Origin of the sequence: Phytopseudomonas flavescens, from assembly GCF_900100535.1 — a bacterium.
Lineage (GTDB): Bacteria > Pseudomonadota > Gammaproteobacteria > Pseudomonadales > Pseudomonadaceae > Aquipseudomonas > Aquipseudomonas flavescens.
On the sequence record NZ_FNDG01000004.1, the window covers coordinates 1 to 55,663 of the forward strand.

Consider the following 55,663-nt stretch of genomic DNA (forward strand, 5'->3'; position numbering starts at 1 on the left):
GTACTTCAGCCGGACTCCTTGGCAAAGTACGCGGCGGCCTTTTTTAGGATGTCTCGCTCTTCGGTCACTCGCTTGAGTTCAGCACGCAGACGACGCAGTTCGGCCTGCTGATCGTTCTCTTGCTGCCGCTTTTCCTGGGGCTTGCTGTAGCGCTTGATCCAGGCATACAGGCTGTGCACCGACATACCTAACCGCGCTGCCACTTCGGCTACAGGAAGGCCACGCTCGGTCACTTGCTTGACCGCTTCGATTTTGAATTCTTCGGGGTAACGCTGGTTGCTCATGGCACCTCCTAGTGGGCCTCATTATGAGGCTTGGAGGTGTCTACGAAACTAGGGGCGATTCAAGTATCGGAAAAGCTGGCTCGCATGATTGATGTTCAGCGATTCGCCAATTTTCTTGCTTTCGATGAGGATCTGAATCCTCTCGTCCTTGAGAATGGCATAGTCGATTTTCTCCCCCTTCTTTGTTCCTACGTCACAGACAAACTCGGGAACTACCTCCAGTGGATCAAAGACGTCGTAGCCCAACACGTTCTGTATGAACGGCATCACAAAAGCGTTCTTTGTCGCCTCTTCTGTTTGGATCGCTGATTTCTGTTGGCGAATCTTTGCTGCCAGGCTCGCCAGTCGTTCTTCAAACTCCATGACATCTCTCCTTGGTCGGACATGTTTTTATGGCTGTCAGCGATACTTTGGCGCTCTGACTAGCTGATCTGGATAATGCCTTTACATCCTGGCCAGGTCGTACAACCCCAGAACTCTTGGCCTCGGTGCGGTCCTTTCTTCGCCGTGCGTTTTTGCATTGTTGAGCGACAAAATGGGCAACTCGGTGTGTTGGAGGCGGGTTCTGCAATTCCCACCATTGACTTCGCTGACGCTGGTTCACGGCGCGTCTGAATCGGTGCGCGCTTGGCCGCTGCAATCCACTTTTTCAGCTCCACACCATCGACCAACCGGATATTGCGGCCGCTGGCGAATGCCTTGGCTTCGGTCGTAAAGTTCCCAGCGGTGACGACAAAGCCACCGACGGCGCCGTGCGTGACCATGGCACCGAGGAATTCGCGGATGACCGGCACGCCAACCTTGATGGCGCGCCATTGTTTGCACTGGACGATATAACGCTCGCCCTGAGGGCTACGCAGGATCAGATCGACGCCGCCATCCGGGCCATTACCACCAGTTTCGGTGACGCCATAACCCTTCTGGCGCAGCGCCTCGCCGACCAACTGCTCGAATTCCTGCCAGGTGATGTTTTCCAGCGTTCGACCGCCGTGGGTCGCCGCCGCGACCTCGGTGAGCAGTTTGCGGCGGCGTCTGTTGCCAAAAATCGAGGCGATGGCGCCAAGCACGAAAGCTGCAGGGATGATGTACTGGAACGCCATCGCCCAGCCTCGCAAGGCGGCACCGGTCAGATGATCTGAAAACTGGCTGGGGTCGGTAAGGCGTGGCGGGGTAGTTGTGGCGTAGCCGTGCAGCCAGTACCAACTGAGCAGCGCCAGTAAAAGGCTAAGCCACCAGGGCAAGCGACTGGCCATGGAGACAAGGTCTTCGAATACGGAGGTCTTGCGACGTCTGGCCACTTCATTACTTCCCTGTCTGCGGTTGCTGACCTGCAGATGCCATTTCCCTGACTGCTTTCCTTGCAAGTCACCATGGAGCGCCCATTGAAGGACGGTTGCATTGGCCTTGCCATGGAAGGTATGGCGTATCGCTATCAATGAGGGCGACGTTAGCCAATGTGATGGGGGTACGCAAGCCATCCGATGGTAGTAATTGCGTGTTTTTGGCGAGAGGGGCGGGCGGGCTCGCAGAGGCGGGCGCCGCGATCCGGGGACTATGTTGGTGGCTTACTGATGGAGGAGCGATTGGAGTGAGTTCTATTGAGCAACCAGCACCTTGTCGAGCAGCTCATAGCCGGATCTGTCGGTGTAGCCACGGCTGCGGTAGAACCTGCGTGCGGGCTCGTTACCCCGGGACAGTTGCAGCGCGATATGGGTGTAGCCCCGGCGTGCGAATTCGGCTTCGGCGGCGGCCAGTAGTTCTACGCCAACTCCGCTGCCACGCTGGGATGACAGCACGAAGAACTCGTCGATTTCTGCGGTGAGCCCGAGGTATTCGAGGCTGAATACCTGAACGGCCAGCAGATAACCCACTGCGACACCGTCCACCACCGCAATCCAGCCGGCCCCCAGCTCCGGGGTGGAGAGCAGGCGAGTGAGCTGGGTGGCGACGCGCGCTTGATCGAAGCCGGTAATGCCCTCGAAGTCCCAATAGCTGGCGACCAGAGGAAGCAGGGCTGGCACGTCGTTTGGGGCCGCTTGCTGTATGCGCGTCATGTTCTGGATCAGCCTGCTGAATGTGGCACGTGAGACCTCAGGTGAAGTGCGGCATGACAGGCTGTCACTTGCGCTTTATTCGCCCACGGCCTGGATATCGGCAGGATGATAGCCTCGTATGGACGTAGTACGCACTCTACCGGGTAGGTTGGTTGCACCGTGACGAGTGCCATCTCGTGCAGTCGATGCCTCCCAACTTACCCGGAGCTCCAGACTCAGGGAATCAGCCTGGCTTCGCGCAGGTGCTCGAATACGGCGAAGAAGGCTTCGTCGCTGGCCTGATAATCGAGGAAGCCCAGCTTGCGGCTTTTCGACATGTCGGTAACCACTTCGATAGGCCGGCCGAGGTCAGCGTCGGTGTGCCACGGGGAGATCAGGCGGGTGATGTCGGCTTCTGCCAGATCGTGTTTGGCAACCAGCTCCAGCCAGGTTGCGCCATCACCGGCCATCTGTTCTTCCAGCGGTGCAGGCTGGCCTTCGAAAGCGGCGGCTTCGATACCGAACCACTCGGCGATGCGCTGCCACATCCAGCTCCAGCGGAATACGTCACCGTTGACGATGTTGAAGGCCTGGTTGGCGGCCGCCGGTGTGGTCGAGGTCCAGAGCAATTGCTTGGCCAACTGGCGGGCGTCGGTCATGTCGGTCAGGCTGTTCCACTGCACGGCCGAGCCGGGGAAGCGGAACGGCCGGCCGGTTTCCCGGCAGACCGAGGCGTAGACGGCGAGGGTGGTCGCCATGTTCATGGCATTGCCGACTGCCACGCCGGTGATGGTGTGCGGGCGGTGCACGCTCCAGGTGAAGCCATCGCGCCTGGCGGCGGCGAATACTTCGTCTTCCTGGGCGTAGTAGAAGTTCTCCACGTCCAGGCGGCCTTGCTCCTCGCGGAATGGTGTGTGCGGCAGGCTGCCCTTGCCGTAGGCTTCGAACGGGCCGAGGTAATGCTTGAGCCCGGTGACCAGCGCGACATGCTTGACGCTGCCGGCGGCGCGCAGGGCGTCGAGCAGGTGGCGGATCATCGCCGAGTTGACGCGGATGTTCTCCGCTTCGCTGGCCTGGCGCGCCCAGGTGGTCAGGTAGACATGGCTGGGCTTGAGCCCCGCGAGGGCGCTCGCCAGCGAAGCCGGGTCGAGCAGGTCGGCGGCCAGCGGGGTGATGTCGGCGGCGGCCTTGGGGTGACGTGCCAGGCCGGTGACCTGCCAACCCTGATCGGCCAGCAGGCGGGAGGTGGCGCTGCCAACGATGCCGCTGGCGCCAACCACCAGTGCGTGATGTGTCATGAGAGATTCCTTCGAAGATAGAGCATTGGCACCATAGCGATGCTGAACGCTCAAACCAAGACGGCACCAAAAGGTAACCACCCCGATGCAAAGCGGATCACCCGAAGAACAGTGGCGCGAGGACTGTGCGCCGCGCCGTGTGCTGGAACTGTTTTCCACCAAGTGGACGAGCATGATCCTGCACACCTTGCACGCTCGCCACGGCGGCAGCGCACGTGCTGGGGTGCTGCACCGCAGCCTGCCCGGCATCTCTAAGAAAATGCTGGTGCAGACGCTGCGCGAACTGGAAGCCAGTGGGCTGGTGATCCGGCAGGTATACGACAGCGTGCCACCGGCTGTCGATTACTCGCTCACCGAGCTGGGCCAGCGACTGGTCGAGCCCATCGAACTGATCTACGACTGGGCCCGGCAGAACGCTTCGGCCCTCGACGCGCTGCAGCCCAGGCAATCATCGCGCAGGCGTTGATTTTGACGGGGCGGTCGTTCTTGCAGGAGCGCCGATAGGGCACCTCTAAAAACTACCTGCGTTGTCATCGCAACGTTAAAAACAGGCTGGATTGCCAGTCCAGTCAAAATACTCATTTACAGCGCGTAAACTCCGCTTTCTCGCCTGTTTTGCCTCGCGCTGACTGCCTCGCCTATGCGTTTTTAGAGGTGCCCGATAGTAGGTCACGGCCGCTATCGGTTCGCGCCGAGGTCGACGCTCCTGCGGGCTGTGTTTCTGATGGCGCCCACACACCAGGGTGGGCGCCATGTCGCGGTAGCGTCCGATTTGACAGCTTTTCACAACTTGCCTGCCTGGCTTGACGCTACTGTTTTCCTACCGAGCCGGGCGTTAGCGCAGGAGCGAGTCATGGCGGTAGAAAATGTGGGGCAACTCGACAGGGTACCGGGGCAGAGCGATCCTCAACCTGAGTTCGATGCAGCGCTCGCTGAATGGGCGCGGCGCGAACAGGCCCGCGACCAGGCGGCAGCCGCTGGCGATGAGGCCTTCGCCCAAGCTTGAGTGCTTGTCTATGGACGCTGAATAAACCCGTTAAGGTACTCGACCCTATCTTGTGTCTGCTTCAGCAGGCATGCGGTATGGATTGCGCCGAAACCACTGCCTGTCTTTGACTCATACGTCTCGAAGTCACAGCTTGCATCGCGCATCTTGATCCAGGCTCTTTGGGCATGTTTCAAATGGATGTCTTGGGTTTCTGCCGTTGAACGGGATTGAGCACTGTTTTTTTCGTATCTCGATAGCAGGCTTTGGTAGGCAGTGTTCAGCTCAGCATCGGACTTTTTCAGCTCAGCGTTCAAACATTCGTACATCTCTGGTTCGGCGTTGGCAGCTTTGCACGAACCATTTGGTGTTTCTGCGACGGTAGGGGTGCCGCACGGGTATTTCTGGCGCAGCAGGCGAGTGATGGGCGGTGCTGCCAGCTTGCTCCATTCATTGTCTGGAATAGCGGATCCGATTTGCTCGTAGAGTTGCCAGGGAGCAAGCTGTTCAGGGATGCAGGCCCGCTGTGCCGGGGGCAATGACGCATTCAGTACCCGCTGTGTATCCATGATTCCGTAGAGATAGGAGTCACAGTCGAAATGTGAAATCAGCCCGCTGCCCGTTTCTCCAATCACGGTGCAGGCCTCCATGAAGTAGTCGAGCGTTATTGTTTCGTGCTTGTTACGGGTATCGAGCGGTGTAATCGCATTCGCAGCGGAGCTGACTGCAATAAGCATGAGAATGGCTGCCAGTTTCATTTTTTGTCTCTAAGGCTTGATTCGGGGTCGTTCTCAACCCGCTTATTCGATGGCGCCCACGCTCCAGCGTGGGCGCCAGGCGATCAAGAGTCAGTCGCCAGCGGGCACTGTCTTGGTCTTCACGGGCTGAGGTTGAGCCATGCCCTGCGGCCAATAGACGATGCAGCCGGCAGGGGCATTGCCGTAGCAGTTATGCGGGCTGTAGCTGGAAAGGTCTGGTTCAAAGCCCATGTCGCGCATGCACTTGGCCTGTTCCTGAATCTTCTGCACGCCTGCACTCATTTGATCGATGAAATCGCATTGTTCGAGCGCCGTATCGACGTCGGCTTTGGCTTGTCTGGTGGGTTCCCACATTACCCGTGCAGGCTGTGCCGGTTGGTAGTACCAAGCACAGCCTGCAACGCTGGCTGCGATCATCCCTGCAATCAATTTCTTCATACGTCTGTCTTCCCTGTGGTGATTTGAAAATGTGAATGCCTGGCGTGCCGGACATGCTGTCCGGCCGTCACGCCGGCTGCATGCCCGCACGCTTGAGCAGTTGTTTGCAGCGTTCCGACAGGTGCACCACGCGCAGGTGCTTGCCGGCCTTGCTGTAGCGCTCGCGCAGGGTCATCAGGGCGGCGATGGCCGAGTAGTCGACGAAGCTCAGGTGGCGGCAGTCGAGGGTCACGTCGGCAGGGTCGTTGGCGGCGTCGAAGAGGTTGAGGAACGGTGCGGTGGAGGCGAAGAACAGGGTGCCGTGGGGCCGATAGAGCTTGCTGCCGTCGGCTTCGATATGGCAGTCGGCGTAGAGCTCGCGGGCGTGGTGCCAGGCGAAGTTCAGCGCGGCGATGACGATACCGCAGAGTACCGCGGTGGCCAGGTCGGTGAGCACGGTGATGACGGTCACCGCGATGATCACCAGCACGTCGTTCAGCGGCACCTTGCCGAGCACCCGCAGCGAGGCCCAGGCGAAGGTCTGCTGGGCGACCACGAACATCACGCCGACCAGTGCGGCCAGGGGAATCAGTTCGATCAGCGGCGAGAGGAACAGCACGTAGAGCAGGATCATCACCCCGGCGACGATGCCGGAGAGCCGTCCGCGGCCGCCGGAGCTGAGGTTGATCATGGTCTGGCCGATCATCGCGCAACCGCCCATGCCGCCGCACAGGCCGGAGGCGAGGTTGGCCGCGCCCAGGGCCACGCACTCGCGATCCGGGTGGCCGCGGCTTTCGGTGATCTCATCGGTGAGGTTGAGGGTCAGCAGGGTTTCCAGCAGGCCGACCATGGCCATCAGCACGGCGTAGGGGAGGATGATCCACAGGGTCTCCAGGCTCCAGGGAATCTGCGGCAATGCCGGCACGGGCAGGCCGCCGGCGATCTGCGCCATGTCGCCAAGGGTATGGGTGGGCAACTGCAGCGACCAGGTGAGCAGGCCGACGCCGAGGATCGCCGCCAGGGCTGGCGGTATGACGCGGGTCAGGCGCGGCAGGATGTAGACGATGGCCATGGTCAGCGCCACCAGGCCGAGCATCAGGTACAGCTCGTTGCCGGCTATCCAGTGGCCGTCATGCTGGAAGTGTTCCAGTTGCGCCGTGGCAATGACGATGGCCAGGCCGTTGACGAAACCGAGCATCACCGGGTGCGGCACCATGCGCACCAGCTTGCCCAGGCGCAGGGCACCGAAGGCCAGCATGATCAGCCCGCCGAGCAGTACCGTGGCGAGCAGGTAATGCACGCCGTGCTGCACCACCAGGGCGACGATGACCACGGCCATGGAGCCCGCGGCACCGGAAATCATCCCGGGGCGGCCACCGAACAGGGCGGTGATCAGGCAGATGAAGAAGGCGCCATACAGGCCCATCAGCGGGTTGACCTGGGCCACCAGGGCGAAGGCGATGCACTCCGGCACCAACGCGAACGATGAGGTGAGACCGGCCAGCACATCGGCGCGCAAACGGGCGATTTTCATGGTTTACCTGATCAAGCAAGACGGGTGCCCCTGCGCGGAGCAGGGCGTGGCACGGCCTGTGCGGCCTTGGAGTTGGAAGGTTGCCGATGGTAAGGAATCGTCGGGGCGAAGGCCAGTGCCGGGGAGCCGCATGGCGTGGATAGCCATGGCGTCGAGGCCCTGCGACAAAACAACCAGCCGATGAAATGTGGCCTGGCTGGCATTTGCAGCGACCAATAGGTCTAATCTCCTTTTTCTCCGGCGACCAATCGACATTACACTGTCGCCTGCCCAAAAAACGATGACGAGGTAAACGCGTTGATCATTCACCCTAAAGTTCGTGGCTTCATCTGTACCACCACCCACCCGCTGGGTTGCGAGCGCAACGTGGCCGAGCAGATCGAGGCCACGCGCAAACTGGGCGTGCGTAACGACGGTCCCAAGAAGGTCCTGGTCATCGGCGCCTCCAGCGGTTATGGCCTGGCCGCGCGTATCACCGCCGCGTTCGGCTTCGGCGCCGACACCCTGGGGGTGTTCTTCGAGAAGCCGGGCAGCGAAACCAAGGCCGGCACCGCGGGCTGGTACAACTCGGCGGCGTTCGACAAATTCGCCAAGGCAGAAGGCCTGTACAGCAAGTCGATCAATGGCGATGCCTTCTCCGACGAAGCCCGCGCCAAGGTCATCGAGCTGATCAAGAACGACATGGGTGGCAAGGTCGACCTGGTGATCTACTCCCTGGCTTCGCCGGTGCGCAAGCTGCCGCAAAGCGGTGAAGTGATCCGCTCGGCGCTCAAGCCCATCGGCCAGCCGTACAAGTCGACCGCCATCGACACCAACAAGGACACCATCATCGAGGCCGCCATCGAGCCGGCCAACGAGCAGGAAATCGCTGATACCGTCACCGTCATGGGCGGCCAGGACTGGGAACTGTGGATCGACGCACTGGAGCAGGCCGGCGTGCTGGCGCCCCAGGCACGCACCGCCGCATTCAGCTACATCGGTACTGAAATTACCTGGCCGATCTATTGGCACGGTGCGCTGGGCAAGGCCAAGCAGGATCTCGACGAGACCGCCGTACGCCTCGACAAGCGCCTGCAGGCCAATGGCGGTGGCGCCAACGTGGCGGTACTGAAATCGGTCGTGACCCAGGCCAGCGCAGCCATCCCGGTCATGCCGCTGTACCTGTCGATGGTCTTCAGGATCATGAAGGAAAAGGGCCTGCACGAAGGCACCATCGAGCAGTTGAACCGCACCTTCCGCGATTGCCTGTACCGCGCCGACGGTCAGCCGGCCGAAGTGGACAGCGAAGGACGTCTGCGTCTGGACGACTGGGAACTGCGTGATGACGTGCAGGACGCCTGCAAGGCACTGTGGCCGCAAGTGACCACCGAGAACCTGTTCGAATTGACCGACTACGCCGGCTACAAGCGCGAGTTCCTCAAGTTGTTCGGCTTCGAGCGCAGCGACGTCGACTACGACGCCGACGTGGCCACCGACGTTCAGTTCGACGTGGTTCAGCTGTAACCGACCGTTCAGGGGTCAGCAAAAAGGACGCCGCGGCGTCCTTTTCGTTTTCCGGCATGCAGCCTGGCCTGTCAGCCCACTGGCTCGTCGGTATTCACATAACGAGGCACCTTGGCCAACGGCAGGCGGCGTGCCTGTTCGACGCTGATGCCGGGGCGCTTGGGCAGTGGCTCCAGGCGCTGCGGTTGGCCAGTCTGCAGGGCTCGCTCGATGGCGGCGAGGACGCGTACATCGCGCCAGCCCTCGTCACCGTCCGGCTCCGGTTCGCGGTTCTGCAGGATGCAGTCGGAGAAGTACTGGGTCTGGCCGCCGAACTGATCGACCACCGGATGGCTGTGCTCCTTGGTCTCGTCACCGATGATGGCGCGGTAGCTGATCCCCACACCTTCACCGAAGCCGAAGCAGGGCGAGGCTTCGAACTCGCCTTCGCTGCCAATTACCTGCAGGCGCTGGCTGCCGGGCAGGCTGTAGCTGACGGTGAACACTGCCAGACGCTCGTCGGCGAAGCGCAGGGTGACGGTCACGGTATCCGGGGTGTTGATCTCGCGGCCGGGGGTCTGCACGGCCACGGCGCGAACTTCCAGGGGCTCATCGTCGAACAGGTTGCGGACCGCGTTGATCGGGTACGGGCCCATATCGGTCACCGGACCTGCCCAGTAGCCGCTCTGCATACGGTGGTTGGCTGGGTCGACGGTCTGCGTGAAGGTTGCGGTGAACAGCCGCGGGTCGCCGATATCGCCCGAGCGGATGCGATGAATCATTTCCACGGTGCCTGGTTCGAAATGCAGGCGATAGGCGATCATCAACTTGGCACCGGAGCGCTCGGCGGCGGCAGTGATGGCCTTGCAGTCTTCTTCGCTGGTGGCCATGGGCTTTTCCAACAGCACGTGGATGCCTGCCTCGAGGGCAGGTTCGGCGAATTCACGGTGGCGAAAGTTCGGCGTCGCCAGGTAGATGGCATCGATCTCGCCCGAGGCGAGCAGCGTGGGGAATTCGTCGTAGCTGTAGCTCTTGATGTCGTACAGCGCGGCCAGTTCGTCGGCCTTGATGGGGTCGCCGGTCACCAATGCGGTAATCACCGAATTGTCGGTCTGGCCGACGCCGGGCATGAACGCCCCTTGGGAAATCCAGCCACCCGCGACGACTGCGTAACGAACCTTGCCTTGAGCATCGGGCATTTCATCGACTCCTGTGCAACACCGCACTGTATTGTCCGGCTTGTAACAGTCGGCAGGCATCGCTACGCGAAGTTCAGTAAAAGCGCTTGCCGGTCTTCGCATGGCACGGGAAATCATCGAACTTTTCCGTGGTCTGTATGGCCGCCAACCGAGGCGCATCCGTTACATCGTTTATGGAGAGTTGCAATGAAAGCCCTGATTTCCAGTCTGTTGCTCGTCGTCGCCCTGCCGGCGCTGGCCGAGCCCGCGTCCAATCCCCGTTGCGAAGCGAAGGCGGCAGACATCCAGCGACAGCTCCAGGCTGCCGAGGCCGCAGGCCGTGATGGCCAGGTGAAAGGGTTGAACGTCGCGTTGCAGAAGGTGCAGGGCAATTGCACGGACAAGGGGCTGCTGCGTGAGCTGGAAGGCAAGGTCAGCGAAGCACGAGACGAGGTGCGCGAGCGTGAGGCGGACCTGCGCGAAGCTGAATTGAGCGGCGATTCCAGCAGGATCGCCAAGCGTCAGGCCAAGCTGGAGGAAGCCCGCGCGGAACTGCAGCAGGCAGAAACCGAGCTGAGCCCGGCACCCAAGCAGCAGGCTGAATGAAAAAAGGGAGGATGGCCGAACGGCCATCCTCCCTTTTTCACCATGCGGCCCCGGGTAGTCCGGCACCTGCCGTCAGGTTCTGAAACGCCCCACCAGGCCATTCAGTTCGCCGGACAGCGTTTCCAGGCGCTGCGAATCGGTGCGCGCCGAATGCGCCAGCTCCTCGACCAGTTGCGCGTCGGTGTGTATCTGCGCGATGTGCCGGTTGATGTCTTCGGCGACCTGGTGCTGCTCTTCGGCGGCCGTGGCGATCTGGCTGTTCTGGTCACGGATCTCGTCGACCGAACTGCGGATCTGCTCGAAGCTGTCGCGTGCCTGCTGGATACGCTCGACACTCTGCAGCGACATGCTCAGGCTGCTCTGCATCTGCTTGGTGACGTCCTGGGTGCGCCTGGCCAGCCCGCCGAGCAGGCCGTCGATTTCACCGGTTGAGTCGGCGGTGCGTTTGGCCAGCGCGCGCACCTCGTCGGCGACCACGGCGAAGCCACGGCCCTGCTCGCCGGCCCGTGCCGCCTCGATGGCCGCGTTGAGGGCCAGCAGGTTGGTCTGCTCGGCAATCGAGCGGATGGTATCGAGAATGGCGTTGATGTTGCTGCTGTCCTGTTCCAGAACCTGCATGGCCTGGGCCGACTTCTGCAGGTTCTCGCTCAGGCGCGAGACGCTGCCGGTGGCTTCGTCGATCTGCAACTGACCATCGTGCACCTGGCGCTGGCCGGCATCGGCCGAGGAGGCCGCCTGGCTGCAGGAGCGAGCCACTTCGTTGGCGGTGGCGACCATTTCGTTGAAAGCAGTGGACACCAGTTCCACGGCTTCGCGCTGGCGGCCCGCCGCATCGTTCATGTCGCGGGCCACCCGGGTGCTGACGTCCGAGGCGCTCTGCAGGTCCGCCGAGGCGCTGCCGATGCGTTGCACCAGGGTGCGGATGGCGCCGAGGAACTGGTTGAACCAGCGTGCCAGCAGAGCGGTTTCGTCATTGCCGCGCACGTCGAGGTTGCGGGTCAGGTCGCCTTCGCCCTGGGCGATGCCTTCCAGGCCGCCGGCCACGCTGCGGATCGGCCGTACGATGAGGCCGGCGAAGCTGGCGCCAACGATGGCGAACAGCACGGCCAGTACCGCGGCGATCACACCAATCTGCCAGGTCAGGCGGGTGGCCTTGGCCATCACCTCGCTGCGTTCGATCAGGCCGATGAAGCGCCAGCCGAGGGCTTTCGATGACCAGACATTGGCCATGTACGGCACGCCGTCCAACTCTATCTCCACCAGCCCGTTTTCCACGCCGGCCAGTTGCGCATAGCCTTCTCCCAGCTCGCTGATCAGCTTGAAGCCATGGGCGGGCTCGCGGGGGTCGACCAGCACGTTGCCGTTGCTTTCCAGCAGCATCAGGTAGCCGCTTTCGCCAAGCTTGATCTGCTTGACCAGCTCGGTGAGCTGCTTGAGCGAAACGTCCAGGCCGAGCACGCCGGCCGGTTGGCCCTGGTCGTTCTCGATGGTGCGCACGGTGCCCATCAGCACCACGTCGTCCGGTGCCCAGTAATAGGCCGAGGTGCGCACCGTCTTGCCTGGCGAGCCCAGGGCAGCCTTGTACCAGGGGCGTACCCGCGGGTCGTAGTTGCTCAACTTGGCGTCGTCGGGCCAGGACGCGTAGCCGCCGTCGGGCTTGCCGATCGACAGATAGGCGGTGCTCGGGTGGCTGGCGGCGAACTCGCCGAACATCTTCAGAAACGCCTGGTTGTTCTCGTTCAACGGTATCTGCGCGGCGTCGGCACCGGAATAATTCTTCAACTCACCGGCGTTGCGTACAGCGGGATGCTTGGCCAGGTACTCGACGTTCTGCGCGATGGCGTCGAGGAACTGAGTCATGGCGTTCTCGATCTGGCGGATCTCGCGATTGCTGCTGTCGAGGAAATCGTCCTGCGCCTGAGCGCGCAGGTTGACCACCACCACGACAGCGACCAGCACGACGGGCACACAGGCGATGGCCGCGAAGGCCCAAGTGAGTTTCTGTTTGATGTTCACGGTAATTCCTGCTCGGGCGAGAAATATTGTTGTTGAAGCGAGAGGCAGTAAATGAAGAACCTTCGGCCTTGTCCCGGCCGTGAACAATGAGTCGGCCGAAGGCTGGCAAACTTGAGTGGTATTTGGTATTCCAGGCAGCCCGCAGGACGCCGCGAAACCGAGCCCGCGACGCCGCCAGCAGGCTTCAGCGGAGGGTGTGGGTGTCCGCCCGGTGCCGCCAGGGCGAATAGTCGAGGTTGACGATAAACACCTGCTGACCCTGGGCGTTGGGCTTCTGCCCGGGTACCAGAGGGACATCGCGCAATGTCGCACAGGCCTGCCCCAGATGATCGAGCAGGCTGTTGTCCTGCTTGAAATCACGACGCCTCAGCCGGTGAGGTTCGATGATCACCTCGCAGCCGAGCACGTTGCGGTGTTCATCCAGCATGCCGATGAAGCGTGCCTTGCCGATGCTGTCGATCGGCTGATCGGCGAACAGGTGTCTCCAGAAGTATGCGCTTCGCTGATTGATGGCGGCGCTCCTGGCCTGGCGAGCGGGATCTACCTGGCGCTCGGGGAACTGCACGGGTGCAACTATCTCGGTGCTCGGGTCTTCATCGAACAGGTGCGGGGGAATGGGCGGCAGAACGGTCTGCCAGCACAGGCTGTTCATCCGCTCAGCCAATTGTGGATTGTAGGCAAAGCCACCGGCGTTCTTTGCGTTGCTGGCGGGGCGCGCCTTGCAATCGAGCAACTGATTCTGGCGGTTCAGGACGTAGACCATCTCGAAACTTCCGACCTGCCACTCCGGGTTCGCCTCGATACCGACGGTGCGCACCGCATTCATGGACGCTAAGACGAAATACTCCTGCGCGAGTTCGTCTGGCGTTTTAGCGGCGGGTGTGGGTGCCTGGGTGCTGCAGGCCGCCAGCAGAAAACTGCTGGCGAGTACTGTCAGGGACTGCTTGAGCATGACATTCCTTGTCTGAGCGTGAAGGGCAGGCAGATTCTACTGCTGCGTGCTACGCCTGCGCTCGCGTCTGCCGGCGTGGATGAACACCAGGATGAACAGGGTGCTGAGCAGCACCACGATGGTCGGGCCAGGGGCGCTGTCGATGAAGAAACTCAGGTACACGCCGCTCAGCGCTGCGCCCACGGCGATGCCGACCGCGGTGAAAAGCATCGCGCCCAAGGTGCGGGTCAGCAAAAAGGCGATGGCGCCGGGAGCGATCAGCAGCGCCACGGTAAGCACGATGCCGATGGCCTTGAGCGCGCCGACGATGGTCAGCGACATCACCGCCAGCAGGCCGTAGTGCAGCAGACGCACCGGCAGGCCGACGGTACGGGCCTGTACCGGATCGAAGGCGTGCAGCAGCAGGTCGCGCCACTTCAGGCCGATGAACGCGCTCACCGCCAGGGCGATCAGCCCGCTTTCCAGCAGGTCCGCCCAGCCAATGCCGAGCATGTCGCCGAACAGGATGTGATCCAGGTGCACGTCGCTGTGAATCTGCGTGTAGAGCAGCAGGCCGAGGCCGAACATGCCGGAGAACACCACGCCCATCAGGGTGTCCTGTTTGATCCGGCTGTTTTCCTTGAGGTAACCCGAGGCCATCGCGCAGAGCATGCCGGCCACGAAGGCGCCGAGCGAGTAGGGCAGGCCGACGATATAGGCGATGACCACGCCGGGAAACACCGCGTGGGCGGTGGCGTCGCCCATCAGTGCCCAGCCCTTGAGCACCAGAAAGCACGACAGCAGCGCGGCGGGGATGGCCACCAGCACGGCGATCAGCAGGGCGTACTGCATGAAGTCGATGTGTAGCGGTTGCAGGAGCATCTCCATGGTCACCTCTCCAGCCGGGCCAGGACGGCACGGCGGCGTGCCGCGAGCAGGCCATGTTTGGGCGCGAAGACGAAAGCCACGAGGAACACGCAGGTCTGCAACACGATGATGATCGCCCCGGTGGCGCCATCGAGAAAGTAGCTGGCATAGGCGCCGATGAAACTGCTCAGGCCGCCGATGCTGGCGGCGATCAGCAGCAGCCGCTCGAAACGGTCACTGAGCAGGTAGGCGGTGGCGCCCGGGGTGACGACCATGGCGATGACCAGAAAGGCGCCGACGGTCTGCATGGCCGCCACGGTGCAGGCGGACAGCAGGATGAAGAAGATCGCCTTCAGCCGCGTCGGGCTGAGGCCGATCGAGCGGGCGTGGTGCTCGTCGAAGAACACCACCATGAGATCCTTCCAGCGCAGTGCCAGTACGGCCAGGGTGATGCCGGCGATCAATAGCAACTGCAGGGTGTCGCCCGGGGTGATGGCGAGGATATTGCCGAGCACGATGGTCTGGATGTTCACCGAGGTCGGTGACAGCGACACCATGAACAGCCCGAGACCGAAGAACGACGAAAAGATCAGGCCGATGATCACGTCTTCCTTGAGCTTGCTGCGCTGGTTGAGGAACAGCATGGCACCTGCCGCCAGCGTGCCGGCACCGAAGGCGCCAAGGGCGAAGGGCAGGCCGAGCATGTAGGCCCCGGCGACGCCGGGCACGATGGAGTGGGCCAGGGCGTCGCCGATCAGCGACCAGCCCTTGAGCATCAGGTACACCGAGAGCAGCGCGCAGACCACGCCGACCAGGGTCGAGACCCACATGGCATTGACCATGTAGCCGTAGGAAAAGGGTTCGAGCAGGGTAGGCACTATTGATCCTTTTCGTCGACACGGCCACGGATGGTCGACTTGCCGTCATAGAGCACCAGCGGGCGCTCGTCGTCGGTGATGATGCCGATCAGCGGCGCGTTGCGGTCGTGCCCTTCGCCCGGCAGTTCGAAGTGGCGCAGCACGCCGCCGAACGTGCGCTCGAGGTTCTCGCGGGTGAACACCGATTGGGTGGGACCGTAAGCGAGCACCGTACGTGCCAGCAGCACGGTGCGGTCGCAGAATTCCGGCACGCTGCCCAGGTTGTGAGTGGATACCAGCATCACCCGGCCTTCGTCGCGCAATTCGCCGAGCAGCCGCACGATGGCATCCTCGGTCTTCACGTCGACCCCGGTGAACGGCTCGTCCAGCAGGATGACCCGTGAATCCTGGGCCAGGGCGCGGGCAAGAAACACGCGCTTCTTCTGCCCGCCGGACAGCTCGCCGATCTGCCGCTTGCGCAGATCGCTCATGCCGACCCGCGTCAGGGCCGTGTCCACGGCTTCGCGGTCGGCCGCACGGGGACGACGCAGCATGCCCATGTGGCCGTAGCGGCCCATCATCACCACGTCCTCGACCAGCACCGGAAAATTCCAGTCGACGTCTTCGCTTTGCGGCACGTAGGCGATCAGGTTGCGCTTCAAGGCATCGCGCACCGGCATGTCGAGCACGCGGATGCTGCCCTGGGCCAGGTTCACGAAGCCCATGATGGCCTTGAACAGCGTCGACTTGCCGCTGCCGTTGACGCCTACCAGGGCGGTGATGCTGCCGCCCGGGCTGGCGAAGCTGGCGTTGCGCAAGGCGGTGTGGCCGTTGCGGTAGGTCACGCTGATGTCATCGACACGAATGCCGTCGAAGCTGTCCTTTTCGTGCTGGGCGTTTGGCATTATTCGGCCAGCCCGTCAGCGATGGTCTGTGAGGTGACGCGCAGCAGGTCGAGGTAGGTGGGTACCGGGCCGCTCGGTTCGCTGAGGGAGTCGACGTAGAGCACGCCGCCGTACTTGGCGCCGGTTTCCCGGGCGACCTGCTGGGCCGGCGAGGCGGAAATGGTGCTTTCGCTGAACACAGCGGGAATCTGGTTGGCGCGCACGGCGTCGATCACTTTGCGCACCTGTTGCGGGGTGCCCTGCTGGTCGGCGTTGATCGGCCACAGGTACAGCTCCTTGAGGCCGAAATCGCGTGCCAGGTAGCTGAATGCGCCTTCGCTGGAAACCAGCCAGCGGCGGTTTTCCGGAATCGCCTGCAGGCGTTCGCGGATCGGTGCCACGGTGGCCTGGATGCGTGCCTTGTAGGCCTCGGCATTGGCCTTGTAGGTCTCGGCGTTGGCGGCGTCGTGCTCGACCAGCGCATCGCGGATGTTGTCGATGTAGATCATCGCCGAGTCCGGAGACATCCAGGCATGGGGGTTGGGTTTGCCGCTGTACGGGCCTTCGGCGATACCGATCGGCTCGATGCCGTCGCTGAGGGTGGCGGCGGGTACGTCCTGCAGGCGCTGCAGGAACCGTTCGAACCACAGCTCCAGATTCATGCCGTTACGCAGGATCAGCTGCGCGTCCCGGGCTTTGAGGATATCCCCCGGCGTGGGCTGGTAATTGTGGATTTCCGCGCCCGGTTTGGTGATCGATTCGACCACGGCCGCGTCACCGGCTACCTGGCGAGCCATGTCGGCGAGCACGGTGAAGGTGGTGACGACCTTGAATTTGCCGTCGGCGCTGGCCAACTGCGGCAGCAGGATCAGAAGGAGGGCGGCGAGCAGGGGAGCGAGTGTGCGCGAACGGTTCCTGTTGATCATCTTCATCCTCGTATGGCGTGACCGGTCATATCAGCGGGTGCAGGGCGTCACCCGAACCAGAGCTGCCACTTTACTGATAAAAGACTGCTAATGAAAACTATTGTCATTAGAGATTTGTTTGCGCTGACAACCGCTATCGCCTGTGCAAGAGGCACAACGCTGGAGCATCGCCGCCCGCTCAGAACCACCTTGGGGTCTGTACGAAAAGTCTCCGAGCGAAGGTCAGGCGAGGCTACAATCGGTGAGCAACGCACCGGGCCCGCATCCGAGGTTACGAGCTGTAAATGAGCATTGCGAACCGATTTTCAACGACGCATCACCGACCCTAGCATCCGAGGGCGGCGTCGTCGGCTTGGTTCCCGTAACCCGACTGGCGTCGCCATGCCACTGCGACCTGGCCTGGCCGCGCTGCCGGTTTCGCGGTGTGAGGCGCCGTTGCGGCGCACCCACCATCAGCGGGCCTGCTCCCGGCCATCTGGCGACCGGGAACCGTACGGGGGCGATGCCTCAGTTGCCGCTCTTGATCTTGGTCCAGGCGCGGGTGCGTACCCGTTCGACTTTCTGCGGCAGGGGCTCGACGCTGTAGAGCGTCTTCTGCCCCTCGGCGGTCGGGGTCAGGTCGGCGTTGTCGCTGATCGCCTTGTCCACCAGCAGCATGCCTGGCTTGTTGGGGTTCGGGTAGCCGAGGAAATCACTGATTGGTGCGATCACTTTCGGGTCGAGCAGGTTGTTGAGGAACTCATGGGCTTCCTCGACATTCCTGGCGCTGGCCGGAATTGCGAAGGTGTCGAACCAGATTGGCGCGCCTTCCTTCGGCAGGCGCCATTCGACCTTCACGCCGTTGCCCGCTTCCTTGGCCCGGTTGGCGAACTGGTAGAAGCTGCCCGAATAGCCGATGGCCACGCAGATGTCGCCGTTGGCGATGTCGGTCATGTACTTGGCCGAGTGGAAATAGGTCACGTACGGGCGGATGCTCATCATCAGCTCGGTGGCCTTGTCGTAGTCAGCCGGGTTGCTGCTGTTCGGCGGCAAACCCAGGTAGTGCAGCGCCAGCGGCAAAATCTCGTTCGGCGCATCGAGCATGGCGACGCCGCATTGCTTGAGCTTCTCCATGTTCTCGGGTTTGAACACCAGATCCCAGCTGTCCACGGGCGCATCGGCGCCGAGGGCGGCCTTGACCTTGTCCGGATTGAAGCCGATCAGCACGGTGCCATACATGTAGGGCACGCCGTACTGGTTGCCGGGGTCGTTGGTCTCCAGCAGCTTGAGCAGCGCGGGGTCGAGGTTCTTCCAGTTGGGCAGCTTGCTCTTGTCGAGTTTCTGGAACACGCCGGCCTTGATCTGGGTGTCGAGGAACATGTTGGACGGCACCACCAGGTCGTAGCCCGAGTTGCCGGTGAGCAGTTTGGCTTCCAGCGCCTCGTTGGTTTCGAAGGTATCCCAGGTCAGCTTGACGCCGCTTTTCTGCTCGAAGTCCTTGAGGGTCTGCGGCAGGATGTAGTCGGCCCAGTTGTAGACCCGCAGCTCCCGGGCCTCGGCCATGGCGCTGCCGACCAGCAGGGTCGCGCCGCAGAGGGTGGCGCCGAACAGACGGTGGAGATTTTTCATCGTTATGTGCTCCGAGTTTTCGTAGTTGTCGGCAGTAGGCTCAGGCGCCTTCGAAACCTTCCAGGACGTTCACCGCATTGACGCCGATCTCCTCGACGGCATAGCCCCCTTCCATCACGAACAGGGTGGGTTTGCCGAGGCGGGCGATGCGTTCGCCCATGCGCAGGTAGTCGGGGCTATCGAGCTTGAACTGGGAAATCGGGTCTTCCTTGAAGGTGTCCACGCCCAGCGACACCACGATCACGTCCGCCGCGTAATCGTCGATGCGCGCGCAGGCGCTTTCCAGCGCTGCGCTCCATTGCTCCCAGGCACTGCCGGAAGCCAGCGGCAGATTGAGGTTGAAGCCTTCTCCGGCGCCTGCGCCAAGCTCGTCCTGGTAACCGAGGAAGAACGGGAATTCGAAGGCCGGGTGGCCGTGGATCGAGACGAACAGCACGTCGCTGCGGTCGTAGAAGATCGACTGGGTGCCATTGCCGTGGTGATAGTCCACGTCGAGGATGGCGACCCGTTTGCAGCCCTGATCCAGGAAGGCCTGAGCGGCGATGGCGGCATTGTTCAGGTAGCAGTAGCCACCCATCAGGTCGGCAGCAGCGTGGTGGCCTGGTGGGCGACAGAGGGCGAAGGCGCCAGTGGCACCATCGCTGATAAGCTTCTGCCCGCTAAGGGCGACCTGGGCGGCACTCCAGGCGGCCTGCCAGGTGCCGGCGGTAATCGGTGCGCCGCCGTCGAAACTGTAATAACCCAGCTGACCATGCAGGTTGTCCGGTACCACGCTGCGCAGGGTGCGGGCCGGCCAGGTGAAGGGCATCAGGTCACCGTCACGCCCCATGGCGGCCCAGCGTGCCCAGGCGCCTTCGAAAAAACTCAGGTAGTCGCGGTGATGAATGCGTTCGATCGGCGCCCGGCCGAAGTCGCTCGGGGTGATGACCTCACCCAATCGCTGCTGGCGCACGCGGGCGAGCACATGGTCGGCCCGCGAGGGCATTTCGAAACAGGGCTTGAGCTCCCCGTCGATGATTTCGCAGCGACCATGATGCAGGTGATGGTCATCGCTGTAGATCGTACGCATGCTCGATTCTCCGACTGGGATGCCTGCATTCTTTGCCCGGAACCGATTCTGGTGAAATGAGCGCAACGGCCAAAAAGGGATAGATGTGGCCACGAAATGGCGCGCCAGCGATCCGTATCGGTGCAGGTCCTAAGCGTTGGCCGGGCGCCGATAGCGGCTGGGTGAAACACCGCTCCAGCGCTGGAAGGCATGCCGGAAACTGGCGGTCTCGCTGTAGCCCAGCGCTTCGGCGATACGCGCGACGGGCAGCCGCTCCTGGTCCAGCAACTGGCGTGCCTGCTCGAAGCGCAACTCATCGAGCAGGGTCTGGTAGCTGCTGCCGACCTCCTGCAACTGGCGGCGCAGGGTGCGCGACGAGCAACGCAACTGGCGCGCCAGTCCATCCAGGCCGGGCGCCATTGGCAACTGGCTGGCGAGCAACTGGCGGACGCGGGAAATCAGCGCCTGGTGGGAGATGAACTCGCGGTTCAATTGGCGGCAGCGTTCCAAGGTGTCGCGGTGGGTTACCGGGTCTGCCAGGGGCAGGCGCCGATCCAGCCACTGGCTGTCGAAAACGATGGCGTTGTCGGCGGCATTGAAGCGTACCGCGCAGGCGAAATCCCGGCGGTACTGACGCTGGTAACGGGGTGCCCTATGGCTGAAACGGGCCGCCTCCAGGGGCAGGGGGCGGCCCAGCAGGTCGTCGCAGATCAGCTTCAGAGAGGCCAGGCAGAACTCGGTGTTGAAGGTCTCCAGTTCGGCCGTATCGCGATAATGGCTGGCCTCGATCCAGGCGCGCGAACCGTCGCGGTGCAGCCGCAGATCGAAGAGTGTGCCAAGCAGCGCGGGAAAACTGAAGGCCACCGCCAGTGCCTCACCCAATGTCGGCGCCGAAAGCAGGCTGAAGCCCAGCAGGCCGTAGGACGACACATGCATGCGCCTGCCGAGCAGCAAGCCGAGATCCTGGCGCCAACCGGTGGCGTTGCGGAACACCTGGCGTTCCTGGGCGATGCTGATGCGCATCTCCGGGCGCTGCAGATCCGCTGCGGCGATGCCGCTGCCGGCCAGGAGCTCATGGGCATTGCAATCGCCGTTCTGGCAAAGGGTATCGAGGGCCAGAACGACGGCATGCAGGGTGGTCAGGTGGGAGTGCAGCATGGCGAAGGCCTTCTCGGAACAGACCCGAGAACGAGGCAATAAGCGTGCCTTGCGCCTGATGCACAGCGTCCTCAGGGTTTGCGCTGAAGCGCGGCGCTGCCCCATGTAGGAGAAGGTAACGCCGAGCCGGCCGGTCGTCTGGCGTTGAGCGAAGCGATACCCAGGGCATGCTTTCCGGATGTCGCGGCGCTCGACCTGGGCGATTTAGAGCGCCACGGCCATCAGGGTGCCGACGTGTACGACGATGTCGCAAGCCGGGTCCTGATCGGGCCAGCCCAGCAACTGCGAGGGCAGGATCAGGTGCGCGGAGGAGGAGACGGGAATGAATTCGGTAGTGCCCTGGATGAGCGAGAGGATGAGCAGGTGGAGTCAGTCCAAGGGCTTCCATAAGAGGGCGTGAGTGAACGCGGACTGCGGGTACGAATCGGTGAGCGCAATTTTTCTCCAAGCTGTCGATCGATTCCTCGAAAATCGTTTGCATGACAGGCCGCTTGGCTACGGATTTGCTATCGTGTGTGCCCCCGGCCGGATGCTCCCTGCCGTGACCTCCCGAAGATCCCACGAGATTTCTCCATGCACCGCGCAGCATCGCCCGCACCTGGCCGGCCCCTGACCCGTAGCGACTACAAGACCCTGTCCCTCTCTGCCCTGGGCGGCGCGCTGGAGTTTTACGACTTCATCATCTATGTGTTCTTCGCCACGGTGGTCGGCAAGCTGTTCTTCCCGCCGGACATGCCTGACTGGCTGCGCATGCTGCAGACCTTCGGCATCTTTGCAGCGGGCTACCTGGCGCGCCCTCTGGGCGGCATCATCATGGCGCATTTCGGCGACCTGATCGGCCGCAAGCGCATGTTCACCCTGAGCATCCTCATGATGGCGGTACCGACGCTGATCATGGGCCTGCTGCCGACCTACGCGCAGATCGGCATTTTCGCGCCGCTGCTGTTGCTGCTCATGCGCATGATCCAGGGGGCGGCGATCGGCGGCGAGGTGCCTGGCGCCTGGGTGTTCGTGTCCGAGCACGTACCGGCGCGTCACATCGGCTACGCGTGCGGCACGCTGACCTGTGGCCTGACTTCCGGCATCCTGCTCGGCTCGCTGATGGCCACCCTGATCAACAGCCTCTACACCGAACAGGAAGTGCTCGACTGGGCCTGGCGCCTGCCGTTCCTGCTCGGTGGCGTCTTCGGCCTGTTCGCCGTGTACCTGCGCCAATGGTTGCACGAAACACCGGTGTTCACCGAAATGCAGCAGCGCAAGGCGCTGTCCGAAGAGTTGCCGCTGAAAACCGTGGTACGCGATCATCGCGGCGCGGTGGCGGTTTCGATGCTGCTGACCTGGCTGCTGTCGGCTGGCATCGTGGTGGCGATCCTGATGACGCCGACCTTCCTGCAGACGTTCTATGGGTTCGACGCCGTGACCTCGCTGCAGGCCAATAGCCTGGCCATCGTCATGCTCAGCATCGGTTGCGTCATCAGCGGTGCGTTGTGCGATCGCCTCGGTGCCGGCCGCGTGCTGGTGGTCGGCTGCAGTGCGTTGGCGGTTTCGGTCTGGTTGTTCTTCAGCGGCCTGCATGCCAACCCGCACTGGCTGTTCCCGTTGTATGCGCTGGTCGGCCTGTTCGTCGGCACCATCGGCGCGGTGCCGTTCGTGATGGTCAACGCCTTTCCGCCGCGAGTGCGCTTCAGCGGGCTGTCGTTCTCCTACAACATGGCCTACGCGGTGTTCGGTGGCCTGACCCCGGTGGCCGTCTCCCTGCTGGTGAAATGGAGCCCGCTGGGGCCGGCCTATTACTTGATCGCGCTATGCGCACTGGGCGTCGTCATCGGTCTGGGTTTGTTGCGCAACGGCCGATGAACGCGTGCCTATTCCGTTTCACCAGGCCAAGCCGGTATGGTGCGTACACGACATCAAGGAGAAGCCCATGAGCCTTTACGGCGATTACGATTCGCAGAACATCTTCGCCAAGATCATTCGTGGCGAGATGCCCTGCTATAGGCTGTACGAAGACGACGACGTACTGGTGTTCCTCGACCTGTTCCCGCAGTCCTTCGGCCACACGCTGGTGATTCCCAAGCGCGCCGAGGCTCGCAATCTCCTCGAGATCGATGCCGAGAACCTGACCAGCCTGACCCTGGCTGTCCAGAAGGTCGCCCGTGTACTGGCCGACGAACTGAAGCCCGACGGCGTGCAGATCGCACAGTTCAACGGTGCGCCGGCAGGGCAGACCGTCTATCACATCCATGTGCACGTGATTCCGCGCTTCACCGAGCAGGGTTTGCAGAACCATGCCAGCGGCAAAGCCGACCCGGCCGAGCTGGAGAAGCTGCAGGCCAGGCTGGCGAAGCGTTTCCAGACGGTTTGAATACGAAGGCCCTTCGCTATTGCGGCAGGGCTTCAGCGGCAGTAGAAGAGGCGGGAGCGCGCGTATAGCCAAACGCTCTCGTTGTCCGCCATTGCGACTATCGCGCAATGGATGGATAGAGGCCGCCTGCGGGAGCAAGCAAGCGACGACACTCGTCAGGGCCTCAGCCGCCGCCGTTTCAGCCACTGGCTCAACCATTCGTAACCGCTGACCATCAGGATGCCGCACAGCACCAGCAGGGCGCCGGCGATGAAGTTGATTTCCAGCGGCTCGTCGAGCAGCCATACGCCGAACACGATGCCGAACATCGGCGTCATGAACGACAACACGCCCAGTCGCGAGGCGAGGTAATTGCGCAGCAGCCAGAACCAGGCCAGGAAGCTCGCGAACGATACCAGTAGCGCCTGGAACGCCAGGCTGCCTATTGCCAGCGGGGTCGGGTTGAAACGCAGTTGCCCGGTCAGTGTGCAGACCAGCATCAGCAGCAGGAAACCGCCAAGCAACTGGTAGAGCAGCGTCTGCGTCACCGGCGCGCTGGATAGCCGTGAGCAACGCACCACCACCGTGGTCGCGCCCCAGGCCATCGCGCCGAGCACGCCGAGGAGATCGCCGAGTACCTGCTGACCGCTATCGCGCGTGGCGTGATCGGGGGCGCGCCCGGCGAAGGCCACCACGATACCCACGAAGGCTACCCCGATGCCCAGCCACTGCAGCCGTTTCAGTCGCTCGGCAGGCAACCGCCAGTGCAGTCCCAGCGCGGCGAAGATCGGCGCGGTGTAGAGGAAAATAACCATGTGCGAGGCGCTGGTCCGGCGCAGACCCTCGCCGACCAGCATGAATTCCATCGCGAATAAAAAGCCGATCACTAGACCCGGCCGCCAGTTGCCTGCACGCAGCGACAGGCCGTCGCGGCGCCAGACCATCAGCAGCACGACCAAGACGGCAGCGATCCCGGAGCGCAGGGCGAGCATCAGCATCGGCGTGACATCCTCGGCCGCCGCCTTGAGTATCACCTGCTGCAGTCCCCAGACCATGCACAGCACGACCATCATGGTCCCGGCCAGCCCGTCGATATTCTTGCGCGTGTCCATGGGTCGCCTGCTGGAGGAATCGCCGGTCATTATGGTACTGGCGATTTCTACTGATATAGTCCAAAGCCGACAGTGCATAGCGGTTATCCGCCAGAGCGATGAGCACCGACGCCCCGCGACTGCAGATCCCCCCGTTCAGCGATGCCTTGCCGGCGCCGCTGTTCTTTCGCATGGCCAGTGTGCCGGCACACGCGACCTATCCACGGCATCGTCACCCCTGGGGCGAGTTCGTCTACGCCTTTAGCGGCGTCATGGAAATCGAGGTCGAGGGACGTCATTACCTGGCGCCGCCGCAGTACGGTATCTGGCTGCCACCTGATCTGGAACACATCGGTTTCAATCGTCATGCGGCCTGCCACTGCTCCCTGTATGTTATCCCCGAGCATTGCCGCGAACTGCCTTGCGCGCCCTGTGCTCTGAGCCTGACGCCGCTGGTACGTGCCCTGCTCGACGACCTGCGCGAGTCTCCGGCCGAGGCCTCGCGGCAGGCCGAGAACCAGCGGCAGTTGCAACTGCTGTTGGACAAGCTGGCCAGGGCACCCAAGGTCGGCAGCTACCTGCCCAGTTCCAGCGACCCGCTGCTGGGACCCGTGCTTCGGCAGTTGACCGGCAATCCCGCCGACCCCCGTTGCCTGGCGCAACTGGCGAGCCTGGCCAACACCACCGAACGCACCCTGATGCGTCGCTGCCGGCGGGATCTGGGCATGTCCTTCGCACAGTGGCGGCAGCGCCTGCGTGTGGTGGCCGCGCTGGCCCAGCTGGAGCGCGGCCACACGGTGGAGCACATCGCCCTCGATCTGGGCTACAGCAGTGCATCGGCGTTCATCAGCATGTTTCGGCGGCTGATGGGCGTGTCGCCCGATGAATACCGCAAGGGCAATCTGCCGCGACAACGTTAGACGCCCGCCAGGAATCTCTGCGTGAGTGCCGCTTGGATTTATGGCACTGTCGAGACCGCGTGCCGGTCATATCCGGCAACCTCACCGCGATTCCCATGGAGGGAACCCATGCGTTCGATCTTTGCCGTACTGCCTCTGCTGGCGTTGGTTGGCTGTTCTTCGTATCAGGCTGATGCCGATAAGCTCGTGAGCGTGCCGGCCGAGCGCCTGCTGGCGCATCAGGCGCCGGTCAACGGTGGCGGCGAGGTCGTGGTCACCCGTGATCTCGGCCTGATGGGCGGTGGTTGCTACGTCGCGGTGCTGGTCGATCGGCGAATCGCCGCACGCATTGCGGTGGGCGAGCAGGCGCGTTTTCAGTTACCGGCAGGTAGGCATATTCTCGGCATCACTGCCGATACCCAGGACCCAACCCTCTGCGGCAAGGGGCGCCTCAACCGTGAAGTGGCGGTCAAGGTCGAGGCCAGCGGCAGTGCGGAGTTGCGTATCGTCAGCCAGAACCGCGGCGGCTTCGATATCCAGCAGCAGTGATCGTTGTTCAGCGCGAGCCGCGTCGGGCATGCGGGTCAGCTGGTCACCCGGGCTTGGACGCCTGTTCGACGTGCCATGCCCAGGCAAAGATCGCCAGTCCGGCAAGTGCCGTTACCGCGCCGATGTAACCCGTCGACGTCCAGCCGAAGCCGGCGCTGATCGCCAGGCCGCCGAGCCAAGGGCCCAGCGCATTGGCGATGTTGAAGGCAGCGTGATTGGAAGCGGCGGCCAGGGTCTGGGCGCCGGTCGCCACATCCATCAGGTGGGTCTGCAGGGCCGGTGAAAGCGCCGCGATGGTACCCAGGGCGAGAATCGCCGGCAGCATCGTCCAGATCGAATGGCTGGCCGCAGGCAGCATGAGCAGCAGCAGCGCGCTCCAGAGCAGTATCCAGGCTACCGACTTGAACTGCAGGCGGTCGAACAGCCAGCCGCCTGCCATGTTGCCGAGGATGCAGCCGACGCCGAATACCGCCATGGCGACCGGGATCATGCCGGGGCGAACCTGGGTGACTTCCAGCAGTGTCGGGGCCATGTAGCTGAATACGCAGAACATCCCCGCGAAACCGATCGAGCCGATACCGAGGGCGAGCCAGATGGGCGCACGGTTGAAGGCGCGCAACTCGTTGATCGGGCTGCTGCGCACCTGGTCACGGTCGAGCGGCAGGAACAGGGCGACCATTGCCACGGTCAGCAGGGCAATCACGCTGACCAGGGCGAAGGCATAGCGCCAACTGACGCTCTGCCCCAGCCAGGTGGCCAGTGGGTTGCCGACCAGAATGGCCACGCTCAGGCCCATCAGCACGCGGCTCACCGCCTTGGCGCGCTTGTGCGGCGGTGCCATCGAGGCGGCGACCAGCATGGCGACACCGAAATACGCGCCGTGGGGCAGCCCGGCGAAGAAGCGGAATACCAGCAGCGATGAATAGCCGGGCGCCAGCGCGCTGGCCAGGTTGCCCACGGCGAATACGCCCATCAACAGCAGCAACAGGTTCTTGCGCAGCAGGCGTGCGCCCAGCAGCGCCAGGATCGGCGCGCCGACCACCACGCCAAGGGCGTAGCTGCTGATCAGGTGACCGACCTGCGGCTCGCTGACGCCCAGGTCACTGGCTACGTTGGGCATCAAGCCCATGATCGAGAATTCGCTGGTGCCGATGGCGAAACCGCCAAGTGCCAGGGCCAGTTCGATCAGCAGGATCGCCCCCGCGCTCAGGCGAGTGGAGTCGTGGGCGGGGCCACTCATGGGTCTACCTCGATAAGGTGCGGCGAATCAGGCGGGGCATTATTCACGCATTGGGCCGTCGAGAAAACCGCTTTGTTGCGCAGCCTCGCTCAGCGGTAGCGCTGCAGGATGGCCGTGAATTCACCGTCGCGCTCCATTTCTTCCATGGCGCGCAGCAACTGCATGGTGGGTACGTCCGGTGCGTCGCGAACCAGGCAGGCGGCCATGTCGCGGGCCAGCTCATGGACTTCGTACAGTGTGTGGGCATCGTCGCTCTGGCGGTTGTACCAGTGCAGCGCGAGCTCGTTGCTGATCGCATATTCGTAACGTCCGGCTGCGAGCTTGCTCAGTACCAGGCCCTGGGTGCGGCCGTCGTTGCGCAGCAGCTTGCCGGTCATGAACAGGGTATGCAGCGTCGGGTAGGAGAAACCGAGCACCGTGCCTATCGATTGCCTGGGCAGCTCGTCTGGGCTTGTCGGCCGCGGGCTGCGGCCAACCAGCAGATCGCGCTGCATCATGAAGGGAATGCTCCACAGGTATCCCGGGTAGTCCTCGCTTAGCCACCCAGGGTTCACGTAGCAGCGCACGTCTATTTCGTTGTGCAACAGGGCGCGCTGAACGCGCAGGCGCGGCATTACCAGCAGTTGGGCTGGGCGGCCGATCTTTGCTGCCAGCCGCATGGGCAAGTCATGGAGGATGCCACCGACCGCTTCGCCGTGGCGTATATCGACCAGCGGCATGACGCCGCTTTCGGTGATCGAGAAGCGTATTGGCCGTTCCTCGGCGATGCAGCAGAGGCTGAACAGGGCAAGCAAGGCGGCGCACAGGCGTGAGTACAGGTAGCGAACCTGGCGCGATTGGCTGTGGTCGGAAACAATCGGTTGTCTGGAGTCGATGCGCTGCTGGGGCATGGTGACGGGACTTCCTCGTCCGTTGCGGTAGGCGGAAACTTTAGATTATTGTTTTGAAAGGCTTTTTATATGGGTCGATTGACTGAGCATATTGGATTGATGGTTTCAATCAATGGGCTCTTCGACGCATATGGGGCTACTATCTCTCCTGTAAATTTTTCAACCCTCCAAGGAGTTCACTGATGTCTTTGATTAACACTCAAGTCCAGCCGTTCAAGGTCAATGCATTTCACAATGGCAAATTCATCGAAGTCACCGAAGAAAGCCTGAAGGGCAAGTGGTCGGTACTGATCTTCATGCCGGCAGCTTTCACCTTCAACTGCCCGACCGAGATCGAAGACGCCGCCAACAACTACGAAGCCTTCCAGAAGGCCGGCGCCGAGGTGTACATCGTCACCACCGACACCCACTTCTCCCACAAGGTATGGCACGAAACGTCGCCTGCCGTCGGCAAGGCCCGCTTCCCGCTGATCGGCGACCCGACTCACCAGCTCACCAATGCATTCGGCGTGCACATCGCTGAAGAAGGCCTGGCACTGCGCGGCACCTTCGTGATCAACCCGGAAGGCCAGATCAAGACCGTCGAAATCCACTCCAACGAGATCGCTCGTGACGTGGCCGAGACCCTGCGCAAGCTGCAAGCAGCCCAATACACCGCTGCTCACCCGGGCGAAGTCTGCCCGGCCAAGTGGAAAGAAGGCGCTCAGACTCTGGCTCCTTCCCTGGACCTGGTCGGCAAAATCTAAAAACGGTCGGGAAACTACTGGGCGTCGCTCGCTACGTTTCCCAATCCGTTTTACGCGCTCATCAAATCAATAACTGATTTGGAAGCGCGCCCGAGCGCCCGGGCGTAACCCGTCCGGGCGTTTTATTGCCCGAATTTCGTCATTGAGGACTCGTTTATGTTGGACGCCACGCTTAAAACCCAGTTGAAGGCCTACCTGGAGAAGGTCAGCCAGCCGTTCGAGATCGTCGCGTCCCTCGATGACAGCGACAAATCCCAGGAGCTGAAAGGCCTGCTCGACGACATCGTCAGCCTGACCGACAAGATCACCCTGAACACCGATGGCACCGACGCCCGCGTGCCGTCGTTCGCCCTGAATCGCCCCAACGGCAACATCAGCCTGCGCTTCGCCGGCCTGCCGATGGGCCACGAATTCACCTCGCTGGTGCTGGCCCTGCTGCAAGTCGGTGGTCACCCGTCGAAGCTGGCGGCCGAAGTGATCGAGCAGATCGCCGGCCTCGAAGGTGAATTCAACTTCGAGACCTACTTCTCGCTGTCCTGCCAGAACTGCCCGGACGTGGTCCAGGCGCTGAACCTGATGGCCGTGCTCAACCCCAACATTCGCCACGTGGCCATCGACGGCGCGCTGTTCCAGGACGAAGTCGAGTCCCGGCAGATCATGTCGGTGCCGAGCATCTACCTGAACGGCGAGCTGTTCGGCCAGGGCCGCATGGACGCCGAGCAGATCCTCGCCAAGATCGACACCGGCGCCTCGGCCCGTGATGCGGTCAAGCTGAACGCCAAGGACGCCTTCGACGTGCTGGTCATCGGCGGTGGCCCGGCCGGTGCTGCGGCAGCCATCTACGCCGCCCGTAAAGGCATCCGTACCGGTGTCGCCGCCGAGCGCTTCGGCGGTCAGGTGCTCGATACCATGGCCATCGAGAACTTCATCTCGGTCCAGGAAACCGAAGGCCCGAAACTGGCCCGCGCCCTGGAAGAGCACGTCAGGCAGTACGACGTCGACATCATGAACCTGCAGCGTGCCAGCGCGCTGATTCCGGCCACCAGCGCTGGCGGTCTGCACGAGGTGAAGTTCGAGAGCGGCGCGAGCCTGAAAGCCAAGACCGTGATCCTGTCCACCGGTGCGCGCTGGAGAGAGATGAACGTGCCCGGCGAGAAGGACTACCGCAACAAGGGCGTGGCCTACTGCCCGCACTGTGACGGCCCGCTGTTCAAGGGCAAGCGCGTGGCAGTGGTCGGCGGCGGCAACTCCGGCGTGGAAGCGGCCATCGACCTGGCGGGTATCGTTGCCGAAGTGACACTGCTGGAATACGACAGCAAGCTGCGTGCCGATGCCGTGTTGCAGAAAAAGCTCTACAGCCTGCCCAACGTCAAGGTGATCACCAGTGCCCTGACCAGCGAAGTGAAGGGCGATGGCCAGAAGGTCACTGGCCTGATCTACAAGGACCGCAACTCCGATGAGTTCGTCCCGCTGCAGTTGGAGGGAATCTTCGTGCAGATCGGCCTGCTGCCTAACTCCGAGTGGTTGAAGGGCTCGGTGGAGCTGTCGGAGCGTGGCGAGATCATCGTCGACGCTCGTGGTGAAACCTCGCTGCCCGGCATCTTCGCCGCAGGTGACGTGACCACGGTGCCGTACAAGCAGATCGTCATCGCCGTAGGCGAGGGCGCCAAAGCTTCGCTGAGCGCTTTCGATCACCTGATCCGCAGCTGATGCGCTGAGCCGCACGTATGAAAGGCGGGCCCTGGTGGCCCGCCTTTTTCATTCCTGCTTTCCTGGGATCCGTCAGGCACGACGCTTTCTATCCGCTCCCTACCGGTGTCAGCGCTTGTCCGCTCGGCCAGGCCTGATTCCTTCAGGGCAGGTCGATCGGTTTTGCCAGGCGCGTTTCCAGGGCGTGCGCCTGTTCGAGTAACGGTTCGAGTGCCTCTTTCGCCTGCGGACCCTGGGAAAAGCGCTGCCGCGGTGCGAGGATGCAGCAGGTATGGCAAGCGTATCGCGTGTGGACGATCCCCTGCCGAAGGGCATCGCGATTACCGATTGCTGCAGGGCATAGGGAGGCATCATGCTGACGTTATACGGCTACTGGCGCTCCAGCGCCGCCTACCGGGTGCGTATCGCGCTCAACCTGAAGGGGCTCGCTTACCGGCAGGTTGCGGTGCACCTGGTACGCGACGGGGGTGAGCAGCATGCTGATGCCTACCGGGCGCTGAATCCCCAGGGGCTGGTACCGCTGCTGGTGGATGAGGAAAATGCTGGGACACGGATCGCCCAGTCCCTGGCGATTCTCGAATACCTCGACGAGGTCTTCCCGGTGCCGCCGATATTGCCCGGCGACCCGGCACAGCGCGCGGCGGTCAGGGCTCTGGCGCTGCATATCGCCTGTGAGGTGCATCCGCTCGACAACCTGCGGGTGCTGCAGTATCTCGAGCGCGAGCTTGGCGTCAGCGAGGAGGGCAGGAACGCCTGGTACCGGCACTGGGTGGCCCAGGGCCTGGCCGCCGTGGAGCAGGGGTTGGTGGCGTACGGTGAAACATTTTCCCTGGGCAAGCGGCCCGGCTATCTGGAAGCCTGTTTGCTTCCACAGGTGTACAATGCGCGCCGTTTCGACTGTGACCTCGATGCGTACCCACGCATCCTCGCTCTGACCGCACGCTGTGAAGCGCTCGAGGCGTTCCGGCAAGCCGCACCGGATGCCCAGCCCGACGCGCAGTGAGCCGTCGGCCGCTAATGACCGCGAGACAGCCACGCCATTCCGCCAGGCCACGAGCCTGGCGGGTTCGATCCCGTCACGGTCGATCACCCACAGGTGACAGATGCCAAGCGAAATGCTCCAGACAGGCCCGCTCAAGCGTGGCCTGAAGAACCGTCATATCCAATTGATTGCCCTGGGCGGTGCCATCGGTACCGGTCTGTTCCTCGGTTCGGCCGGGGTCATGGCCTCAGCCGGACCATCGATGATCCTCGGCTACGCGATTGGCGGCTTCATCGCCTTCCTGATCATGCGCCAGCTTGGCGAGATGATCGTCGAAGAGCCGGTGGCCGGCTCCTTCAGCCATTTCGCCCACGCCTACTGGGGCCCATTCGCGGGCTTCCTCTCGGGTTGGAACTACTGGGTACTCTACGTGCTGGTCGGCATGGCCGAGCTCACGGCGGTGGGCAAGTACGTACAGTACTGGTGGCCGGAGGTGCCGACCTGGGCCACCGCGGCGGTGTTCTTCGTGGCCATCAACGCCATCAACCTCAGCAACGTGCGGGTATTCGGCGAGGCGGAGTTCTGGTTCTCGATCATCAAGGTGGTGGCCATCCTCGGCATGATCCTGCTCGGCGGCTATCTGCTGTTCAGCGGTGCGGGCGGTGAGCAGGCCTCGGTGAGCAACCTGTGGAGCCACGGCGGCTTCTTCCCCAATGGCATCTCGGGGCTGGTGATGATGATGGCCATCATCATGTTTTCCTTCGGTGGCCTGGAGCTGGTCGGCATCACTGCGGCCGAAGCCGATCAGCCGAGGACGGTGATCCCCAAGGCGATCAACCAGGTGGTCTATCGCATCCTGATCTTCTATATCGGCGCGCTGACCGTGCTGCTGTCGCTGCACCCCTGGGACGATCTGGTGGCGACCCTCACCGCTGGCGGCGATTCCTATGGCAGCAGCCCCTTCGTGCAGATCTTCTCGCTGATCGGCAGTGATACCGCTGCGCATATCCTCAACTTCGTGGTGCTCACCGCGGCGTTGTCGGTCTACAACAGCGGCGTGTACTGCAACAGCCGCATGCTCTACGGACTGGCGGAGCAGGGCAATGCGCCCAGTGCGTTGCTCAAGGTCGACAAGCGCGGTGTGCCGGTGTTGGCGATCTTCTTCTCGGCGGCCTTCACGCTGGTCTGCGTGGTGGTCAACTATTTGGTACCCAAGAGCGCCCTGGAGCTGCTGATGTCCCTGGTGGTCGCCGCGCTGGTGATCAACTGGGCGATGATCAGCCTGGCCCACATAAAATTCCGCAAGGCCATGCAGGCCAAAGGCGTCGAGCCGTCGTTCAAGGCCTTCTGGTTCCCCTTCGCCAACTACCTGTGCCTGGCGTTCGTACTGTTCATCCTGGGTGTGATGCTGTTCATTCCAGGCATTCGCATGTCGGTGTTCGCCATCCCGTTCTGGCTGCTGTTCATCTGGGGCTGCTTCCAGCTGCGCCAGCGTCGGCTCGTTCGCTAGGGTCTGCAACACCCGCAGTGCAAGGCTGCGGGTGTCATTCGTGGCATCTGGCGGGCTGCAACCTTTTGTTGCGCTATGGCAAACCCCAGGATGAATCAAAGGCTATAGTGGCAACGTGATACCTCCGGTTTTTCGCTAAGACTTCGCGTCACGCGGCCGATGACCTCTCCTGAGCCCTGAAGCGTGCCGACACCGCGGCGCTCGGGTACAGCAATCTATAACAATAAATGGAGCTGCTTAGATGGTGCATTCTGCCACTCGACTGTTCGTCGACCTTTCCGTAGGCAAGAAACTTCTGATGGGCTTTGGCCTGGTGCTGTTGCTGACCGTTGCCGTGACCGGCAGTGGTTTCGTTGCCGTGCAGGCGGTGATGAAGGGGCATGCCCAGTCCCTCGGGCTGTCCACCATCGACGCGCAGATACTCGGTGCGAGGCGCATGGAACGCGACTACGCCATCAGCCACAGTGAAGCCGATGCGCAGCGCATGCGTGAGCAGCTCGCCAAGGTGCGTGCCGGCCTGGCCGAGCAGATCGCCAGTGCCACCCCCGCCGAACGTGAACGTCTGCAGGCCATGGATACCGCCACCGCGGACTACCTGCAGCAGTTCGACGCCAGCGTGCAGCAACAGGCCCGCGCCAGCGAAGCCCGTACCCAGATGGGCGAAGCGGCCCAGGAAGCGCGTAGCCAGTTCGAGATGATCGAGCTGGGCATGTACGACGCCGTGCGTGAATTGCGCCTGGCCGGCGATCAACTGCGCGGCAGCGACCCGCTGACCCTGGCGGAAACCGCCTCCAACCTCAGCAAGCGCATGCTCGAACTGCGCGGCCACGAAAGCCAGTTCATCATCGATGGCTCGCCGGCGGCCCTGGAAGACTGGAACTTCGTCAGTTACGACCTGCAATCGTCGGCCAGCGGCCTGATGGTATGGCTCAACGACGATCAGAAGCGCGCGATCGAGGCCGCCCTGGTGGCGCTTGGCACCTACCAGCAGGCGTTCACCAATTTCCAGCAGCTCTACGAACAGAGCAAGGCCAGTGATGCCGCCATGCTGCAGCAGGCCGATCAGGTGCTCGCGCTGGCCGAACAGGCCAAGAATATCGAAGAGCAGAGCATGAGCGATGACAGCCGCAGCGCCATGTTGCTGCTCGGCAGCATGGGCGGGGCCGCCGTGCTGATCGGCCTGTTCGCGGCGCTGAGCATCAGCCGTTCCATCGTCGCACCGCTGCGCCAGACCGTGGCCTTCGCCCAGCGCATCGCCGGCGGAGACCTCAGTCAGGATCTGCCCCAGGATCGCCATGACGAACTCGGCCAGCTGCTCGAGGCCATGCAGGGCATGACCCGCAGCCTGCGCGATCTGGTCGGACGGATTGGCGCCGGGGTTGGGCAGATCGCCGCGGCAGCCGAGCAGCTCTCGGCGATCACTGCCCAGACCAGCGCCGGCGTGCACACCCAGAAGGTCGAAACCGAGCAGATTGCCACCGCCATGCACCAGATGGCCGCCACCGTGCAGGAAGTGGCGCAGAACGCCGAACAGGCTTCCCTGGCCGCCGTCGATGCGGACCGCGAAGCCCAGCAGGGCAATCAGGTGGTGCAGCAGGCCATCGGTGAGATCGGCAGGCTGGCCCGTGAGGTCGAGCAGTCGGCCGAAGCCATGCAAGAGCTGAATCAGGAAAGCGGGCGCATCGGCAGCGTGCTGGAAGTGATCCGCGCGGTCGCCGAGCAGACCAACCTGCTGGCGCTCAACGCCGCCATCGAAGCGGCCCGTGCCGGTGACCAGGGTCGCGGTTTCGCCGTGGTGGCCGATGAAGTGCGCGCCCTGGCACGACGTACCCATGACTCGACCCAGGAAATCGAGAACCTGATCGCCAATCTGCAGCGTCTGGCCGGTGGCGCCTCGGCGCAGATGGAAGGCAGCCGTGCCCTGACCCAGCGCACCGTCAGCCTGGCGGGGGAGGCCGGTGATGCCCTTGGGCGCATCACCCAGGCAGTGAGCACCATCGAGCAGATGAACCAGCAGATCGCCGCCGCCGCCGAACAGCAGAGCGCCGTGGCGGAAACCATCAGCGAGAGCGTGACCCGAGTACGTGATATCGGCGAACAGAGCGCCAGCGCCAGCCAGCAGACCGCCAGCTCGAGCGCCGAACTGGCGCGCCTTGGCGTCGAGCTGCAGGGCCTGGTGCGGCAGTTCCGAACTTGAGGCCGGAGATACCCGGGAGAGGGTCTCCCGGGTATCGCTTCGCTCGACCCAGGCTACGGCTGCTTTCGTTTCACGACTCCGGGGGATGCACGCGAACTCTGTAGCCTGGGTTGAGCCTGCGAAACCCAGGAGGATTTCCCGGGTATCGCTTCGCTCAACCCGGGCTACGGTTCACAACGCCGGGTCTTTCCTGTCGTTCGCGGAGCTGGCGGCTTTGCGGCCTGGGGCCAGGTCGCCAGCCGGTGGTGCGCTGCCGCCTTGCGGATAGTGACTCAGCTCGCTGGCCCAGAGCGCCAGTGGGACCGGTGTCGAGGGCTGCCAGATACGCTGCCAGAGCAGGGCCAGGCGTTGCATGTCGCCACGCTCCGAGGGCCAGCGCTCAATGAATGGCTGCACCTGCCAGGTATCGCCCTTGCGGTGAGCGAAGTCGAAGCGGAACGGGTGGAAACCGGTCATGCCCAGGCGGATATCGGTGACCACCAGATGATCGCCAAGTCGGTCGTAACGCAGCACGTCATTGGTGAACCACTTCAAGCGCTGATGGGCTGGCGAATCGTTCAGCGCCTCGCCCAGTGCGGCCCCGCGGGGCATGCGCTCCAGCACCGGTGGCGCGCCGTCGAACCAGCCGACCAGCGCCTCGTGGTAGTCCTCGCCCTCGATCACGATGACCCGCCACAACAGCGTATTGAACGGCGTCGGCGCGCTGAAGATGGCGTCGGCTTCGATGCCCTGGCGGGCCAGTTCCTGCTCCACCCGGTGCTCGGCCATGTATTTGCCGCCCAGGGTCGAGGCCAGATACAGGGTGGAAAACGCCAGCGCCCAGTTGACCACCGGGTTGGCCCTATCCTTCAGGCCGCTGATCAGCCCATGGATCACCGCGCCAAGCAGCGGCAGGCTGTAGATCGGGTCGATGATGAAGATGCTCGACCAGGCCGCCGGCGTGGGCGCCAGCGGCCAGAGCAGTTGTGTACCGTAACTGGTGAAGGCGTCGAGCAGCGGATGGGTGATCAGTACCAGCCAGATCGCCAGGAACAGCCGTCGCGCCGAATAGCCGGGGTGGGGCCGCCACTGTCGTATCAGCCAGGTCAGCAGCAGGGCGAAGCCGCTGAGCACGAACAGCGAATGACTGAACCCGCGGTGGTAGGTCATCGCTGCCACCGAGTCGCCGTAGTCGATGACCACATCCAGATCCGGCAAGGTGCCCAGCACGGCACCATAAAGCAGCGCCTTGCGCCCCTGCCAGCGCCCCAGCAGGGCGCCCTGAATACTGGCGCCGAGTACGGCTTGGGTAATCGAGTCCATGGTCTTCTCTGAAATGCCTGCGCGGTCGACTACGTTACTTGAGCGCCTTGCACCTTGTATCGGCAAATTTCAAGCAAAGGTTTCAGTCGATGGACCCTAATCCATGTTGCTGACATGGGCGGACACGATCCGCCAGGCGCCCGCGATGCGTATCCAGGTCTGGGTCTGGCGGCCGGTACGCGGGTTGCCCTCACGGCTGAAAGCCATATGGGTGACCGCACTGTCGTTGCCGAAGCTGGTTATCGAGCGCTCGATGATCCGTCGCGACAGCCCGGTCGCCGGCCGGTCATCACGAAACGCCCGGATCGCCGCACTGCCGTAGAGGTTTTCCGTAGCGCCGTAGCGGACCGTATGGGGGCTCTGCCAGAACAGCTGGTCGAGCGTGGCGACGTCGTTGCTGACCAGGGCCTGTTCGTAGCGCTCGAAGGCTGCGCTGACCTGTGCGATGACCAGAGGCTCGTTGAGCGCCGGCTCATCGGCTGCGGGCGATCCGTACAGGCGTGCTGGCGTCTGGCATACGCCGCGCCCGAGCAGGCCCGCTTCACCTCGGGCATCGAGCATGGCGATGGCCACCCGAGGCAGGCTGCCGCGATGGTCGATCCGAGCACTGTCGATGGCGGCGCCCAGACCGAAGGGGGCGAACAGCGGGTGCTGGCCTACCTGCCAGTGCGGTGCGCCAGCCGGGCGCCCCGGCAGCCAGCCGGCCATATCGGCGGCGACGCCCGTGGCGTGCTGCCAGGCCTGGGCACCGAAGCCTGCCGCATCGATCACACCGCTGTCGCCGAGCATGGGACTGATCGGCTCTTCACCCGCTTTCAGGCGCGGGCCCTGTGGCGTGTGGGCCGCGGCGGTGCGCCAGCGCGTGGGCTCGCCAGCCAGCCGGATGCCGACCTCGATACCGTTGCCGGCCAGCCCCACCAGCAACGACCGTGCCGCGGGCTCATCGCATAGCGTGTCGAGCAGCAAATGGCAGGCGGCCATCCACAGCGTCAGGAAGAACAGCGGGGTTTCATCGAGCATCCGCTCGACGCCGTCGGCACCTTCCAGCAGCGGCATCAACCGCGCCTGCAGTGCCTGGCTGGCACCGCTGGTGACGCTGTGCAGGTCGTCACCGCGTTGCAGACCGGCGACTGCCAGGGGCAGCAGATCGATGGGGCCGTTGGCCAGGGCGGTCTGCAACACCCGGGCAAGCTCGCCGTCGCGCCAGGCCAGACGCTCGATCACCGCCTGCTGGCGCGTGCCGAAGCGGATCTGCGGTCCCCGGCCACTGCCCAGGATGGACCAGCAGGGGCGCGGGTTGATCGCAACGGCATCGACCACCTCGACCAGCGTCGTACTCGGTGAAATCACCGCCGCCAGTGGCGTCACCACATTGAAATCCTGAGCCGATTCGAGGCGCACTTCACCGCTGGTGATCAGGTATTGCGCTGCCGCCTCGCTGTCGGCCCAGCCCTCGTGCAGGCAGCAGAGCAGCGCGGATGACAGGATCGGCGCGCTCGGTTGCTGACCGAGACGAAAGGGCGGCCCGGCGTGCAGCAGGGTTCTGTCGGGCAGGTCTATGGCCTCGGCGGCGCTGACCACCCGTTGCCAGACGGGACGCACGGCATACAGCTTTTCCAGTGCTGGCTGCAGATCGGTCATGGGGTTCGCTCGCTCCCTGGAGTGTCTAGATGTCCAGCACCAGCCGGGCGCTGTTACTGCTGGAGCAGCAGATCATCATGCTGCCGCGCCGGGCATGTTCCTCGACCGAGTACACCGAGTCCGCGTGCAGCGGATCGCCTTCCAAGACCTTCACTTCGCAGGCACCGCAAATGCCTTGCTCGCAGGAGTACATGACATCGGCACCGACCTCGAGCAGGGCGCCAAGGATGGTTTCGCCCTTGCAGACCTGCACTTCGGTGCCCGAACGCGCGAGCACCACGGTGAAGGTTTCGCTAGCCGTGGCTGGTGGGCTGGCACCCTGGAAACGCTCCACGCGCACGTGTTCCAGGCCATGGGCGGCGCTCAGCGTCTCGAGGTCGGCGAGCATGCGCAGCGGGCCGCAGCAATAGATCTCGGTGCGCGGGTCGACAGCAGCGAGGATATCGGCGAGGGACTTGCGCCCCGCAGTGCCGGAGACGTGCAGGGTCACGTCATCGCTGCGCTGCAGTGCATCGAGGAACAGGGTCTGTTCGGCAGACCGGCTCCAGTAATGCAGATGCACCCTGCGCCCGGCACCGCGCAGCTCCGCGAGCATCGAGAACAGCGGCGTGATACCGATGCCACCGGCAAGCAGCAGAACCGGGGCATCGCCATCGGCGAGCGCGAAGTGGTTGCGTGGCGGCTGCAGGACGAAGGTCTGGCCGACCCGTGCCTGATCGTGCAGCCAGCGCGAGCCGCCGAGGCCGTCGGCGTCACGCTTGACCGCCACCACATAGCGCTCGGCATCGCACAGTGGAGTGAGCAGCGAGTACGAGCGGATCTGCTCGTTGTGCAGCACGATGTCCAGGTGGGCGCCGGCCTGGACCGCTGCCAGGGGCTGGCCGTCCAGCGGCTGGAATTCGTAGAGCACGATGTCCTGTGCCCCGTAGCGCATGGCCGTGAGGCGGAACGTCGGCGCGAGCGCTTCAGACGGTGCCATAGTTGATACCCATTCCGCGCAGCCAGGCCCGGTACTTCATGCCGAGCAGGTCGGTGCTGTGGTGCAGCTCCTGGCGCAGGTCGGTGGGGATGCGTTCCGGGCGCTGGGTGTCGACGATCGCGCTGTCCTGGGCGTAGACCAGGTCCTGACGGCGACGTACGTCCTCATCGCTGGGCATCGGGTCGAAGTTCATGGCGCAGCAGATGCGCACGATGCTGCGCGTCTCGCTGACCTGCTGCATGGTGAAAAAGGTGCAGAAGCGGTCGTTCTCGTTACCTTCATGGGCGCGCAGCGGGTCGGAAATGATCAGGCGCTTCTTGAAGTAGGCCACGCCCGGGCGCAGGCATTTGTAGGCGTAGTAGGCGATGACCGGCACCTGGCGTGGGTCGCCATACGGCTGGGTGACCTGTACTTCCGAGGTGGCCAGCACGCCATCCTCTTCCCACACCCGGTACTGGCCGATGGGGTCCGGCGCGTCCATCAGGCCGTTGACGCCGGCATGCACGAAGGGAAAGTGGGTCGGGTCGATGAAGTTCTCCAGCGCGCGGTAGCCGGATTTGAACTCGTACGGTCCGCAGACCACCTTCTTGTAGCTGTCGTCGAGCCATTCGGGGAAGGCGGCGATATCCTGCTGCGGTTCACCCAGGCAAGTCCAGATGAAACCGTAAGCCTCCTTCACAGGGTGGGCGATGGCCTTGGCCTTTTTCATCGGCGTTTCGTTGGGCGATGCCGGAATCAGCGTGCACTGCGCGCTGCCGTCGTAGTTCCAGCCGTGGTACGGGCAGATCACCTTGTCGGACGCGATGAAGCCTTTGGACAGGCGTGCGCCACGGTGAATGCACAGGTCTTCCCAGACATAGGCCTGGCCCTTGGAGTCCCGCCAGATCACCAGGTCACGGTCGAACAGGGTGGACGGATACAGCGTGCCCTCTACCACGTCCTCGCTGCTGGCCACCACGTGCCAGTCATTGAGCAGGGCGGGAGCCAGGGGGGCGTCCAGGTTGTTGAGATGCTCTTTGCAATTCATGGGGTCGAACTCCGTTCCTGCACGTAAGGATTCCAGGCCGGCAAAGCGCTGGAGTGAAAGCTCGCAGTGCGCGAATGTTTTCAATGGCCAATGAAAAGCAAGAGGTATGCCACGTTTTTTCTAGGCAGCTGTAACCCAGGCGTGGCCTAATGAGCCGACTTACCTGGATGCCCCATAGTTGCAGCGGGGTTTGGCGGGCTGCCATATAAACGTGCGCAGTTTGAGTGGTATGCCACTTACTTGGGCGGGTGTGCTAGCCTGGCGACGCGAATGCGAACAAGAAGCCTCCTTATCTGGAGGCATGATTCGTGCTGGGGATATCATCGTCTGGCGATGTCGTCGGCGATTCGGGCGGCGACGTGGATGGCGCTGCCGATAGTGGCGAGCTGTGCGAGCGTAGCGACGCAACTGTTCAATCATCAGTGAGTAGCCGGGAGCTACGGAGCGCAATATGGGCAACCAAGAAGTAAAAGCCATGGTCGATGAGGCAGTCAGTCGCTCGAGCCTGTTGGGTCGACCTGGCTTTCTGATACGCCGTCTGCATCAGGTGCACTGCAGCCTGTTCCAGGAGGAAACCCGGGGGCAGGACATCACGCCGGTGCAGTACAGCCTGCTCAGTTCACTGGCAGTATTGGGCGAGCTGGATCAGAACACCATCGCCCAGGCCATCGGCCTCGAGCGTACCAGCGTTGCCGAGGTGATTCCCCGTCTCGAGGCGCGTGGCTTGCTGCTGCGCCGGCAGAGCGAAAAGGACAAGCGCGTCAAGCTGGTGAAGCTGACCCGCAAGGGCAAGACCCTGGTGACCCGCATGAACGATGCCGTGCAGCGCGCCCATGACCGCACGCTGGAGGCGCTGCCGGCCGAAGAGCGCGACCTGTTCATGCTCCAGCTGATCCGCCTGGTGGAGGCCGGCAACGAGGTCAAGAGCGCTCCATTGCGTCTGCAGCCGGCAAAGGCCGACAGCTGATGCCGGGGGCGGCGTCAGCTCAGCTGACGGGCCAGGGCGAGCAGGGCACGGTCGCTGCCCCGAGGGCCGATCAGCGAGACGCCCACCGGCCCATCGGCGCTCTGCAGCAGCGGCACGGATACCTGGGGTAACCCACCGACGCCGGCGATGGCGGTCATGCGCTGGGTTGCCAGGCGAATCTGTTCGACCTGCTCGTCGCTGGCCGTCAAGGCGATCGCCGGGCTGGGTGCCGTCGGCAGGCACAGTACGCCGTCATCGCCGAGCAGGGCATCCAGCTGCCCACGCAATACGCCAAGGCGTTTCTGCGCCGCCGCAGCATCAGCGGCACTGACGCGGCTGGCATTGGCGAAGCGCTCTTTCACCCCAGGACCGAACTGCGGCTGGTGCCGGCTGATCCAGCTGCCGTATTCCTGCCAGGCTTCGAAGGCCTGCAGGGTGCGGAAATCGTTGGCGAAGTCGGCCAGGGACGGCAGTGCCTGCCAGCCATCGCAGGGCAGCGGCAGGCGCGACAGGGTCAGCCAGCTGTTGAATTGCGCCAGCACCGCTTCGCCAGCCTCCTCACGCACGTTGCTGACCAGCAGCACGCGTTGCAGGCGATGTTCACTCGCCGGCAACAGCACCTTGCCGACCCGTTCCAGGGTTTCGCCGTCGCGGGCGAACCAGCCCAGGCAGTCGAAGCTGCGTGCCAGTTGCGCACAATGCGCATAGGTGAGCGCACCGTGGCTGGGGCGCAGCCCGTGAATCCCGCAGTAGCTGGCTGGAATACGGATCGAGCCACCGGTATCGCTGCCCATGGCGAAATCCACCAGGCCTGCGGCAACCACCGATGCCGAGCCGCTCGACGAGCCGCCCGCCGTCGCGCCCGGCACCGCGGGGTTGGGGGGCGTGCCGTAGTGGACGTTGCTGCCAGCCAGGCTGTAGGTCAGCTCGTCGGTGTGGGTCTTGCCCGTCAGCGTGGCACCCGCGGCCAGAAGTTGCTCGATCAGCGGCGAGGTGCTTTGCGCAGGCGGGTGGCTGTCCCGCCACAGCGGGTGACCGCAACCGGTGCGGTGGCCGGCGATTGCCATCACGTCCTTGACCGCGAAGCTCAGGCCGTCGAGGGGGCCCGAACCGGTGGCGGCAAGATGGATCGGATCATCGGTGATCATTCCGTTGGCGAGCTTCATGAGCATGTTCCTGACAGTGAGCGATGAAAGATAACAGGTGAGCGAGCCCGGCACGCATGGTGCCGATAGCCAGGCCGGAATTCATTCGGCCAACGGGCGATATCGCCGGCAAGCCGGCTCCTACAGATGCGATTTCTGCATACCTGTAGGGGCGATCCGATTCTTCACTCAGGCCGCGAAGCTGGAATGGGGCGGCAGGATCGAGGCGACGGCGTCGAAGCGTTCGCCGTCTTTCAGGCAGAACGCCGGTGTCAGCAGGCGGTCGCTGTAGGCGGCGGTGCCTTCGTTATCCTTCAACTGGAAGCGCCCACGCTCATCGTTGAGTACGCTGATGTCGGCCGGGTTGCCGATGGCCAGGGTGCCGAGGTCTTTCGGCAGACCGAACACCTCCACCGGGTTGCAGGTGGCCATGGCCACCACATGGTTGATGGGCAAGCCCAGGGCCAGCATGCTGGTCATCGCCGAGGCCATGGAGAAGCGCTGCTTGCCGAAGAACATGTGCTCGCTATCCGAGTGTTCTTCTGGCGTGCCCGGTGGGGCAGGAACCAGGGTGTTGTAGCCGTGCATGTCGGCGCCAAGGGTGTCGGGAATCACCCCGCCATCGAGAACGATGCGCGCGCACTGGAAGCTGAAGTGCGAGCCGTGACCGACATCCACCTTCAGCCCCATGTCCCTGGCCAGGGTCATGAAGGGGTGCAGCTTGCCGTCGGCGCTGACCACGCCGCCCGGATGACGGGAGAACGGGTGGGCGAGGATATCGCCGGCTTTGAGCATCGGCACCACGTCGGCGAGGATCGAGTCGGGATGCACCGGGCTCGGGTCCCCCGGGCTTGGCCACAGCTGGCCGAAGTGAATGTACAGCGGCATGCTGGCGCGCCGGGAGATCTCCGCGCTCATCGCCATCACATCGCTGCCCCAGCGTTCGAAGCCGCCCAGTTCGGCATGGGCCTTGAAGCCCTTGATGATGTCGGTATTGGCCAGCGCCGCGCGCACGGTCGCGTCGACGTCCACGCACTCCGGGGTATACAGGCTGGGGTAGAAGTGGCCCTCCAGGCCGCCGACCAGATAGGCCGAAAGGTAGGCGAATACGCGGGTTCTCTTGGCCTTGACCACGTGCTCGCGGAACGCCGGCAGCGTCATGCACGATGGGCCGCCCTGGTCGATCAGGGTGGTCACCCCGGAGTGCACGCCGGCGAGGTCGGCATCCAGGCCGAAGCGGCCCGTCACGTATTCGAAGACGTGGCCGTGGGTGTCGATCAGGCCAGGCGTGACCAGCTTGCCGCTGACATCGATCACTGTGGTTGCCGTACCGGCGGCGCCAGGCGCGGTGATCGCCTCGATCCGGCCATCGCTGATGGCAATGTCGAAATTCCCGTCGTATCCCTGGGCGGGGTCGATCAGGTAGCCACCTTTGAGGATTACATCAGCCATTGCTCTTCACCTTCTACTCGTCGCGAACTCAACACAGCGTTGAGGTATGCCCGAGTGGGTGCAACGGCTGTGCCATTCAGGCCGTTTTGGTTTCTGTTTATGGTGCAAGAAATTGATCCATATGGATTTATTTCTGTATTTATAGAGGGGTATACCACTCTTTATGGTTTCGCATAGCGGGTCCGAAATTGTCATCGGTGAACTAAAGTGGGGTATACCACCTATTTCTGCCTTGTTTTGATGCACCCATGAGTCTTCCTTCGCAAAGCCCGGCGTTGCCCGCTGAAAGAACGTCCTCCACCGTCCAGCGAGCATCGCTATCGAGCGGCGCCACTATCGGCACACAGGCTTCGCCCATTTAGGTGGCATACCACCCATATCGCGAGCGCTGTTGGGGCGGACGACGCTTGCCAGGTCGCTCATGAAAAACAGAAGAATTCGCCAACTATCTGACAGATAAGTGTAAAAAATAAATGGCATGCCACTTGCTTTGACCCTTGCGCTGCGCCGGCCGTCCTCTTGCGTGTCCGGATCGATGTCAACGTCAATAACTAGAAGGAAGTCAGCATGTCAGCAATTCGCGACCTTGTTTGCTCCACCGCCGTTGCCAGGGGGCAGGTTGGTAAATCTCTTTCGACCCTCGCGCTGGCACTGGCGACCACCATCGGCGCAGTGTCCATCAGCCAGGCCATGACGGCCGAGGAAGTGAAGGCCCGGGGCTATGTGGTAGTGGCTACCGAAGATGACTACCGCCCCTTCGAGTTCATGGAGAACGGCAAGTCCACCGGCTACGACAACGAGCTCAAGGACCTGGTGGAAAAGGAAACCGGCCTGGAACTGCGTCAGCAGATCATGCCCTGGGCCGGGATTCTCTCCGGCGTCACCAGTGGCAAGTTCGACATGGCGCTGTCTGCGGTCATGGTCACCGCCGAACGCAAGCAGAGCTTCGACTACACCACGCCCACGGCCGAATCGGCGACCTACTACGGGGTGAAGAAGGGCAGCTCGATCAAGACCGCCGAAGACCTGATCGGCAAGGTGGTCGGCGCCGAGACCGGTAGTGCCTTCCTGGCCGAACTCAAGGCGTTCGACGCCAAGCTCAAGGCCAACAAAGGCGAGGGCGTGAAGAAGATCATGGAGTACCACGGCTACCCCGAGGCCTACCAGGATCTCGCCCAGGGCCGTATCGACGCGGTGGTCAACACCGACCTGACCCTGCGCGCACTGGTCAAGGAGCGCGGCGACGTGTTCGAGCTGGGCCATCCCATCGGCGAGCCGGGCTACAAGGCCTGGGCGGTCAAGAAAGGCAATGATGGCGTGCTCGAGGTGATCAACGACGCGCTGCTTAAGATCCGCGAGAGCGGCGAGATGTACCGTCTGCAGGAAAAATGGTTGGGCGTGCGCTTCGAGAACATGCCGCTTGACGTGAACTGATGACACCACCATGAATGCATACGACTACTGGAGCATCCTGCAGGGTGCGTTTGCCACGGTGGGTGTGTCGCTGGTAGGGATCGTGATTGGCATTCCTCTGGGGCTGGGCCTGGCGCTGGTGCGCTGGGCCCAGGTCCCGGTAGCCCGGCAACTGGCCTATGTGTATGTCAGCATCATCAGGTCCTGCCCGGCAGTGACCCTGATCCTGCTGGTCTACTTCGGCCTGCCGCAGTTCGGCATCTCGCTGAGCCCGCTGCTCGCCGCACTGATTTCCCTTTCGGTCACCGCCGCCGCATTCAACTGCGAGATATGGCGCGCGGCCTTGCTGGCTTTCGATCGCCAGCAGTACGACGCGGCGCTGGCCTTCGGCATGCCGCGGCGCATGCGGGTGATGCGCATCGTCCTGCCCCAGGTCTGGCAGTCGAGCCTGCCCGGGCTGGTCAACGAGATGACCATGCTGGTGAAGTCCAGCCCGGCCATCGCGGTGATCGGCATGGTCGAGATCACCCGTGCAGCCCAGCGCGTCGGGGCGAGAACCTATGACCCCTTGCCGCCGCTGCTGGTCGGGCTGTGCCTGTACGTGGCGATCATCTTCCTGCTGGTCAGGCTGCAACGTCGCCTGGAACGCAACGTCCAGGGTCAGGAGGCCGCCGTATGAACCTCAGCGATTTCATCACCGTCTGGCAGCACTATCCGTCCATTCTGGAAGGCTTCATGAACACCCTGGTGTTCATCCTCATCGCCGGCAGCATGTCGCTGCTGCTGGGCATTCTGCTCACGCCACTGCTCATGTCCAACCGCGTGTTCGTTGGTCGCGGCGCTTCGTTCTACTGCGAGTGCATGCGCTGCACGCCGTTTCTGCTGCTGGTGTACCTGATCTATTTCGGGCTGCCATCCGGGGGCATCCAGCTGAGCAACTGGGTGTCGGGCATCGTCGCGCTGATCATCTACAACACCGCCTACATGGCGATCATCCTCAAGGGCGCCTGGAAGGATCTGCCCCACGACACCATCGAGGCGGGCAGGGCGTTCGGCTATCACGGCTTCGGCCTGCTGCGGCGCATCATCATGCCGCCGGTGCTGCTGCGTGCCACGCCAATGATCGGCAACCAGATGATCCAGATCGTCAAGGACAGCGCCTTTCTGGGCATCATCGCCGTGACCGAGCTGACGGCCGCCATCAACGCCGTGCAGTCGACCTACTTCATCCCCTTCGCCAGCTTCCTGTCGGCGGTGCTGATGTACTGGGTGATCTGTCTGGCCATCGAATTGCTCACCAACCTATTTACCCGTTACGCCGAGGTGCGCCGCGCATGAGCAGTCTTATGAACAACGTGGATACGTCCGCAACCAGCAAGGTGCTGCAGGTACAGGGCGTGTCCAAGTCCTTCGGCGCCAACCGCGTGCTGGCGGATGTGTCCCTGGATCTCGAGCGTGGCGAGGTGCTGTGCCTGCTCGGGCCGTCGGGCTGTGGCAAGTCGACCCTGCTGCGCTGCATCAACTGGCTGGAGACGCCGGATGCCGGCAGCATTCGCCTCAACGCCAAGCGCTTCGGCGCGCACAAGGGCGGCGCCCGGATCGGCGATGCCGAGTTGGCGCAGATGCGCTCGCGCATCGGCATGGTATTCCAGCACTTCGCCCTGTGGCCGCACCTCACCGTGCTGGGCAATATCATGGAAGCCCCGGTTCACGTGCAGAAACGCAACCGCAAGCAGGTGCATGACGAAGCCATGGCGCTGCTCGCCAAGGTGGGGCTGGCCGACAAGGCCGGCATGTTCCCGTCGCGGCTCTCGGGTGGGCAGAAGCAGCGGGTCGGCATCGCCCGTGCGCTGGCCATGAAGCCGGACGTGCTGTTGTTCGACGAACCCACCAGCGCCCTGGACCCCATGCTGGTGGGCGAAGTGCTGGAGGTCATGCGCGATCTGGCCGCCGAGGGCGCGACCATGGTGATCGTCACCCATGAAATGGAGTTCGCCCGGCAGGTCGCCAGCCGGATCATCTTCATGGATGGTGGTCACATCGTCGAAAGCGGCTCGCCGCAAGCCTTCTTCAGCGCGCCACAAACGGCCCGCGCCCAGCAGTTTCTGGCGCCGTTCCGGCAGCGCGCCTGAGCCGCGCCGCTGGCCGCGAGCGCTGGTGCCTGGCGACGCTCAGGCGTTATGCTGCGCGGCTCAGCTCATTGCCGGAACCTCCATGCTGGTCATTTCCAACAGCATCCATCTGCCTGACGACGAAGTCGAACTCACCGCCATCCGCGCCCAGGGTGCAGGCGGGCAGAACGTCAACAAGGTGTCCAGCGCCATGCACCTGCGCTTCGACAGCCAGGCGTCGTCCTTGCCGCCGTTCTACAAGGAGCGGCTGCTGGCCCTGCGTGACAGCCGCATCACCGCCGATGGCGTGGTGATCATCAAGGCCCAGCAATACCGAACCCAGGAACAGAACCGCGCCGACGCTTTGGAGCGCCTGGCGGAGCTGATCCGTTGCGCGGGCAAGACCGAAAAGGCCCGCCGCCCCACCAAGCCGACCCTCGGCTCCAAGAAGCGTCGGCTGGAAGGCAAGACCAAGCGCGGGGCGATCAAGGCGGGCAGGGGCAAGGTCGACTTCTAATCCCAGTGCGGAGCGAAGCCCGGATTGGCCAGCCGCTCGCCGCGCTCCAGCTTGGCGATGGCCGCCATGTCCTGCTCGCTGAGCGTCAGCTTCAGTGCACCCAGGTTGCTTTCCAGATTGGCCCTTTTGGTGGACGACGGAATCACCGCGAAGCCCTGCTGCAGTGCCCAGGCCAGTGCGACCTGTGCCGGGTTGGCGGTGTGTTTGGCGGCGATGTCCTGGATCACCGGGTCGGTCATCACCTTGCCGTAGGCCAGGGGCATGTAGGCGGTCAGGTGCACGCCGTGTTCCCGGGCGAACGCTACCACCTTGCGGTTCTGCAGGAAGGGGTGGATTTCCACCTGGTGGGTGGCTATCTGGTCGGCGCCGACCACCTCCATGGCCTGTTGCAGGTGCGCGTTGGTGAAGTTGGACACACCGATCAGCGCGGTCAGGCCAGCGGCCTTGGCCTCCAGCAGGGCAGCCATGTATTCGGCCACCTGCAGCTCGTCATTGGGGGAGGGCCAGTGGATCAGGGTCAGGTCGACCTGCTCGAGGCGCAGCTTGCGCAGGCTTTCCTCGAGGCTGGGGATCAGCTTGTCGGCGCCCAGGTTGTCGGTCCAGATCTTGGTGGTGACGAACAGTTCGCTGCGCGGCACGCCGCTTTCGGCGATGGCCTGGCCCACTTCGGCTTCGTTGCCGTAGATCTGCGCGGTATCGATGTGTCGATAACCAAGCTCCAGGCCGGTGCGTACCGAATCGATCACCTGCTGATCCTTGAGGCGGAAGGTGCCGAGGCCGAGGGCGGGAATCTGTGGCATGTGGGTCTCCTGTCGAATGGGCAACTGTCTGTAGCTGACAGCGATGCCCGGGGGTTGTTGCGCCGGATTCGTGCGCCTGGTCTGTGCCATGGACTTATGCGCAGAAACCGCGTTTCATGCAGAGCATATTTGCGCCGCAATCACGAATGGTCGCCATGAAAACCACCCTCGACGAACTTCTCGCCTTCAGTACCGTAGTGGCCAGCGGCTCCATCAGCGCCGCCGCGCAGCAGCTGGGGCAGACCGCTTCGGGCATCAGTCGCGCCCTCAGCCGGCTGGAAGAAAAGCTCGATGTAACGCTGCTGCAGCGCACCACCCGGCGCCTGGAACTGACCGAGGAGGGCCATGCCTTTCTCGCCCAGGCGCGGCGCATCGTGGCCGGTGTCGAGGAGGCCGAGGAGCAGATGCGCGTGCGCAGGCAGACGCCGGCCGGGCGCTTGCGCGTCAACGCCGCTGCGCCGTTCGTGCTGCATGCGGTGGTGCCGCTGGTCAAAGGCTTTCGCGAGCGTTACCCGAATATCCAGCTGGAGCTGCACAGCAGCGATGAAATCATCGACCTGATCGAGCAGCGCACCGACGTGGCCATCCGCATCGGCCCGCTGCGTGATTCCACCCTGCATGCCCGGCCACTGGGCAGCAATCGCATCCGCGTTCTGGCCAGCCCTGCCTATCTGCAGGAGCGGGGCGTGCCGAACAGTGTCGAGGCGCTGGGCGAGCACAGCCTGCTCGGCTTCACCCAGCCGGAAAGCCTCAACCAGTGGCCGCTGCGCCATGAGCACGGCGACCGCTACGCCATCGAACCCAGCCTGCGGGCCTCCAGTGGCGAGACGCTGCGCCAGCTGGCCTTGAGTGGCGCGGGGATCGTCTGCCTGGCGGACTTCATGACCCACCGCGACCGCGCGTGCGGCGAGCTGGTGCAGGTCCTCGCGGAGCACACCGTGGAGGTTCGCCAGCCGATCCATGCCGTGTACTACCGCAACACCGCACTCACTTCACGCATCACCTGTTTTCTCGACTACCTGAGCAGCGAGCTGGGCCAGACGCTCTGAGTCATCGTGCACGCGCAATGGCGTGAAATGCGCTGGTTTTCGGGGCGCCTTTCGGCGCCGCGCGGCGAGGCTGCAGCGCCCGTTATGCCTGGGCTGCAGCGCCTGTCGAGGTGGCCACAGATATAGGTGGAACTGGCCGAGTGCCACAGGGGTCTAGGATGGTGGTTGATAAGGAGATACCAAAATGACCAAATCCCCGTTCTTTCGTCGTCTGGCTGCCATGTTGGCAGTGTTCCATGTCCTGATGATCGCCCAGGTTCCACTCGCCAATGCCGCGATGATCGGTACGGGTGAAGTGCTCACCGAGCAGCAACAGCAGGTCGACCGTCAGCAACTGCTGTCGATGCTCGACGATCAACAGGTCAAGGAAAAGCTGCTCGCCATGGGCGTCGAGCGTGATCAGGTGGAAAACCGCATCAACAACCTGACCAGCGCCGAACTGTCGCAATTCAATGCTCAGCTCTCTGAAGCCCCGGCCGGTGCCGGTGTGGTCGGCATCATCGTGTTGTTCTTGGTGATCTTCATCATCACCGATATGCTCTGCGCCACAGACCTCTTCAGTTTCGTGAAATGCATAAATCGCTAAGACCGCTCCTCGCTTCACTGCTGATCGTCCTGCTCAGTGCATGCGCCAGGTCTCCGGTACTGTCACCGGAAGCCGAGCGCCTGCCTGAGCGGGTCGAGCTCAGCAGCGTTCCCTTCTATCCGCAGACCGCCTACCAGTGTGGGCCCGCCGCCCTGGCGACCATGCTCAACCAGCGCGGTGTGCTGACCACTCCCGGTTTCCTGCAGGACCAGGTCTACATCCCTGGCCGCGAAGGCAGCCTGCAAGTGGAGATGGTCGCGGCAGCGCGTTCTCACGATCTGCTCGTCTATCCGCTCAAGCCGAAGCTCGATGCGCTGCTGGCCGAAGTGGCCGCTGGCAACCCGGTGCTGGTGCTGCAGAACCTGGCCTTCGACTGGTACCCGCAATGGCACTTCGCGGTGCTGGTGGGGTATGACCGTCGCGAGCAGACGCTGATCTTGCGCTCCGGCACCACCCGCCGCTGGGTGACCGACTTCGCCGCCTTCGACAAGACCTGGGCGCGCGGCAGTCGCTGGGCGGTGGTGACCATGCCGCCAGACACCTTGCCAGCCACCGCCGAACCGACCACCTGGCTCAAGGCCGCCGCGGATCTGGAAGAGGTCGGTCGCAAGGACGTCGCCCAGCACGCCTACCGCACCGCCACCCAGCGCTGGCCGGAGCAGGCCGTGGGCTGGTTCGCCCTGGCCAACAGCCGTTACGCCGGCGGTGACCTGCGCGGCGCCGAAGCAGCGCTTCGCGAAAGCGTCAGCCGCCAGCCGGACTTCGCCGCAGGCTGGTTCAACCTGTCCCAGGTGCTCGACGAACGCGGCTGCAAGGCCGAAGCCACCAGCGCCCGCCAATGCGCCCAGCGCATCGCTCCGGACGACAAGCGCTTCACCGTAATCGGCAAGCAAGGCACCCCAACAGGCCAGTGCAGCGCACCCACCGCGTGCCCGGCCCAGTAAGCCATCCGGCAAAACAGAACGGCGCTCTAGAGCGCCGTCGCAGCCCCGCCTGCCATCGCAATGGTGGAAAAGAAGAGCGTTTTCCACCCTACAAGGGCGGTGCGCATCAGCGTAGCCTGGGTGGCGCGAAGCGATACCCAGGAATAAGCGCTGGCGTTACGACGGCGAGGGCAGGGCGGCTACATGCCTCAAACGTAAAAAACTCAGTTTTTTTAGTCAGTTAGCGAAAAAAGGTGTTGACTCCTCGGCGTGGCTCCGTAGAATGCGCACCCACAGCAGGCACATAGCTCAGTTGGTTAGAGCACCACCTTGACATGGTGGGGGTCGTTGGTTCGAATCCAATTGTGCCTACCAAATTTTAAATGGTCGCTTCGGCGGCCATTTTTTTTGGCCGTCTTGTCAGGCGGTCATGATTCTGAAAGCATCCACCGTTTCACACCTTCCAGTGACTGCGGTTCTGTGGCCAGCCTCACGGCTCCTGCCTCTGTATGGCAGATACGCCACCGGATCGCTTACTGGCTCATCCCAACCCACGTGGCCTTTGGTAGAGGTCACCACTAGGAGAGGAGGCGCCATGCCCATCATTACTCTTCCCGACGGCAGTCAGCGTTCGTTCGATCACCCGGTATCCGTACTCGAGGTGGCGCAATCCATTGGTGCTGGCCTGGCGAAAGCCACCGTCGCCGGCAAGGTCAACGGTCGTCTGGTAGACGCCTGTGACCTCATCGAAGCCGATGCGACCCTGCAGATCATCACGCCCAAGGACGACGAGGGTGTCGAAATCATCCGTCACTCCTGCGCCCACCTGGTCGGCCATGCAGTCAAGCAGCTGTACCCGACTGCGCGCATGGTCATCGGCCCGGTGATCGACGATGGCTTCTATTACGACATCGCCTACGAGCGCCCCTTCACGCCCGATGACGTCACCGCCATCGAAGCGCGCATGAAAGCGCTGATCGACAAGGACTACGACGTCATCAAGAAGGTGACGCCGCGCGCCGAAGTCATCGACCTGTTTACCTCGCGCAGCGAAGACTACAAGCTGCGTCTGGTCGAAGATATGCCGAACGAGCAGGCCATGGGTCTGTACTACCACGAAGAGTACGTGGACATGTGCCGCGGCCCGCACGTGCCCAACACCCGCTTCCTCAAGGCGTTCAAGCTGACCAAGCTGTCCGGCGCCTACTGGCGTGGCGATGCCAAGAACGAGCAGTTGCAGCGCATCTACGGCACCGCATGGGCCGACAAGAAGCAGCTGGCTGCCTACATCCAGCGCATCGAAGAAGCCGAGAAGCGCGATCACCGCAAGATCGGCAAGCGCCTGGACCTGTTCCACACCCAGGAAGAAGCGCCGGGCATGGTGTTCTGGCACCCCAATGGCTGGACCATCTATCAGGTGCTCGAGCAGTACATGCGTGGTGTGCAGCGTGAGAACGGCTACCAGGAAGTCCGTACCCCGCAGGTCGTCGACCGTGTGCTGTGGGAGAAGTCCGGGCACTGGGGCAACTACGCCGACAACATGTTCACCACCGAGTCGGAAAGCCGCGACTACGCCATCAAGCCCATGAACTGCCCGTGCCACGTGCAGATCTTCAACCAGGGCCTGAAGAGCTACCGCGAGCTGCCGCTGCGCCTGGCCGAGTTCGGCTCCTGCCACCGCAACGAAGCATCCGGCGCCCTGCACGGCATCATGCGCGTGCGCGGTTTCACCCAGGACGACGCGCACATCTTCTGCACCGAAGAACAGGTGAAGAAAGAAGCGGCCGACTTCATCAAGCTGACCTTGCAGGTCTATTCGGACTTCGGCTTCAGCGACATCAAGATGAAGCTGTCCACCCGTCCGGCCAAGCGCGTTGGTGACGACGCCTTCTGGGATCGTGCCGAGAAAGCCCTGGCCGACGCCCTGGACGACGCCGGCCTGCCGTGGGAATACCTGCCGGGCGAGGGCGCGTTCTACGGTCCGAAGATCGAATTCACGCTGCTCGACTGCCTTGGCCGTGCCTGGCAGTGCGGCACCCTGCAGTACGACCCGAACATGCCGCAGCGTCTGGAAGCGAGCTACGTTTCCGAAGACAACAGCCGCAAGATTCCGGTCATGCTGCACCGCGCCATCCTCGGTTCCTTCGAGCGTTTCATCGGAATTCTCATCGAACACTACGAGGGTGCCTTTCCGGCATGGCTGGCACCAACCCAGGCGGTGGTCATGAATATCACCGACAAACAGGCCGATTTCGCCCTCGAAGTGGAAAAAACGCTCACTCAAAGCGGCTATCGTGCCAAGTCCGACTTGAGGAACGAGAAGATAGGCTTTAAAATCCGCGAGCATACTTTGCTCAAGGTCCCCTATCTGTTAGTCATCGGGGATCGCGAAGTCGAGACGCAAACTGTCGCTGTGCGTACCCGTGAAGGTGCTGATCTGGGCTCGATGCCCGTCGCCCAATTCAATGAGTTGCTCGCACAAGCGGTTTCCCGGCGCGGTCGCCAAGATTTGGAGTAATCATTATTAAGCGTGAAATGAGACAAGATAAACGAGCTGCACCGAAGGCCCCGATCAACGAGAATATCTCGGCACGCGAGGTTCGGTTAATTGGCGCTGAAGGCGAGCAGATTGGCATCGTCTCTATTGAAGAAGCGCTTAGAATTGCCGAAGACGCCAAGCTGGATCTGGTGGAAATTTCTGCAGATGCATTGCCGCCGGTTTGCCGGATCATGGACTACGGCAAGCACCTCTTCGAAAAGAAGAAGCAGGCAGCGATTGCCAAGAAAAACCAGCACCAGCAGCAGATCAAAGAAATCAAGTTTCGTCCAGGGACGGAAGATGGGGATTACCAGGTAAAACTTCGCAACCTGGTACGTTTCCTGATGGAAGGGGACAAGGCCAAGATCTCTCTGAGATTCCGTGGTCGTGAGATGGCCCACCAGGAGCTGGGTATGGAACTGTTGAAGCGGGTCGAAGCCGACCTCGCCGAACACGGTACCGTCGAACAGCATCCTAAGATGGAAGGACGCCAACTGATGATGGTCATCGCTCCCAAACGCAAGAAGTAACCTCCAGGGCACGGCAGGCCTTATGGTTATCTATATCAACTGAATGCGGAGTATCCGAACATGCCAAAGATGAAAACCAAAAGCGGTGCGGCCAAGCGTTTCCTGAAAACCGCCACCGGCTTCAAGCACAAACACGCTTTCAAGAGCCACATCCTGACCAAGATGTCGACCAAACGTAAGCGTCACCTGCGCGGTAGCACCCTGGTGCATCCGTCTGACGTTGCAAAGGTCGCGCGCATGCTGCGCGTTCGTTAATCTCGGTCAAGATAGAGGAAATAACTCATGGCTCGTGTTAAACGTGGCGTTATCGCTCGTGCTCGTCACAAAAAAATTCTGAAACTCGCTAAAGGCTACTACGGTGCACGTTCGCGCGTATTCCGTGTTGCCAAGCAGGCTGTCATCAAGGCTGGTCAATATGCCTACCGTGACCGTCGTCAGAAAAAACGTCAGTTCCGCGCTCTGTGGATCGCTCGTATCAACGCTGGTGCTCGCGTCAACGGTCTGTCCTACAGCCGCCTGATCGCTGGCCTGAAAAAAGCGTCGATCGAAATCGACCGTAAGGTTCTGGCTGATCTGGCAGTGAACGAAAAAGCGGCGTTTGCTGCGATTGTCGAGAAAGCGAAAGCCGTACTGGCTTAAGTCCCCGACAATCACCGGGTTTCGGCCCGGTGCTGAACGTCACCAATAGGGGAAGAGCCTTCAAGCTCTTCCCCTGTTTCGTATCTGGAGTCTGTAAATGGAAAATCTGGATGTGCTGGTCTCGCAAGCGCTCGAGGCCGTCAGCCACACCGACGATGTGAACGCCCTGGAGCAACTGCGGGTTCACTATCTGGGCAAGAAGGGTGAACTGACCCAGGTGATGAAGACTCTGGGCAACCTGTCTGCCGAAGAACGTCCCAAGGCGGGCGCTCTGATCAACTCGGCCAAGGAGCGCGTCCAGGACGCCCTCAACAGCCGCAAGGACATTCTCGAATCGGCCGCGCTGAGCGCCAAGCTCGCCGCCGAACGTATCGATGTCACCCTGCCGGGCCGTGGCCAGGCATCGGGTGGTCTGCACCCGGTTACCCGTACCCTGGAGCGCGTCGAGCAATTCTTTACGCGCATTGGTTACGGCATCGCCGAAGGCCCCGAAGTTGAGAACGACTACCACAACTTCGAGGCGCTCAACATTCCGGGCCACCACCCGGCGCGTGCCATGCACGACACCTTTTATTTCAACGCCAACATGTTGCTGCGCACCCATACCTCGCCGGTACAGGTACGCACCATGGAGTCCCAGCAGCCGCCGATTCGTATCGTCTGCCCGGGCCGCGTATACCGTTGCGATTCCGATATCACCCACTCGCCGATGTTCCACCAGGTCGAAGGCCTGTTCGTGGACGAGGGCGTGAGCTTCGCCGACCTCAAGGGCACCATCGAGGAATTCCTCCGCGTGTTTTTCGAGAAGCCCCTGGGCGTGCGTTTCCGTCCTTCCTTCTTCCCGTTCACCGAGCCGTCGGCAGAAGTCGACATGCAGTGCGTGATGTGTAGCGGCAAAGGCTGCCGCGTGTGCAAGCAGACCGGCTGGCTGGAAGTGATGGGCTGCGGCATGGTCCACCCGAACGTGCTGCGCATGAGCGGCATCGACCCGGAAAAATACTCCGGCTTCGCTTTC

Annotated in this window: 53 protein-coding genes, 1 tRNA gene and 3 pseudogenes (1 of these 57 cut by a window edge); 28 read left to right on the forward strand and 29 right to left on the reverse strand. The window is 62.9% G+C overall.

The genetic code is table 11. The features are described 5' to 3' along the window. From BLR94_RS06055 to BLR94_RS06075, 5 genes and pseudogenes are all read right to left on the reverse strand, one after another. Nucleotides 1-284, reverse strand: a pseudogene (locus tag BLR94_RS06055) (transposase); the annotation flags it as partial. A gap of 57 nt (nt 285-341) precedes the next feature. Beyond that, nucleotides 342-647: pseudogene (locus BLR94_RS06060) on the reverse strand (restriction endonuclease); the annotation flags it as partial. 59 nt (nt 648-706) lie between these two features. Further along, entirely contained in the window at nt 707-1,582 is an 876-nt protein-coding gene (locus BLR94_RS06065) for a restriction endonuclease (protein ID WP_084303879.1), read from the reverse strand. A gap of 297 nt (nt 1,583-1,879) precedes the next feature. After that, nucleotides 1,880-2,338, reverse strand: a complete 459-nt coding sequence (locus BLR94_RS06070; protein ID WP_084303880.1) for a GNAT family N-acetyltransferase — start codon at nt 2,336-2,338, stop codon at nt 1,880-1,882. A 215-nt stretch (nt 2,339-2,553) separates the two neighbouring features. Further along, nucleotides 2,554-3,615 carry an SDR family oxidoreductase gene (locus BLR94_RS06075; RefSeq protein ID WP_084303881.1) on the reverse strand — a complete coding sequence of 354 codons (1,062 nt, stop codon included), beginning with the start codon at nt 3,613-3,615 and terminating at the stop codon, nt 2,554-2,556. 85 nt (nt 3,616-3,700) lie between these two features. On the opposite strand from BLR94_RS06075, the gene BLR94_RS06080 reads away from it, so the two are divergent. Together BLR94_RS06080 and BLR94_RS27500 are read left to right on the forward strand one after the other, a co-directional pair. Next, nucleotides 3,701-4,081, forward strand: a complete 381-nt coding sequence (locus tag BLR94_RS06080) for a winged helix-turn-helix transcriptional regulator (RefSeq protein WP_084303882.1) — start codon at nt 3,701-3,703, stop codon at nt 4,079-4,081. Nucleotides 4,082-4,468: 387 nt separating this feature from the next. After that, nucleotides 4,469-4,621, forward strand: a complete 153-nt coding sequence (locus BLR94_RS27500; protein WP_167359719.1) for a hypothetical protein — start codon at nt 4,469-4,471, stop codon at nt 4,619-4,621. Nucleotides 4,622-4,629: 8 nt separating this feature from the next. Here BLR94_RS27500 and BLR94_RS06085 read toward each other — a convergent pair whose 3' ends face one another. The 3 genes from BLR94_RS06085 to BLR94_RS06095 form a co-directional block, all read right to left on the reverse strand. Further along, the gene (locus tag BLR94_RS06085; RefSeq protein ID WP_084303883.1) at nt 4,630-5,358 is read right to left on the reverse strand and encodes a lysozyme inhibitor LprI family protein; all 729 of its coding nucleotides are present in this window, start codon (nt 5,356-5,358) and stop codon (nt 4,630-4,632) included. A gap of 90 nt (nt 5,359-5,448) precedes the next feature. Next, nucleotides 5,449-5,796 (reverse strand): hypothetical protein, encoded by a 348-nt coding sequence (locus tag BLR94_RS06090; protein ID WP_139207420.1) that lies wholly within the window; start codon nt 5,794-5,796, stop codon nt 5,449-5,451. A 67-nt stretch (nt 5,797-5,863) separates the two neighbouring features. After that, nucleotides 5,864-7,309, reverse strand: a complete 1,446-nt coding sequence (locus BLR94_RS06095; protein WP_084303885.1) for a SulP family inorganic anion transporter — start codon at nt 7,307-7,309, stop codon at nt 5,864-5,866. Between the two features lie 297 nt (nt 7,310-7,606). On the opposite strand from BLR94_RS06095, the gene fabV reads away from it, so the two are divergent. After that, complete coding sequence (gene fabV, locus BLR94_RS06100; protein WP_084303886.1) at nt 7,607-8,812, forward strand: enoyl-ACP reductase FabV; 1,206 nt, start codon at nt 7,607-7,609, stop codon at nt 8,810-8,812. A gap of 71 nt (nt 8,813-8,883) precedes the next feature. Here the strand turns inward: fabV and BLR94_RS06105 are convergent, their stop codons facing one another. After that, nucleotides 8,884-9,990, reverse strand: coding sequence for a Gfo/Idh/MocA family protein (locus BLR94_RS06105; RefSeq protein ID WP_084303887.1), 1,107 nt, complete (start codon nt 9,988-9,990; stop codon nt 8,884-8,886). A 186-nt stretch (nt 9,991-10,176) separates the two neighbouring features. On the opposite strand from BLR94_RS06105, the gene BLR94_RS06110 reads away from it, so the two are divergent. Then, nucleotides 10,177-10,575 carry a DUF1090 domain-containing protein gene (locus BLR94_RS06110; protein WP_084303888.1) on the forward strand — a complete coding sequence of 133 codons (399 nt, stop codon included), beginning with the start codon at nt 10,177-10,179 and terminating at the stop codon, nt 10,573-10,575. Nucleotides 10,576-10,647: 72 nt separating this feature from the next. Here BLR94_RS06110 and BLR94_RS06115 read toward each other — a convergent pair whose 3' ends face one another. The 10 genes and pseudogenes from BLR94_RS06115 to BLR94_RS06160 form a co-directional block, all read right to left on the reverse strand. After that, nucleotides 10,648-12,591 (reverse strand): methyl-accepting chemotaxis protein, encoded by a 1,944-nt coding sequence (locus tag BLR94_RS06115; RefSeq protein ID WP_084303889.1) that lies wholly within the window; start codon nt 12,589-12,591, stop codon nt 10,648-10,650. A 184-nt stretch (nt 12,592-12,775) separates the two neighbouring features. Further along, nucleotides 12,776-13,543 (reverse strand): META domain-containing protein, encoded by a 768-nt coding sequence (locus BLR94_RS06120; protein ID WP_084303890.1) that lies wholly within the window; start codon nt 13,541-13,543, stop codon nt 12,776-12,778. Nucleotides 13,544-13,579: 36 nt separating this feature from the next. Further along, a complete protein-coding gene (locus BLR94_RS06125; RefSeq protein ID WP_084303891.1) occupies nt 13,580-14,410 on the reverse strand; it encodes a metal ABC transporter permease in 831 nt (276 codons plus the stop codon). Between the two features lie 2 nt (nt 14,411-14,412). Then, nucleotides 14,413-15,267, reverse strand: a complete 855-nt coding sequence (locus BLR94_RS06130; protein WP_167359720.1) for a metal ABC transporter permease — start codon at nt 15,265-15,267, stop codon at nt 14,413-14,415. After that, complete coding sequence (locus tag BLR94_RS06135) at nt 15,267-16,151, reverse strand: manganese/iron ABC transporter ATP-binding protein (RefSeq protein ID WP_084303892.1); 885 nt, start codon at nt 16,149-16,151, stop codon at nt 15,267-15,269. Before BLR94_RS06135 ends, BLR94_RS06130 begins: the two co-directional genes overlap by 1 nt. Further along, a complete protein-coding gene (locus BLR94_RS06140) occupies nt 16,151-17,056 on the reverse strand; it encodes a metal ABC transporter substrate-binding protein (RefSeq protein WP_084303893.1) in 906 nt (301 codons plus the stop codon). The genes BLR94_RS06135 and BLR94_RS06140 overlap by 1 nt, the downstream gene beginning before the upstream one ends. A gap of 507 nt (nt 17,057-17,563) precedes the next feature. Further along, nucleotides 17,564-18,664: a polyamine ABC transporter substrate-binding protein gene (locus BLR94_RS06145; RefSeq protein WP_084303894.1), complete on the reverse strand. Its 1,101-nt coding sequence runs from the start codon at nt 18,662-18,664 to the stop codon at nt 17,564-17,566. 40 nt (nt 18,665-18,704) lie between these two features. Then, on the reverse strand, nt 18,705-19,733 hold the full coding sequence (locus BLR94_RS06150; RefSeq protein ID WP_084303895.1) for a histone deacetylase family protein: 1,029 nt from the start codon (nt 19,731-19,733) through the stop codon (nt 18,705-18,707). A 129-nt stretch (nt 19,734-19,862) separates the two neighbouring features. Continuing rightward, nucleotides 19,863-20,870 carry an AraC family transcriptional regulator gene (locus BLR94_RS06155; protein WP_084303896.1) on the reverse strand — a complete coding sequence of 336 codons (1,008 nt, stop codon included), beginning with the start codon at nt 20,868-20,870 and terminating at the stop codon, nt 19,863-19,865. A 213-nt stretch (nt 20,871-21,083) separates the two neighbouring features. Next, nucleotides 21,084-21,233: pseudogene (locus BLR94_RS06160) on the reverse strand (undecaprenyl-diphosphate phosphatase); the annotation flags it as partial. A 210-nt stretch (nt 21,234-21,443) separates the two neighbouring features. Here BLR94_RS06160 and BLR94_RS06165 point away from each other — a divergent pair. Next, nucleotides 21,444-22,727: an MFS transporter gene (locus BLR94_RS06165; protein WP_084303897.1), complete on the forward strand. Its 1,284-nt coding sequence runs from the start codon at nt 21,444-21,446 to the stop codon at nt 22,725-22,727. A gap of 67 nt (nt 22,728-22,794) precedes the next feature. Then, entirely contained in the window at nt 22,795-23,235 is a 441-nt protein-coding gene (locus BLR94_RS06170) for an HIT family protein (RefSeq protein WP_084303898.1), read from the forward strand. Nucleotides 23,236-23,390: 155 nt separating this feature from the next. Here the strand turns inward: BLR94_RS06170 and BLR94_RS06175 are convergent, their stop codons facing one another. Further along, a complete protein-coding gene (locus BLR94_RS06175) occupies nt 23,391-24,326 on the reverse strand; it encodes a DMT family transporter (RefSeq protein WP_084303899.1) in 936 nt (311 codons plus the stop codon). A gap of 98 nt (nt 24,327-24,424) precedes the next feature. Here BLR94_RS06175 and BLR94_RS06180 point away from each other — a divergent pair, with 98 nt between their 5' ends. Next, complete coding sequence (locus BLR94_RS06180; protein WP_084303900.1) at nt 24,425-25,225, forward strand: AraC family transcriptional regulator; 801 nt, start codon at nt 24,425-24,427, stop codon at nt 25,223-25,225. Between the two features lie 108 nt (nt 25,226-25,333). Next, nucleotides 25,334-25,753 (forward strand): 3-isopropylmalate dehydratase, encoded by a 420-nt coding sequence (locus BLR94_RS06185; RefSeq protein ID WP_084303901.1) that lies wholly within the window; start codon nt 25,334-25,336, stop codon nt 25,751-25,753. A 43-nt stretch (nt 25,754-25,796) separates the two neighbouring features. Here BLR94_RS06185 and BLR94_RS06190 read toward each other — a convergent pair whose 3' ends face one another. After that, nucleotides 25,797-26,993, reverse strand: a complete 1,197-nt coding sequence (locus BLR94_RS06190) for an MFS transporter (RefSeq protein ID WP_084303902.1) — start codon at nt 26,991-26,993, stop codon at nt 25,797-25,799. A gap of 89 nt (nt 26,994-27,082) precedes the next feature. Beyond that, a complete protein-coding gene (locus tag BLR94_RS06195) occupies nt 27,083-27,883 on the reverse strand; it encodes a substrate-binding periplasmic protein (protein WP_244158103.1) in 801 nt (266 codons plus the stop codon). Between the two features lie 182 nt (nt 27,884-28,065). Here BLR94_RS06195 and ahpC point away from each other — a divergent pair, with 182 nt between their 5' ends. The 5 genes from ahpC to BLR94_RS06220 all read left to right on the forward strand — a co-directional run bounded on the left by ahpC (nt 28,066) and on the right by BLR94_RS06220 (nt 35,028). Next, the gene (gene ahpC / locus BLR94_RS06200; protein WP_042552238.1) at nt 28,066-28,629 is read left to right on the forward strand and encodes an alkyl hydroperoxide reductase subunit C; all 564 of its coding nucleotides are present in this window, start codon (nt 28,066-28,068) and stop codon (nt 28,627-28,629) included. A 156-nt stretch (nt 28,630-28,785) separates the two neighbouring features. Next, on the forward strand, nt 28,786-30,339 hold the full coding sequence (gene ahpF / locus BLR94_RS06205) for an alkyl hydroperoxide reductase subunit F (protein WP_084303903.1): 1,554 nt from the start codon (nt 28,786-28,788) through the stop codon (nt 30,337-30,339). A gap of 352 nt (nt 30,340-30,691) precedes the next feature. Continuing rightward, nucleotides 30,692-31,342, forward strand: a complete 651-nt coding sequence (maiA, locus tag BLR94_RS06210; RefSeq protein ID WP_084303904.1) for a maleylacetoacetate isomerase — start codon at nt 30,692-30,694, stop codon at nt 31,340-31,342. 100 nt (nt 31,343-31,442) lie between these two features. After that, nucleotides 31,443-32,831 (forward strand): amino acid permease, encoded by a 1,389-nt coding sequence (locus BLR94_RS06215; RefSeq protein ID WP_084303905.1) that lies wholly within the window; start codon nt 31,443-31,445, stop codon nt 32,829-32,831. 241 nt (nt 32,832-33,072) lie between these two features. Beyond that, nucleotides 33,073-35,028, forward strand: a complete 1,956-nt coding sequence (locus tag BLR94_RS06220) for a methyl-accepting chemotaxis protein (protein WP_084303906.1) — start codon at nt 33,073-33,075, stop codon at nt 35,026-35,028. A 171-nt stretch (nt 35,029-35,199) separates the two neighbouring features. Here BLR94_RS06220 and BLR94_RS06225 read toward each other — a convergent pair whose 3' ends face one another. From BLR94_RS06225 to BLR94_RS06240, 4 genes are all read right to left on the reverse strand, one after another. Further along, on the reverse strand, nt 35,200-36,330 hold the full coding sequence (locus tag BLR94_RS06225) for a metal-dependent hydrolase (RefSeq protein WP_084303907.1): 1,131 nt from the start codon (nt 36,328-36,330) through the stop codon (nt 35,200-35,202). A gap of 96 nt (nt 36,331-36,426) precedes the next feature. Continuing rightward, nucleotides 36,427-37,971, reverse strand: coding sequence for an oxalurate catabolism protein HpxZ (gene hpxZ / locus BLR94_RS06230; protein WP_084303908.1), 1,545 nt, complete (start codon nt 37,969-37,971; stop codon nt 36,427-36,429). 25 nt (nt 37,972-37,996) lie between these two features. Continuing rightward, entirely contained in the window at nt 37,997-38,950 is a 954-nt protein-coding gene (locus BLR94_RS06235; protein ID WP_084303909.1) for a PDR/VanB family oxidoreductase, read from the reverse strand. Next, on the reverse strand, nt 38,937-39,977 hold the full coding sequence (locus tag BLR94_RS06240) for an aromatic ring-hydroxylating oxygenase subunit alpha (RefSeq protein WP_084303910.1): 1,041 nt from the start codon (nt 39,975-39,977) through the stop codon (nt 38,937-38,939). Before BLR94_RS06240 ends, BLR94_RS06235 begins: the two co-directional genes overlap by 14 nt. A 451-nt stretch (nt 39,978-40,428) precedes the next feature. Here BLR94_RS06240 and BLR94_RS06245 point away from each other — a divergent pair, with 451 nt between their 5' ends. Beyond that, complete coding sequence (locus BLR94_RS06245; RefSeq protein WP_084303911.1) at nt 40,429-40,944, forward strand: MarR family winged helix-turn-helix transcriptional regulator; 516 nt, start codon at nt 40,429-40,431, stop codon at nt 40,942-40,944. A 14-nt stretch (nt 40,945-40,958) separates the two neighbouring features. Here BLR94_RS06245 and BLR94_RS06250 read toward each other — a convergent pair whose 3' ends face one another. Then, nucleotides 40,959-42,110 carry an amidase gene (locus BLR94_RS06250; protein ID WP_084303912.1) on the reverse strand — a complete coding sequence of 384 codons (1,152 nt, stop codon included), beginning with the start codon at nt 42,108-42,110 and terminating at the stop codon, nt 40,959-40,961. Between the two features lie 168 nt (nt 42,111-42,278). Then, a complete protein-coding gene (locus tag BLR94_RS06255) occupies nt 42,279-43,541 on the reverse strand; it encodes an amidohydrolase/deacetylase family metallohydrolase (RefSeq protein ID WP_084303913.1) in 1,263 nt (420 codons plus the stop codon). Between the two features lie 567 nt (nt 43,542-44,108). Here BLR94_RS06255 and BLR94_RS06260 point away from each other — a divergent pair. The 5 genes from BLR94_RS06260 to arfB all read left to right on the forward strand — a co-directional run bounded on the left by BLR94_RS06260 (nt 44,109) and on the right by arfB (nt 47,582). Beyond that, nucleotides 44,109-44,975: a transporter substrate-binding domain-containing protein gene (locus tag BLR94_RS06260; protein ID WP_084303914.1), complete on the forward strand. Its 867-nt coding sequence runs from the start codon at nt 44,109-44,111 to the stop codon at nt 44,973-44,975. Between the two features lie 10 nt (nt 44,976-44,985). After that, the gene (locus BLR94_RS06265; protein ID WP_084303915.1) at nt 44,986-45,633 is read left to right on the forward strand and encodes an amino acid ABC transporter permease; all 648 of its coding nucleotides are present in this window, start codon (nt 44,986-44,988) and stop codon (nt 45,631-45,633) included. Beyond that, entirely contained in the window at nt 45,630-46,292 is a 663-nt protein-coding gene (locus BLR94_RS06270) for an amino acid ABC transporter permease (RefSeq protein ID WP_084303916.1), read from the forward strand. The genes BLR94_RS06265 and BLR94_RS06270 overlap by 4 nt, the downstream gene beginning before the upstream one ends. Then, entirely contained in the window at nt 46,289-47,086 is a 798-nt protein-coding gene (locus BLR94_RS06275; protein ID WP_084303917.1) for an amino acid ABC transporter ATP-binding protein, read from the forward strand. The genes BLR94_RS06270 and BLR94_RS06275 overlap by 4 nt, the downstream gene beginning before the upstream one ends. Before the next feature lie 82 nt (nt 47,087-47,168). Beyond that, nucleotides 47,169-47,582, forward strand: coding sequence for an alternative ribosome rescue aminoacyl-tRNA hydrolase ArfB (arfB, locus tag BLR94_RS06280; protein WP_084303918.1), 414 nt, complete (start codon nt 47,169-47,171; stop codon nt 47,580-47,582). On the opposite strand, the gene dkgB is transcribed toward arfB, so the two are convergent. After that, on the reverse strand, nt 47,579-48,382 hold the full coding sequence (dkgB, locus tag BLR94_RS06285; protein ID WP_084303919.1) for a 2,5-didehydrogluconate reductase DkgB: 804 nt from the start codon (nt 48,380-48,382) through the stop codon (nt 47,579-47,581). The two genes, arfB and dkgB, sit on opposite strands and share 4 nt — an antisense overlap. Nucleotides 48,383-48,537: 155 nt before the next feature. On the opposite strand from dkgB, the gene BLR94_RS06290 reads away from it, so the two are divergent. The 9 genes from BLR94_RS06290 to pheS form a co-directional block, all read left to right on the forward strand. After that, a complete protein-coding gene (locus BLR94_RS06290) occupies nt 48,538-49,431 on the forward strand; it encodes a LysR family transcriptional regulator (RefSeq protein ID WP_084303920.1) in 894 nt (297 codons plus the stop codon). Nucleotides 49,432-49,615: 184 nt separating this feature from the next. Beyond that, nucleotides 49,616-50,017, forward strand: a complete 402-nt coding sequence (locus BLR94_RS06295) for a PA2779 family protein (RefSeq protein WP_042552865.1) — start codon at nt 49,616-49,618, stop codon at nt 50,015-50,017. Continuing rightward, complete coding sequence (locus BLR94_RS06300) at nt 50,002-50,961, forward strand: PA2778 family cysteine peptidase (RefSeq protein WP_084303921.1); 960 nt, start codon at nt 50,002-50,004, stop codon at nt 50,959-50,961. The genes BLR94_RS06295 and BLR94_RS06300 overlap by 16 nt, the downstream gene beginning before the upstream one ends. Nucleotides 50,962-51,238: 277 nt before the next feature. Next, a tRNA-Val gene (locus BLR94_RS06305) sits at nt 51,239-51,315 on the forward strand. Nucleotides 51,316-51,535: 220 nt separating this feature from the next. Then, nucleotides 51,536-53,458 (forward strand): threonine--tRNA ligase, encoded by a 1,923-nt coding sequence (gene thrS / locus BLR94_RS06310; RefSeq protein ID WP_084303922.1) that lies wholly within the window; start codon nt 51,536-51,538, stop codon nt 53,456-53,458. Further along, entirely contained in the window at nt 53,458-54,009 is a 552-nt protein-coding gene (gene infC / locus BLR94_RS06315) for a translation initiation factor IF-3 (RefSeq protein ID WP_175154217.1), read from the forward strand. The genes thrS and infC overlap by 1 nt, the downstream gene beginning before the upstream one ends. A gap of 60 nt (nt 54,010-54,069) precedes the next feature. Further along, nucleotides 54,070-54,264 (forward strand): 50S ribosomal protein L35, encoded by a 195-nt coding sequence (rpmI, locus tag BLR94_RS06320; protein WP_084303924.1) that lies wholly within the window; start codon nt 54,070-54,072, stop codon nt 54,262-54,264. Between the two features lie 27 nt (nt 54,265-54,291). Continuing rightward, a complete protein-coding gene (gene rplT, locus BLR94_RS06325) occupies nt 54,292-54,648 on the forward strand; it encodes a 50S ribosomal protein L20 (RefSeq protein WP_003461224.1) in 357 nt (118 codons plus the stop codon). A gap of 97 nt (nt 54,649-54,745) precedes the next feature. Next, nucleotides 54,746-55,663: the 5' portion of a phenylalanine--tRNA ligase subunit alpha gene (gene pheS, locus BLR94_RS06330; protein ID WP_042552870.1), read on the forward strand. The gene runs 99 nt beyond the window's last position; only the first 918 of its 1,017 coding nucleotides appear in the window; it begins with the start codon at nt 54,746-54,748; the stop codon falls past the right edge of the window.

Bases quoted from the DNA above. Each gene is read 5' to 3' on its own strand.
- BLR94_RS06070 (WP_084303880.1), bottom strand. From the start codon at position 2,338: ATGACGCGCATACAGCAAGCGGCCCCAAACGACGTGCCAGCCCTGCTT.
- BLR94_RS06075 (WP_084303881.1), bottom strand. From the start codon at position 3,615: ATGACACATCACGCACTGGTGGTTGGCGCCAGCGGCATCGTTGGCAGC.
- BLR94_RS06080 (WP_084303882.1), top strand. From the start codon at position 3,701: ATGCAAAGCGGATCACCCGAAGAACAGTGGCGCGAGGACTGTGCGCCG.
- BLR94_RS27500 (WP_167359719.1), top strand. From the start codon at position 4,469: ATGGCGGTAGAAAATGTGGGGCAACTCGACAGGGTACCGGGGCAGAGC.
- BLR94_RS06085 (WP_084303883.1), bottom strand. From the start codon at position 5,358: ATGAAACTGGCAGCCATTCTCATGCTTATTGCAGTCAGCTCCGCTGCG.
- BLR94_RS06090 (WP_139207420.1), bottom strand. From the start codon at position 5,796: ATGAAGAAATTGATTGCAGGGATGATCGCAGCCAGCGTTGCAGGCTGT.
- BLR94_RS06095 (WP_084303885.1), bottom strand. From the start codon at position 7,309: ATGAAAATCGCCCGTTTGCGCGCCGATGTGCTGGCCGGTCTCACCTCA.
- BLR94_RS06105 (WP_084303887.1), bottom strand. From the start codon at position 9,990: ATGCCCGATGCTCAAGGCAAGGTTCGTTACGCAGTCGTCGCGGGTGGC.
- BLR94_RS06110 (WP_084303888.1), top strand. From the start codon at position 10,177: ATGAAAGCCCTGATTTCCAGTCTGTTGCTCGTCGTCGCCCTGCCGGCG.
- BLR94_RS06120 (WP_084303890.1), bottom strand. From the start codon at position 13,543: ATGCTCAAGCAGTCCCTGACAGTACTCGCCAGCAGTTTTCTGCTGGCG.
- BLR94_RS06125 (WP_084303891.1), bottom strand. From the start codon at position 14,410: ATGGAGATGCTCCTGCAACCGCTACACATCGACTTCATGCAGTACGCC.
- BLR94_RS06135 (WP_084303892.1), bottom strand. From the start codon at position 16,151: ATGCCAAACGCCCAGCACGAAAAGGACAGCTTCGACGGCATTCGTGTC.
- BLR94_RS06140 (WP_084303893.1), bottom strand. From the start codon at position 17,056: ATGATCAACAGGAACCGTTCGCGCACACTCGCTCCCCTGCTCGCCGCC.
- BLR94_RS06145 (WP_084303894.1), bottom strand. From the start codon at position 18,664: ATGAAAAATCTCCACCGTCTGTTCGGCGCCACCCTCTGCGGCGCGACC.
- BLR94_RS06150 (WP_084303895.1), bottom strand. From the start codon at position 19,733: ATGCGTACGATCTACAGCGATGACCATCACCTGCATCATGGTCGCTGC.
- BLR94_RS06155 (WP_084303896.1), bottom strand. From the start codon at position 20,870: ATGCTGCACTCCCACCTGACCACCCTGCATGCCGTCGTTCTGGCCCTC.
- BLR94_RS06165 (WP_084303897.1), top strand. From the start codon at position 21,444: ATGCACCGCGCAGCATCGCCCGCACCTGGCCGGCCCCTGACCCGTAGC.
- BLR94_RS06170 (WP_084303898.1), top strand. From the start codon at position 22,795: ATGAGCCTTTACGGCGATTACGATTCGCAGAACATCTTCGCCAAGATC.
- BLR94_RS06175 (WP_084303899.1), bottom strand. From the start codon at position 24,326: ATGGACACGCGCAAGAATATCGACGGGCTGGCCGGGACCATGATGGTC.
- BLR94_RS06180 (WP_084303900.1), top strand. From the start codon at position 24,425: ATGAGCACCGACGCCCCGCGACTGCAGATCCCCCCGTTCAGCGATGCC.
- BLR94_RS06185 (WP_084303901.1), top strand. From the start codon at position 25,334: ATGCGTTCGATCTTTGCCGTACTGCCTCTGCTGGCGTTGGTTGGCTGT.
- BLR94_RS06190 (WP_084303902.1), bottom strand. From the start codon at position 26,993: ATGAGTGGCCCCGCCCACGACTCCACTCGCCTGAGCGCGGGGGCGATC.
- BLR94_RS06195 (WP_244158103.1), bottom strand. From the start codon at position 27,883: ATGCCCCAGCAGCGCATCGACTCCAGACAACCGATTGTTTCCGACCAC.
- ahpC (WP_042552238.1), top strand. From the start codon at position 28,066: ATGTCTTTGATTAACACTCAAGTCCAGCCGTTCAAGGTCAATGCATTT.
- ahpF (WP_084303903.1), top strand. From the start codon at position 28,786: ATGTTGGACGCCACGCTTAAAACCCAGTTGAAGGCCTACCTGGAGAAG.
- maiA (WP_084303904.1), top strand. From the start codon at position 30,692: ATGCTGACGTTATACGGCTACTGGCGCTCCAGCGCCGCCTACCGGGTG.
- BLR94_RS06215 (WP_084303905.1), top strand. From the start codon at position 31,443: ATGCCAAGCGAAATGCTCCAGACAGGCCCGCTCAAGCGTGGCCTGAAG.
- BLR94_RS06220 (WP_084303906.1), top strand. From the start codon at position 33,073: ATGGTGCATTCTGCCACTCGACTGTTCGTCGACCTTTCCGTAGGCAAG.
- BLR94_RS06225 (WP_084303907.1), bottom strand. From the start codon at position 36,330: ATGGACTCGATTACCCAAGCCGTACTCGGCGCCAGTATTCAGGGCGCC.
- hpxZ (WP_084303908.1), bottom strand. From the start codon at position 37,971: ATGACCGATCTGCAGCCAGCACTGGAAAAGCTGTATGCCGTGCGTCCC.
- BLR94_RS06235 (WP_084303909.1), bottom strand. From the start codon at position 38,950: ATGGCACCGTCTGAAGCGCTCGCGCCGACGTTCCGCCTCACGGCCATG.
- BLR94_RS06240 (WP_084303910.1), bottom strand. From the start codon at position 39,977: ATGAATTGCAAAGAGCATCTCAACAACCTGGACGCCCCCCTGGCTCCC.
- BLR94_RS06245 (WP_084303911.1), top strand. From the start codon at position 40,429: ATGGGCAACCAAGAAGTAAAAGCCATGGTCGATGAGGCAGTCAGTCGC.
- BLR94_RS06250 (WP_084303912.1), bottom strand. From the start codon at position 42,110: ATGAAGCTCGCCAACGGAATGATCACCGATGATCCGATCCATCTTGCC.
- BLR94_RS06255 (WP_084303913.1), bottom strand. From the start codon at position 43,541: ATGGCTGATGTAATCCTCAAAGGTGGCTACCTGATCGACCCCGCCCAG.
- BLR94_RS06260 (WP_084303914.1), top strand. From the start codon at position 44,109: ATGTCAGCAATTCGCGACCTTGTTTGCTCCACCGCCGTTGCCAGGGGG.
- BLR94_RS06265 (WP_084303915.1), top strand. From the start codon at position 44,986: ATGAATGCATACGACTACTGGAGCATCCTGCAGGGTGCGTTTGCCACG.
- BLR94_RS06270 (WP_084303916.1), top strand. From the start codon at position 45,630: ATGAACCTCAGCGATTTCATCACCGTCTGGCAGCACTATCCGTCCATT.
- BLR94_RS06275 (WP_084303917.1), top strand. From the start codon at position 46,289: ATGAGCAGTCTTATGAACAACGTGGATACGTCCGCAACCAGCAAGGTG.
- arfB (WP_084303918.1), top strand. From the start codon at position 47,169: ATGCTGGTCATTTCCAACAGCATCCATCTGCCTGACGACGAAGTCGAA.
- dkgB (WP_084303919.1), bottom strand. From the start codon at position 48,382: ATGCCACAGATTCCCGCCCTCGGCCTCGGCACCTTCCGCCTCAAGGAT.
- BLR94_RS06290 (WP_084303920.1), top strand. From the start codon at position 48,538: ATGAAAACCACCCTCGACGAACTTCTCGCCTTCAGTACCGTAGTGGCC.
- BLR94_RS06295 (WP_042552865.1), top strand. From the start codon at position 49,616: ATGACCAAATCCCCGTTCTTTCGTCGTCTGGCTGCCATGTTGGCAGTG.
- BLR94_RS06300 (WP_084303921.1), top strand. From the start codon at position 50,002: ATGCATAAATCGCTAAGACCGCTCCTCGCTTCACTGCTGATCGTCCTG.
- thrS (WP_084303922.1), top strand. From the start codon at position 51,536: ATGCCCATCATTACTCTTCCCGACGGCAGTCAGCGTTCGTTCGATCAC.
- rpmI (WP_084303924.1), top strand. From the start codon at position 54,070: ATGCCAAAGATGAAAACCAAAAGCGGTGCGGCCAAGCGTTTCCTGAAA.
- rplT (WP_003461224.1), top strand. From the start codon at position 54,292: ATGGCTCGTGTTAAACGTGGCGTTATCGCTCGTGCTCGTCACAAAAAA.